We start from the raw sequence: 57,671 nt of genomic DNA, 5'->3' as shown, positions 1-57,671 counted from the left end.
GCAAGCGGCTCCAGCCCCCGTTCCCGATCCAGCGGCGGCGATATACGACGCTCCGGCTCAGGCCGTCCCGATGACGCAGGCGTCGTCGGTGCGGCTCGCGTCGATCCCGCGAACGTCGTCGGGCGCGATGGCGGCGAATGCCGCGTCGATGCGGCAAGATGCGCCGCGTCGACGCTCGCCGACGCCCGAGATGCCCGAGATGCCCGAGATGCCCGAGATGCGCGCGCGGCGGCGTCACAGCCGTTCGCGCGCACAGGCTCCGCATCGATGCCGCTTCGCTTGGCCGCGCCGCCGTATTCGATATCGACGACGCAATCGTCGCAAATCCGCTTCGTCCCGACGCAGCCGCGCGGCGCGCCCGCGACGCCGCAACCCGTCGCGACGCCGCACGCGCCCGACGCCGAAGCCGCGCGCCAGTTGTTCGCGACGGCGCGCATGTGGGCCAACAAGCATCGCGACGACCTCGCGCGCGACGCGCTGCGCAAGGCGCTGCTGATCGCGCCCGGCGATCCGTCGCTGCTCGCCGAGCAGACGCGGATCCTGCTGCGCGTCGGCGATGCGAACGGCGCGCGCGCCGCGCTCGCGCGCCTGAAGGCGGCGGCGCCCGGCGCGGTCGCGACGCGCCAGGTCGACGACGAATACCGTGTCGCGACGAGCGGCCGCGAGGAGATGGCGCAGATCCGCCTGCTCGCGCGCAGCGGGCGCGGCGGCGACGCGGCCCGGCGGATCGTCGCGCTGTTTCCGCACGGCGCGCCGGCGGGCTCGCTCGGCGCCGAGTATTACCAGATCGTCGCGAGCGCGCCCGATGGCCGCGCGCGGGCGATCGACGCGCTGCGCCGGACCGTCGCCGCCGATCCGTCGGACGTCGATGCGGCGACCGTCCTCGCGAAGCTGCTGAACCAGCGCGGCGACACGCGCGCGGAAGCGAACCGGCTCGCGTGGACGCTCGTCGCGCGGCCGGACACGGACCGGCGCGCGGCGCTGTCGCTGTGGCGCAGCGTGCTGCAATCGGCGGGCCGCGATCTCGCGTATCTCGACGCGTTTCGCGCGTACCTGACGTTCGTTCCCGACGACGACGAATTCCGCGGCGACGCCGCCGCGCTCGCGCAGCAGCGCGAAGCGCAATTGCGCCTCGAACGCGATCCGGACTACATCGCGCAGCAACGCGGCCTGCAGGCGCTCGCGGGCGATCCCGACGCGGTCGGCGGCCTCGGCTTGCTGCGCTTGCGCGAGGGTCGGCACGACGAAGCGCGCGCGCTGTTCGTGCGCGCGGCCGCGCTCGCGCCGGACAATCGCGCGAAATGGACGAGCCTCGCGGGCACCGCGCGCTTCTGGGGCACGCTTGCGCAGGGCCGCGCGGCGGCCGCGCAAGGGCGGGCGGACGACGCGGAGCGCGCCGCGCGCGCGGCGCTCGCGCTCGAGCCGGACAGCGCCGACGCGAAGCTGCTGCTCGCCGATTCGCTGCTCGCGCGGCGCGACTGGCGCGCGGCGGAACCGCTGCTGCGCGCGCTGCTCGCCGCGCGCACGCCGAGCGTGTCGGCCGTGCGCAGCGTGCGCACGCTGTACGAAGAAACCGGTCGCCTCGACGCGTTCGGGCCGCTCATCGACGCGCTGCAAAGCCGCTTCGCCGCGACTGACGATCGCCAGGCGCTCGCGCGGCTACGCGCCGATCTGCTCGCGCAGCAGGCGGACGCGCTCGCGGCGACGGGCAAGCGCGGACCGGCCGCGCAGCGCTACGAAGCATCGCTGCGCATCGCGCCCGACGCGCCGTGGACCCGCTTCGCGCTCGCGCGGCTGTATCGCGACATGGGCCTGCCGCAGCTGGGCCGCACGGTGATGGACGACTGGCTGGCGGCGTCGGACGCGGCCGACATGCGTCACGCGGTCGCGTTGTATCGAAACTCGCTCGACGACGTCGCGGGCGCGCAGGCGGCGTTCGCGGCGATTCCGGACGCGAGCCGCACCGACGGCATGCGCGCGTTCGCGCGCAGGCTCGATGCCGAAGCGTCGCTCGCCGACGCGCGCGCCGCGCTCGCGCGCGACGACCGCGCGGCCGCCGCGGCCGCGCTCGATCGTGCGCGAAGTTTCGCACCCGACGATCCGGACATGCTCGCGGCCGTCGGCGCACAGTGGATCGACATCGGCGACATCGAGCGCGGCCTCGCGCCGCTGCGCGACTGGATCGCCGCGCATCCGCAGCAGGCCGACGCCGACGTCCGGCTGCGCTACGGCGATCTGCTCGGCGGCGCGCAACGCAACGACGCGCTGGCCGCGTGGCTCGACGCGCTGCGGCGCGGCTCGCCGCTGAGCGCCGCGCAGACTGCGCGCCTCGAGGATCAGTCGCTGCGGCTGATTCTGCGCGAGACCGACGACGCGCTCGAGCGCAACGACTACGCGCACGCGCAGCGCCTGCTCGATCGCGCGAGCCCGGCGGGCAAGGTCGATCGCCGCTACGCGCTCGAGGTCGCCGAGCTGGCGCGCGCGCAGGGCCGCTACGATGTCGCGCGCGCGGCGCTCGCGCCGCTGCTGGCGCGCACCTCCGACGACGCCGATGCGCGGCTCGCGCTCGCTCGCATCCTCGACGACGACGGCGAGCACGCGGAGGCGCTCGCGCTCGTGCGCGACGTGCTCGCGCGCACGCCGCCCGACGACGTCGACACGCAACTGTCGGCGGTGCGCCGGCTGACCGCGCTGCGCCGTCCGCGGGAAGCGGCGCGGCTCACCGATACGCTGCGCGTCGCGTATCCGGCGCGTCCGGACGTGACGGTCGCGGCCGGGCGGGTCGCGCAGGCGCTCGGCCGCTACGACGACGCGGAATCGCTGTACCGGCAGTCGCTCGCGCAGGAACGCGCGACGGGCGCCGCGCCGCGCCGCGACGGCACGACGCCCGCGCAGGCCGCCTGGACCGACCTGCAGCAGCGCCGCGATCCCGAAATCGAAGCGGGCTGGCTGCCTGCGTACAAGTCCGGCGACGAAGGGATTTCCGCCTATCGCGCGCATCAGGTGCCCGTCTATCTGCAACTGCCGTATCGCTACGACGGTCACGTTTTCGTCCATCTCGACGCCGTGCGGCTCGATGCGGGCACGCTCGACACGAGCGATCCGCGCGCTGATGCGCTCAACACGTTCGCGACCTATCCGGCGCTCGCCGATCCGTCGGCGGCGCCCGGCGGATCGCTGCGCCAGCGCGCGACGGGCGTCGGCGGCGGCGTCGGCTACCGGACCGATGCGTGGCGCGTCGACGTCGGCACGACGCCGCTCGGCTTTCCGGTGCATTACGTCGTTGGCGGCGTGCGCTATCGATTCGACACGGGCCCGGCGAGCTTCTCGGTCAGCGCGTCGCGGCGGCCGGAGACGGGCAGCGTGCTGTCGTACGCGGGGCTGCGCGATCCGTGGACGGGCGCGACGTGGGGCGGCGTGCGGCGCGACAGCGTCGATCTGCACGCGTCCGTCGACATCGGCCGCGTGAACCTGTTCGCCGATCTCGGCGCGGGGCTGCTGACGGGACGCAGCGTCGCCGGCAATTCGGCCGTCACGCTGCGCACGGGGTTCATGGCGCCCGTCTATCGGCGCGCGGACATGCGCGTGAGCGCGGGACTCGTCGGCAACGCCTGGCACTACGCGCAGAACCTGCGCTTCTACACGTACGGGCAGGGGGGCTACTACAGCCCGCAGCGCTATCTGTCGATCGGCATGCCGATCGAATGGGCGGGACGGCGCGGCCCGTTCGCGTGGGACGTGACCGCAACGGCCGGCGTGTCGAATTCGTATGAACGGGATTCGCCGTACTTCCCGAACGGACTGCCGGACTCGACGCTCGTCAAGACCGTGCAGGCGCTCGGCCACCCGGTGTTTTCGGGCGGCTCGACGCGCGGCGTGTCGTTCTGGTACGGGTTCACCGGCGTCGCCGAGTATCGCGTGAACGCGCGGCTCGTCGTCGGCGCGCGGTTCGACATCGATCACGCGCACGACTACGCGCCGAGTTCCGGCCTGGTGTACGTGCGCTATTCGTTCGACGCACGCAAGGACAGCGGCGGCTTTTCGCCGTCGCCGGTTCGACTCTATTCGAGCTACTGATGGACGCGACATGAACGATTCACGCGTGAAATCCGATCCGATCTTCATCCGTTCCGAGCGCGACGCCGCCGAGGCGGGCGCGCTCGGGCGCTTGCGCGCGCTGTGGCGTGCGTGGTCGCGCGCCGTGACGCTGCGCGACCGCGCGGCAGCGCCGAACCGGCTCGCGATCGACGCGCTGCCCGACGAGTGGACCGAGCTCGCGCCGGGCGGGCTGTATGCGGTGTATGCGGCGGCGCGCACGCCCGCGTGCGATGCGCTGATCTGGGCGAGCGTGCGGCATGCGCGCACGCGCGACGTCACGGTCGTGCTCGCGCGCGAGCGCGCGGAAGTCTCGGCGCGGCTGCGCGAGATCGGCTTCGACGAAGAGGTGCATGCCCGGGGCTGGCCGCGACGATTGAACGTGCTTGCGATGCCGCTCGATGACGCGGACGTGGATGAGGCGCTGCGCACGGGCCGGAGCGATGTCGCGGCCCGCGCGGGTTTCGAGGTGCGTGCGTCGAGGCATGGACGGGGAGGCGAGGCGGGTGCGTCGGCGGTGGATGTCTCGTCGGGCGCGTCTGCGTCGAACTCGACAGGCGCATCGGATGCGTCGAAAGTACATGCGATGCCGGATGTGTTGGATTTGCCGGATTCGGCGACGATGTCGAACGCGTCGAACGCGTCGAACGCGTCGAACGCGTCGAACACGTCGAATCCACTAGAAGACGCCGCGCCGCCGCCCGCGTTCGCGCGCCTCGTCGGCGGCCTGTGTGCGCTGAAGCGCTACCGTTTTCGCGCGAACGCGCTGTATTTCGTCGAAGGCGCCGAGCGCTGGTTCAGTTGGCACGATTCGGTCGCGCTGACGCAGGAAGGGCGCGCGCTCGCCGGCTGGTGCCGCGCGCACCGGATCGCGCTCGTGCTGCTGATCGACCCGCAAGCGGCGGAGGCGGACGCGAGCCGCGCCGACGGAGCACGCGCGATCGCGTCGCGTGCCGCGGCTGCAGTTCGTGACGAGGCCCGCAACGACGATCGCAACGACGACGGCAGAGACGACGGCAACGATGATTGCAACGACGACCGCGCTGATGATTGCACCGCCGGCCGCACCGCCGCTCGCACCGCCGCTCGCACCGCCGCTCGCACCGCCGACCGCACCGCCGACTGCACGACCGACTGCACGACCGACCGCGCCGCCACATTCGTCGGCAACGGCACGCGCTCCGCACTCGGCGGATTCCACGGCGCATGTGCGGGCGTCGCGCAATTGCAGCGCACGCACGGCGAACTGCGCTGGAGGGGCGACTTCTGGCGCTCGCGCGGCGCGGTCGCGACGGGCGAGGTTCGCGCGCTGCGCTTCACGCGCGACGGCCGGCTGACGGCCGTGCCGGTGGCTGGCGGACACGCACCGCGCGGCGATGCGCAGCTCGCGTTCGACGAGACGCGCGTCGTCGTCTGCCGACGCGTCGTCGAGCGCGAATCGTGGGTGCCGGGCGATTGGGACGTCGTCGACGACAACGCCGCGGTGCTCGCCGCCTGCGAAGGCGCGCACGCGGCGACCGCGGTACTCGCGTTCACCGGCCGCGCGCAGCTCGAAGCATTGTGCTCGGCGATCCACGCGCTGCGCCTGCGATGCGGCGGCGCGCTGAAGATCGTCGTCGTCGAGCGCGGCGAAGCGCTGCGCCATCAGTTCGAGCTGCTCGCGCTGAACCTCGGCGCGAATCAGGTCGTCGCGCGCAATCTGCCGTTTTCGCGCGTGCTCGCGGTGCTGCGCTCGCTGCAGGGACAGTTGTATGCGCGCCCGGTCGCGGCCGACTATCGGGCCGCGCTCGCCGCGTCGCTCGGTGACACGGTGCTCGGCTATCTGCCCGTCGGCGCGTTCTGCGCGCATGCATGCGCGGTGCTCGAGCGCAGCACGGTGCTCGCGCTGTCGCATACGCTCGTGAAGCTGACGCTGCTGCCGGGCGTGTCGCATGCGGACGCGCTGCGCGCGTGCGCGTTGCGCCGTGCGGGCGACGTGCTGACCGCCGACGCGCAGCATCTTTACCTGTTCCTGTTCGCGTGCGAGCTCGCCGATGCGAGCGACGTGCTCGGATACATCTTCAGCGTGCGGGTCGAGCGGATATCGGATCGCGTCGCGTATCTCGCGGAGGAGAGCATCGAGCATGAGCTGAGCGCGCTCGATGCGGCGAACCGGCGCGCGCCGATCGCCGATTACAGCGACCTCTTTTCGGCGGCGGCCGTTGTGAAGCGCGAGCCCGACGCGCGCACTGCGGTCGAGCATCCGGCCATGCCGCGCATCGAAATCCCGCCGGACGAACGCATGCCGCGGCATGCGCCGAGCACGTCGACGCCAACGAGCGCTCGATCCGCATCACATGCGCTGCCGCGACGATCGGCGTTCCCCATATCGCCCGCGTCGCGCGCACCGACCGAAACGGCGCAGATCGTCGTATCGCCATCGCCCATGCCGATCGCATCGGCCGCATCGACTGCATCGACCACACCGACCACACCGACCACACCGACCACACCGACCACACCGACCACACCGACCACACCGACCACACCGACCACACCGACCACATCGACCACATCGACCACATCGACCGCGACGCCGCGCCTCCCGCATCCGCTCCGGTCGCCGGCCGCCGGCGCGATCGTCCACACCCGCACCCGCACCGCCACGCGCGATGCGATGCCGCTGCGCATCAAGGAGGCCGAATGATTTCGCTGATGATCGCCGGCTTCGTCGTCGGCGTCGTGATCGCCGTTCCGATCCGGCTCGTGACGTCGCGCGCCGGCGCAGGCAAAGGCTTGTCGCTGCCGCGCGACTTCGATCGCCGCGACGCGGTGCGCTGCACGCTCGATCCAGTCGCGCTGCACGCGCGACTGCTGCCCGCAGCCGCGGAGCGCAAACGGCGGGGCGCGCAATGAAGACGATCGCCATCGTTTCGACGACGGGCGGCGCGGGCCGCACGATGCTGACGGCGGCGCTCGCGGTGCTGCTCGCGCGCCGCGGGCGTCCGGTCGTCGCGCTCGATTTCGATCCGCAGAACCTGCTCGGCGTGCAGCTCGGGCTGGACGCATTCGCGTCGGCGGGCATCGCGCACGCGCTGACGGGCACGGATGCCGCCTGGCACGCGCACACGTGGCGCAGCGCCGACGGCGTGCTGTTCGCGCCGTACGGACACGTCGGTCCCGCGCAGGCGCTCGCGTGCGACGGGCGGCTGGCCGCCGAACCCGGATGGCTTGCCCGCGCGCTCGCCGACGTCGACCTGCCGGCCGACGGCGTGGCGCTGATCGACACCGCGCGCTACCCATCGCAGCAGGCGGCGCACGCACTGCGCTGCGCGGATCTCGCGTTGTGCGTCGTGCCGCCGGACCCCGCCGCATGCGCAACGGCCGCCGCTCGGCTGCCGGAGCTGCGTGCCGCGCATGCCGCCGTGCTGCGCATCGTCGTGAACCGCTTGAACCCGGCGCGCGACATGCAGCGTGACGTGCTCGCGATGCTGCGCGCGGCGGCGGGGCCGGGCGTCGTGCTCGAGCAGCGCGTCCATCTGGATGCGGCGCTGCCCGAGGCGCTCGCGCGCGGCACGTGGTTCTTCGACGACGCGCCGCATTCGCAGGCGTCGCACGATCTGCACGGCGTCGCGAACTGGGTCGACGCGTGGCTCGATGCAACGGTGGCGCGCGGCGCGGCGGGGGCGATCGCATGAAACCGCACGCGACATTCCGCCGGCGGATCGGCTACGCAGCGGTGCGCGCTCGCGGCTGGATCGCGCGCGGCCTCGGCGTGCCTGAAGAAGAACGCTCGTCGTTCGACTGGCTCGTGCGCGTGTTCTTTCACGCGCCCGCGTCCGGCAAGCGCGACGTCGTGCGCGACTGGCTACGCGCGGCGATCCTGTGGGCCGCCGCGCAATGGGGCGTGACGCGGCCGCGCCGCGCGCGAGACTGGCTCTGGCGAGCGTTCGTGCGCGCGCCGCATGAAGCACGATCGCGCGCGCGCGATCCGTTCGCATGGATCGACGTGACGCTCGTGCCGGCATGCCTGTTCGCACGACGCGTGCAGCGACGCGTCGACGGATGGCTCGCGCGCCTGCCGTGGCATCGCTGGGGCGAGCGCATCGAGCGCGGCGCCGAGCGTGCCGGCACGCGTCGCTGGCTGCTGCCGGCAAGCGGTGCGGCAGGCGTCGCGCTGTGGATCGCGGCCGGCACGTCGCCGCTCACGCCCGCGGGCCAGTGCGCATTTTTCGCGACGGTCGCCGCGCTCGCGCTGACGCTGCGCCGCGTGCCGGGCCGTCTGCCGGCGCTCGCGCTCGCGACGTTCGCGCTGCTCGCGATGGCGCGCTACATCTGGTGGCGCAGCACCGAGACGCTCGACTTCCGCACGCCGGTCGAGGCGTTCGTCGGCTATCTGCTGTACGCGGCCGAGGCGTATACGTGGCTCATTCTCGTGCTCGGCTTCGTGCAGACCGCATGGCCGCTCGCGCGACCGGTCGCGCGCCTGCCGGACGATCCGGCCGGGTGGCCGAGCGTCGACGTCTACATTCCGACCTGCAACGAGCCGCTCGCCGTCGTGAAGCCGACGGTGTTCGCCGCGCAGAGCCTCGACTGGCCCGCCGACAAGCTGCGCGTCTATCTGCTCGACGACGGCCGTCGTCCGGAGTTCGAAGCATTTGCGCGCGACGCGGGCATCGGCTATCTGACGCGCGACGACAACCGGCACGCGAAGGCGGGCAACATCAACAGCGCGCTCGCGCAAACGCAAGGCGAATACGTCGCGATCTTCGATTGCGATCACGTGCCGACGCGCTCGTTCCTGCAGACGACGATGGGCGCGTTCCTTCGCGATCCGACATGCGCGCTCGTGCAGACGCCACATCATTTCTTTTCGCCGGATCCGTTCGAGCGCAATCTCGGCACGTTCCGCCGCGTGCCGAACGAAGGCAGCCTGTTCTACGGACTCGTGCAGGCGGGCAACGATCTTTGGAACGCGGCGTTCTTCTGCGGCTCGTGCGCGGTGCTGAAGCGCGGTCCGCTCGAAGAGGTGGGCGGCGTCGCGATCGAAACCGTCACCGAGGACGCGCACACCGCGCTGAAGCTGCATCGCCGCGGCTATGCGAGCGCGTACCTGCCGACCGTTCAGGCCGCCGGCCTCGCGACCGAAAGCCTCGCGGGCCATATCCGGCAGCGCGCGCGCTGGGCGCGCGGCATGGCGCAGATCTTCCGGATCGACAATCCGTTCGTCGGCCGCGGCCTCGGCGTCTTCCAGCGCGTGTGCTACGGCAATGCGATGCTGCATTTCTTCTATGGCATTCCGCGGCTCGTGTTCCTGACGATGCCGATCGCGTACCTGTTCTTTCATCTGTATTTCATCAACGCGTCGGCGCTCGCGCTCGCGAGCTACGTGCTGCCGTACATGGCGCTCGCGCACGTCGCGAACGCGCGGATGCAGGGGCGCTTCCGTCATTCGTTCTGGGCCGAAGTGTACGAATCGGTGCTCGCGTGGTACATCGCGCTGCCGACGACGATCGCTTTCCTGAGCCCGAAGCACGGCAAGTTCAACGTGACCGAGAAGGGCGGACGGATCGACGAAGGCTACGTCGACTGGGCGACGTCGAAGCCATATCTCGCGCTGTTCGTGCTGAACGTCGCGGCGATCGCCGCGGGCCTCGTCCGTCTCGTGCTCGGCGGCGGCGACGAGGCGTCGACGATCCTGATGAACGTTTCGTGGGCGCTGTACAACCTCGCGATGCTCGGCGCGGCGCTCGCGGTCGCGCGCGAGGCGAAGCAGGTGCGCGTCACGCACCGGATCGCGATGCGAGTGCCGGCGACGCTGCTCTTCGCCGACGGCACGACGGCCGCGTGCCACACGAAGGACTACTCGGCGGGCGGTCTCGGCCTCGATGCGGTGCCGGGCGCGCGCCTCGCGCTCGGCGACACGCTCGACGTCTGCGTGAGCCGCGGCGACCGGCCGTTTCATTTTCCGGTGCGCGTGACCCGCGTCGACGACGCGCATCTCGGCGTGCAGTTCGAGCGCCTGACGCTCGAGCAGGAGCGGCAGTTCGTTCAATGCACGTTCGGCCGTGCGGATGCGTGGCTCGACCGGCGCGAAACCGACGCCGGCGACGCGCCGTTGCGCGGACTGAAGGAGGTGCTGTCGATGGGCGCCGAAGGCTATGCGCGAATGCTGAAGGCCGCCGCGAGCGAGATGCACGCGATCCGCACGGCCGACCGTACGCGTCATTGACGCGCCGATTCAATTGACGACGGAGTCACGTCGATGACGTTCTGGAATCTGTACTTCATTCTGAAGATCTACCTGTTCGCGGCGGGTCACCTGAAGCCGCTGTGGATCGCCAACATCGGCGTCGCGCTGGCGCTCGCATTGAGTTCGCCCGTGAGGCGGCGCGGCTGGCGATGGCTGCGTCATGCGCTCGCGCTCGCGATCGGCGTGCCGCTGATGTACTACGAAGCGGACGTGCCGCCGTTCGCGCGGCTCGTCGAGACACTCGGCAGCCTGCGCTCGTTCAGCTTCGGCTACTGGATGGAACTCGTGCCGCGCTTCGTGCCGCCGATGCTCGCTTTGATCGCGCTCGGCGTCGTGATCGGCTATCTGATCGTCAACCGCTGGCTGCGCGTTGCGACGTTCGTGTTGCTCGCGCTGATCGCGCTGCCGGTGTGGCAGGCGGGCAGCGCCGCGCTCGCGCGCTTCGACGCGGCTGCGGCCGCCGCCGCGAAGCCCTCCGATCTCGCCCGCGCCGCGCAGCCGCAGGATGGCAACGCGGCGCTCGCCGCGTTCCGCTCGCAGGAATCGCAGCGGCAGGTGACGTTCGGCCGGCCGCCCGCCGATCCGGCGACACAGTTCGACGTGATCGTGCTGCACGTGTGCTCGCTGTCGTGGGACGATCTCGACGTCGCGAAGCTGCGCAATCATCCGCTGCTCGGCCGCTTCGACTATCTGTTCACGAACTTCAGCACGGCGGCGAGCTACAGCGGGCCGGCCGCGATTCGCGTGCTGCGCGCGACGTGCGGACAAGAGGCGCACGCGGACCTGTACAAGCCCGCGCCCGCCCAGTGCCACCTGTTCAAGCAACTCGCGGACGCCGGCTTCGCGCCGCAGACACTGCTGAACCACGACGGACATTTCGACAATTTCATCCAGTTGATCCACGACAACATCGGCGTGCCGAACGCGCCGATGATCTCGAACGCGGACGCGTCCGTCGCGATGCACGCGTTCGACGGCTCGGCGATCAAGGACGACTACGCGACGCTCGCGAACTGGTACGCGAAGCGCGGCGCGACGGCGGGCCCGGTTGCGCTGTACTACAACACGATCAGCCTGCACGACGGCAACCAGTTGTCGAGCGGCCGGATGCCGAGCCTCGAATCGTATCCGCTGCGCGCGCGCAAGCTGATGGACGACTTCGACCGCTTCGCAGGCCTGATCGCCTCGTCTGGACGGCGCGCGGTGATCGTGTTCGTGCCCGAGCACGGTGCGGCGCTGCGCGGCGACACGAAGCAGGTCGCGGGACTGCGCGAGATTCCGACGCCGCGGATCGTGCACGGGCCGGTCGGCGTGCGGCTCGTCGGCTTCGCGGGCGACCATGGCACGACGACTGTGATCGACGCGCCGACCAGTTTCCTTGCGGTCGCGCAACTGCTGTCGAACCTCGTGTCGAACAGCCCGTTCAAGCCGGGCGTGACGCTGTCGCAATACGCGGCCGATCTGCCGCGCACGCGGATGATCGGCGAGAACGAAGGCACCGTGACGATGACGACCGCGACGGGCTATGCGGTGAAGACGCCGGACGGCGTGTGGATCGACGAAAAATGACGCATTCGAATCGGAACGCGGCCGCGCGCGACAAAGGGCCGCTGCCTGCAAACGACATCGCGGGGCTCGCGCGCCACGTGCCCGAGATCGATCCGGTGCGCTACCTGGACGAACAGGCGCGGCTCGCGTACCGGGACGCGCTCGATCGGTGGCCGGTGCTCGCGAAGCTGATGGGGCTGGCGGATTGACGTCCGGCGGTGGCGTGACGTAGCGTGGTCGCTGTCGCTGTCGCTGTCGCTGTCGCTATCGCTGTCGCCGTCCGGCGTCGTGCGAGACGAGCGCGCAGCGCCCATGCTGCGCATCGGTCGCGGAAGCGGCGTGTGGGCGCGCGACGCGATCGTCGGCCGATGCGTGCCATCGGCGGAGCGGCGTCGGGCACCACGCACACTACGCGGTCGCCCACACGTCCGTCATTGAATGGACCGCTGCAGTTCGACGGTTTGCGGACGCTCGAAGATCTGATCGGGTGGCCCGCTTTCCCACACGCGCCCCTGGTGCATGAACACAACCGTGTCGTCGACCGCGCGCAAAGCGCATTTCGTGCGTCACCATGACGAGCGTCATGTCTTCGCGCGCGCGGTTCTCGACGACGCCCAGCACTTCGCCGAGGAGCTCCGGATCGAGCGCCGACGTGATTTCGTCGCACAGCGGCGCGGCCGGCTTCATCGCGAGCGCGCGGGCGATCGCCGCGCGCTGCCGCTGGCCGGACAACTGTTCCGGATAAATGCTCAGCTCGAAGACGGCCGTGGTCGCTTACATACGATCGAGCGACAAGGAGGCGCAAACACTCATGGTAGGCGTGCAGTATTCAGCAAGCCATTCCCGCGCTCTGTCGTAGTCCTTTCGCTGGTCGGGCGTCAAGCTGCCCATGCCTTTATAGGCCTGCGTCAAGCCAAAATAGGCCCAGATGTTGCCTCTGAAATTCGTGTACGGGATACGGTCCGGGTCGTTGCCGCCGAGCGACTGGTGAAGCGTGTCGATCGCTTTGTCATAACGACCGAGGCCGATCAGGAGTGCGGCGAGGGTTTGCCTGACCGGGACCATCCAGTAAGGCGGCTCGTCATAGTTCATGGCGTCCTGCAGATTGGCTGAGTGTTCGAGAGCGCGTACCCCGCTTTGCAATTTGCCTTTCATTTGGTCGATCCGTGCTTGCGCGATCGATTTCATGATCTGCGCTGCCTGCTGGTTCATCATTTCGTCGCGCCGCTCCTTCTCGAATGCGGCCACGTCCTTCACAAGTTTCGTGTACGCATTTTGCGCACCGCGATCATCGTGGTTACGGACGTATGCAAGCACTTGTGCGTAGTCCCAGGAAACGCTCGAAAAGCGCCAGTCCTTTTGCGTCCCGTCAGGCGGTGGTTGATTGATGATGTCGTCCGCAGACATGAAATACGGTAGCGCTTGGTAATAGACGCCGCGATAGCGGTCGGTCCGGAACGTAATGCCCTCGCCCTCCGATTTCAAGAGGCGGTCAGCCGCCCATTTCATGTTCGCAACGTTGCCCGTCATGATCGCCGAAGCAAGCGCGAAATGAATGTTGTGCCGGTAGTAGCCCCAGCGATAACGGTCGCCGTCCGGGTGATCGATGCCGCCCGGGCGCCCGGCATCGACCTTCTCGAAATATCCGTCATCCTTTAACACCGCGTCCCGATTGGCCTCGAACGATTTCTGATGTTCGCCGATGCGGTAATAGATGTGTGAGGGCATATGGACCAAGTGGCCCGCATCGGGCGCCAGGCTGGCCAGCTTTTTCGCAAAATCCGTCACATCGTTCGGCTCCTCCGATCCTTCGCGAATATGGATATACCAATGAACGAGCCCCATGTGACCGGAATGTTCCTTCAGCTCGTCTTTGATCGCGGTGACTGCCGGAGGAATGTCTGGGTAGGCAGCGTTCCCCTGATGATCCCAGTATTCCCAAGGCTTACGGTTCATCACTGCGTCCGCGTACAGCGTTTGGATGTCGGGATCGTCCGGGTACTTGTGGGCCAGCGTGGTCATCGCCTCGGCGTAGTCCTTGTTGCGCCGGTCCTGGCGCTCGCGTTCGCGGGGAATCTGCCGATGCGCTTCATAGCGCGGCAGCAGCGCTTCGACGAGCGAGCGCTCCTTCTGATCCGCATCGGCTATACGAAGTGCTTCCTCGAGCTTCTGTTGCGCGATCCGGCGATCCGGTTCCGGCTGATCGATCTGATTGATGTTCACGCCCAGCGACATCGCGATCCCCCATCGGCACATCACGCAGTTCGGATCGCGCTTGAGCGCGGCTTCGAACGCGCGGTATGCTTCGCGAAGGTTGAACGCGCAGTAAAAGCGCAAGCCTTGATCGAAGAATGCTTGCGTCTCCGGGTTATTTGTCTTGATTTTTCTCGTCAGATCCCCGAGTTGGAAATCCGTCGGAGGCTCGGGATCGTTGGCCGCGATTTCCGAGAGCGCGAACGATATCTTGCTGCCAGGCGGCGCGCTCATCATGTGCTCGCTTCCCATGTCCTGCATGCTGTGCACAGCAGCCGTGGCATGCATGTCGCCTTTAGCCGCGGACATCGCAAAAGGCGTGCTCAGCGCGGTCACAAGACCGGCCGCCCAACACAGGCAAGCTTGTCCAAGCCGGTTTCGACGGTTGTCATTGGCGGAGGAACGCGAGTGATTTTCGGTTGTTTTCATTGCACGCTCTCCTGGAAACGTGAATGTCGATCGACTACCGTGCGGGCAGGCCGCCGCGCCAAGGGCCAATCGCAACACCCTCATTCGCGCGAGGAACGTGCTCACTGCGCAGACGGCGATTACCCGTGTCGTGACCCGGGAGCGGTTGCGGCTGCCGCACGAGATCGACGGCTCGGACAGCGCGTCCTGTGCGCCGAGCCTGGCCTGAGCGCTCGACGCTGACAACGATCGCCTCGTACAAACGCGGTTCGCGTTGCACGAGGCGTCCATGATGCGGCGTGTCTATCCCGACAAGGCAGAGCGCTTGATCCGGTGGGCGTTCGTTGAACGCGGCCGGACGTTGTCGAAGCTGACCACTAAGGATGCGATTGCCTACCACGCGTGATCACGGCGGCATACACTGTGCGCCGGATTGAGCTTTCATCTCGGCGCGTCATTCCCCGCGGACCACTTTTATAAAATGGGTTCCCGCGTTTGGGGCCGAGCGGATTACGCACCGTGACGGTGTCGTATGCTTCCTTGTATCCCGCTGCCTCCTTCGCGTGGTTGGCCTCGTCCAGATCCAGCTTGACCGGCCATTCGATCACCACGTCTCCGCTCCAGGGAGTTGGATAAGATACAGGGGGGGCGAATTCGTCGTAGCCTATGGAATTGATGATGACGGTGCCGCTCTCGTTCTGAAAGACAACTCGCAGCTTGTCGATGTTCTTGGGATCCGTGGTTGGACCGCCTGATGCAATGCCATCCACCTCATAGAGCTTGGCGTGCGGATACTGCTCGGTCACTTTACGGACTGCGAGTGTCACCCTTCCTTTGAAACCGAGAATTGTTGTCGACACGTTGGTTTCCTCCATTGAGCGTGGGCCTTTGCAATACCACGGGAATTGGCTTGTCTTCTCGTTACACACTGCGTATTTAAGGCACCCGGCGACCGAAATTCAACCAGAAAAAAGTAGTGGGATTGCGGCAGGTTTGCCGAGTGCCACGGCTACCGCAGGTGCGATAGCGTTTGCCTGGCTGAGCGCAATCCGTTCCACTCCGCGCTCGTCGATGGCGAAAATTATCTCGCGCGATGCCGGTTCTCGCCTAGCGAGGCTCGGCGCGAACGCGCAGGGCGACGTAGTTGATTCGGCAGTCTTGATCCGCGCGCGCCGATGCGCCGAAGCCCGCGATCCGTTCGTTCCGCCGGCGGCGAGGCCGAGACGGTGCGCTGCGCTGCGCGATCTTTCGCACTCGCCGCAGTTGCCGTAAGCCGGCCGCTCAATACGGCCGATCGCCGACGATCGTCGCGCGATGCATCACCCGATGCGCCTTGCCGTAGTCGTTCACCGCGTAGTGAATCGTCGAGCGGTTGTCCCAGAATGCGACGTCGCCGGCCTGCCAGCGCCAGCGCAGCGTGAACTCGGGCCGAGACTGATGCGCGAACAGGAAGCGCAGCAGCGCAGCGCTTTCTTCCTCAGGCAACGTGTTGATCTCGGTCGTGAAGCCGTCGTTGACGAACAGCGCGCGGCGCCCGCTCTCCGGATGCGTGCGCACGACGGGGTGCGTGACGGGCGGATGCTTGATGCGCGTTTCTTCCCAGCGTGCGCGATCGTCGGCCGTGAGCCCGAAGCGCTTCAACGGAAACGACTTCGTGAAGTCGTGCTGCGCGGTGAGGCCCTCGAGCTGCGTCTTCACGCGATCGGACAACGCATCGTATGCGGCGAAGCCGCTGCCCCACAGCGTGTCGCCGCCCGTCTCGGGCAGCGTGCGCGCGGCGAGGATCGACGCGCGCGGCGGCGTCTCGGCAAACGTCACGTCCGTATGCCAGATCGCGTTGTCCTTCAGATCGAAGACTTCGTTATCGAGCACCATGATCTCGCGCGCATCCGGATGCGACGGATAGATCGGGTGAACATGCAGATCGCCGAATCCGGCCGCGAAATCGCGATGCTGGACGGCGCTCAGGCGCTGATCGCGGAAGAACAGCACCTGATGGTGCGCGAGCGCGTCGCGAATTGCGCTGCGAACGTCGTCGTCTACCGCATTCGCAAGGTTCACGTTGTCGACGATCGCGCCGATCGCGGGCGTCAGTCGGGTCAGTTTCAGTCGAGTCATCGTCGATTCGGATTCGGTGCCGGCATCGGCATTGGCATTGGCATTGGCATTGGCATCGGCATCGGCATCGGCATTGGCGAGGCAGCATGCGTGCGCGGCCGACGCTCGCGCGCCGCTTGTTGCGGCGGATCGGGAAGTGTCGCAAAACACGTTCGTCCGGTGAACCAACGAAATTCGCATTGCTTATTTGATCGCCGGGATTGCAGCCGGCCAGGCGCGAACGCGGAATGCGCCGTCTCATATCCTTCGCAGATTTCGTTGTTTAACAGACGACATGCATCCCGGTAATCTCGACGGCCATCCGAATTCAACGCACCCAGAAGAAGGCCCTCATGATTCTCAAGCGCATCCTTGCCGCCACGATTCTCGCCGCCGCCGCTTTCTCCGCCGTTCATGCGCAGTCCGCGCATGCCGACACGGTGAACGTCGCCTATCAGTACGGCGCGGATCCGGCGAAGCTCGCGCAGGCGGGCGCTGCGTACGAGAAGGCCACCGGCTGGAAGATCAACTGGCGCCGCTTCGATTCGGGCGCGGACGTCGTCGCGGCGCTCGCGTCCGGCGACGTTCAGATCGGCGACGTCGGCCAGAGCCCGTTTACCGCGGCGGTGTCGCGCGGCGTGCCGATCCAGGCGGTCGCGCTGAATGCGATCACCGGCGTGTCGGAGGCGCTCGTCGTGCGCGGCGGCGCGCACATCGACAAGCCGGGCGACCTCGTCGGCAAGACGATCGCGACGCCTTACGCGTCGAACTGCCATTACGCGCTGCTCGCGGCGCTCAAGCACTGGGGCATCGATCCGCGGCGCGTGAAGATCGTGAACCTCGGGCCGACCGAGATCGTCGCCGCGTGGGAGCGAGGCGTGATCGACGCCGCTTACACGTGGGACCCGGCGCTCGGTCGCGCGAAGGCAAGCGGCGGCAAGGTGCTCGTCGATTCGGCGGAGGTCGGCAAGTGGGGCGCGCCGACGTTCGATCTCTGGGCGGTGCGCAGCGACTTCGCGCAGGCCCATCCGGACTTCGTGTCGAAGTTCGTGAACGTGACGACGCAGGCGATCGCCGACTATCGCGCCAACGGAAAGACGTGGGCGAGCGCGTCGCCGCAGGTCGCCGCGATCTCGCGCCTGAGCGGCGCGACGACGGGCGACATTCCGCAGCTGCTCGCCGGCAATCTCTATCCGACCGCGTCCGAGCAGGCATCGCCCGAGCTGCTCGGCGGCGGGACGGCTGCCGCGATCGCATCGACTGCGCGCTTCCTGAAGGAGCAGCGCAAGATCGACCGCGTGCTGCCCGACTACCGGCCGACGGTGACGGACCGGTTCGTTCGCGCGTCGGTCGCGGCGCGCTGATATTCGACGGAGCGGCATCGATATGGCGAAGCTCGCTGCGCAGCATGTGTCCGTCGTCTACGAATCGCGCCGCGGCGCATTGACGGCGCTCGAGGAGGTGTCGATGTCGGTCGGCAGCAACGAGATCGTCGTCGCGCTCGGCGCGTCCGGCTGCGGCAAGAGCACGCTGCTGTCGTTGCTCGCGGGCTTTCAGCGGCCGACGTCGGGCCGCGTGACCGTCGACGGCGTGTCCGTCGCGGGACCGGGCGCCGATCGCGGCGTCGTGTTTCAGGACGACGCGCTGATGCCGTGGCTGAACGTGATCGACAACGTCGCATTCGGGCTGCGGATGCGGGGCATCGGCCGCGACGCGCGCGACGCGCGAGCGCGCGAGGTGCTGCGGCTCGTGAAGCTCGCGGGCTTCGAGCAGCATCGGATCGACGAGATTTCGGGCGGGATGCGCCAGCGCGTCGGGCTCGCGCGCGCGCTGGCCGCGGATCCTTCGTTCCTGCTGATGGACGAGCCGCTCGGCGCGCTCGACGCGTTGACGCGCGAGCACATGCAGACGCTGCTGCTCGACGTATGGCGTGCGACCGGCAAGGGGATTTTCCTGATCACGCACAGCGTCGAGGAAGCGGTGCTGCTCGCGACCGAGCTGCTGATCCTGTCGCCGCGGCCCGGGCGAATCGTCGCGCGCCATTCGCTCGACTTCGCGCGGCGCTACGCGGACGGCGAGTCGATGCGTTCGATCAAGAGCGATCCGCGCTTCACCGAAATCCATCTCGCGCTCGTCGAGCGACTGATGCGGGAAACCGAGGAGGTTTGACTTTGGCCTCGACCGAACAGAATCCCAATCTGACGTTGCCGCTGCCGGCGGCGGGCACGGGCGCGGCGTCGCGTGAGCGCCGCCGGCTGCGTGTGCATGCGGGCCATGCGGCCGCAATCGCGACTTGGGCCGCGCTCGTCGGCGGCTGGTGGCTCGCCGCGCATTTCGAATGGGTGTCGGCCGCGCTGCTGCCGAGCCCCGAGGCGGTGCTGCGCAAGCTCGTCACGCTGAGCACCGAAGGCTTCGACGACGCGACGCTCGGCCAGCACTTGTTCGCGAGCTTGTCGCGGATGACGGCGGCGTTCGCGCTCGCGATCGTGACCGCGATTCCGGTAGGCATCCTGATTGCGACGAACCGGATCGTGCGCGGCGTAGTCGATCCGATCGTCGAGTTCTACCGACCGATTCCGCCGCTTGCGTACTTGCCGTTGATGGTCGTCTGGTTCGGGATCGGCGATGCGTCGAAGATCCTGCTGATCTATCTGACGATGTTCGCACCGCTGACGATCGCGACTGCCGCAGGCGCGAGCGGGGTATCGGAGAGCCGCTTGCGAGCGGGCGCATCGCTCGGCGCGACGCGCTTCAGGCTGTTGCGCCATGTCGTGCTGCCGAGCGCGCTGCCGGACATCCTGACGGGCGTGCGCATCGCGCTCGGCGCGGGCTGGTCGACGCTCGTCGCGGCCGAGCTGATCGCGGCGACGCGCGGGCTCGGCTTCATGGTGTATTCGGCGTCGCGCTTCCTCGTGACGGACGTCGTCGTCGCGGGGATTCTCGTGATCGGCGCGATCGCGCTCGCGCTGGAGATCGGGCTGCGCGCGTTGCAGCGGCGATTGACGCCGTGGCGGGCTGAATAGCGCGGCTCGCAGTCGATGCGGCCGGTGTGGCTTGCGGACGGCGATCGATTCGTTTGCGATCGCGCGCGGTGCGATGCCGTGACAGTTGATCGCAAGCCAACGCGAACGCTTGTCGGCGCGATGACCGAGATGCTTCGACCGGTCGCGACACCATAACAAGCGCCGCCGTCCGCCATCGATCTTCCCGATCGACGGCGAACGGCCACGCACATCGCATCGCTCAATGCGCGTCGTGACGCCGGCCGCCGACGATCGGCGTCGCCGAGCCGTGCGCCGCCGACGCTTCGGATGACGAAGCACGCAAGCGGCGCGCCCTGAAGATCGCGCAGCCCTTCGACGACAAATCGAGCAGGAACGACTTCAGCGCGTTCTCGTCGGGGATCGGATTGCGGCCCTTGCCGATCCGATGGAGCTGCCGCGTGTACCAGGTGACTTCGAGCGAGCCGAGATCGTCGAAATACTTGATGCCGGTGCTGAGCGGCTTCACGCGATGCCGCGTCTCCTCGCCGCGCAGCAGGCGCGCGGGCGCGTCGGGCTCGATCGCGAGAATGCGGCCGAGGCCGATCAGATCGAGTGCGCCGTCGCGCAGCGGCGCTTCCATGCCGGCGAGGCTGCGGAAGCCGCCCGTGACCATCAGCGGCACGTCCACTTCGGCGCGCACCTTTTCGGCGAATTCGAGGAAGTACGCCTCGCGCGCCATCGTCGACGTCTTGCGGTCGCCACGCTGCATCACGGGCTCCTCGTAAGTGCCGCCGGAAATTTCGATCAGGTCGATGCCGGCTTTAGAGAGTGCACGGATCACGTCGAGCGATTCGTCTTCGGTGAAGCCTCCGCGCTGGAAATCGGCGGAATTGAGCTTGATGCCGATCGGAAAGTCTCGACCGACCCGGCGCCGCACTTCCTCGTACACCGCGAGCACGAAGCGCCGGCGGTTTTCGGCGCTGCCGCCCCATTCGTCGGTGCGCCGGTTGTGCTGCGGCGACAGGAACTGGTTGATCAGATAGCCGTGCGCGCCGTGCAGTTGAACGCCGGTGAAGCCGGCCTTCTGCGCGATCGCGGCGGCCGTCCCGTAGCGGCGGATCAGGTTCTCGATCTCCGCGCCCGTCAGTTCGCGCGGCACGAGAAAATACCGGGAGAGCTTCGGCCCGAAGCCGATCGCGGACGGCGCGACCGTCTCCGCGTTGAGCCCGCGCATCGCCTGCTTGCCCGGATGGTTGATCTGCATCCAGAACTCGCTGCCGTGCGCCTTGCCGGCCGCCGCCCATTCGCGCAGCTTCGGCAGGTCGCGCTCGTCTTCGATCACGACGTTGCCGGGCTCGCCGAGCGCCTTGCTGTCGATCATCACGTTACCGGTGACGAGCAGCCCCGCACCCGAATTCGACCAGCGCCGGTACAGCGCGATCAGCTGCGGCGTCACGCGGCCGTCGTGGCCGCAGAGCGCTTCGCTCAGCGCCGATTTCGCGAGGCGATTCTTCAGCACCATGCCGTTCGGCAAGGTGAGCGGCTGCGCGAGCGATGGGCCCGCGGCGGAATTGGGACGGGACATGTCGTGACGCTCCGGTTAGGTCGACGGCCAATTATTCATCGAAAAATGTTACATCGTTCGATGTAATGATGGATCGTAGGTTCAAAATCAGAACTGAGTCAAGTCGTAATGCTGCGGATGTCGATGGGGGCCGGATCGCATGACGGAGCTGGGATCGGCCTGCATGGACGCATCGGGATGGCGGCCGCTGCACTGGCGGCGCGGCGGCGCGCGTGACCGGAGGCTCGCGGCCGGCGGCAGCGCGAACGCCGGCGTGCAGGCGAATGAGGACTCTTGAGACGGTGAGTACCGAGCGTCCGGCAAGATCGGCTGCCTCGCGGCCAGCCGGCCGAGGCCGTGGCCATAAGAGCCTTGGCGGACAGTCAGCGAAGTTGGCGGAGGCGGTCCAATCGGACGGCGCGTGGCCTCGGAAGACACCCGAGCGACGCCGAACGGCGAGCGATAAAGCGAGCCGGCGCGTCGGACGTCGGACATGGAGAAATCGGCAAAAACGACAAGACGCGCGTCTCGCCCCGACGCGCTCGCGTCAATGCATCGACAGGCACGACGCGCACTGCATCCGGCCGAACGGCGCGAACGCGAGGCGCGGCAATTCGACCGAGCACGCGGAGATGCTGCCGCCCGCGTACGGCGCCGCGTTGCCGAGGCGCTGCAGCGCGAATCCCGAGCGCCGGTACAGGCGCTCGATCGACAGCGACATCACGCCGACCACGCGCGTCGCGCCGAGCGACGCGGCCACCGAGAGCACCGACGGAAAGAAATCCATCCCGAGCGATTGGTGCTCGGTCGCGCGGCGGCGCCGGCGCGATGCGGCGAAGCGCGACATCTCCCAGACCGTCGGCGATTGCGGCGCGGGCGCCGAGCCGAGCAGATGCGGAAAGACATCGCGCAGCAGGTACGGGCCCGTCGTCGGCAACAGGCGCGCGTAGCCGCATACTCGACGCGCGTCGTCGAGTGCGACGACGTGGATCGTCGACGGACCGTCGAACTCGTCCCATTCCGCGTGATCGTCGCGCGCGTGGGCCGCAATCGTCCAGCCGAGCCGGCGGACGAACACGTCGTAGCGATACGCGCCGAGATCGGCCTGAACGTGCGGCGGCAGTTCGTTCAATCGGCCGGCGATGATGTATGACATGGCGCTTCGTTCTCCGATGGATCGATCGTCGGCGTGAAGATAAGGCGCGTGCGATCGCGTATGAGCGGTGATGGTTGAGAGACGCGCGCGTCGCCGTGACGACGATCCGGCCATGCACTGAACGCGCGCCGCATACGAACGCGACATGTCCTCGCCGCTGCATGGCGACGATGGCGACGGCGTACGGAATGGCGTTCGACGCGGCTCGATCAGGATTCCGATGCAATCGGCCGATCGCGTCGCGTCGGCGCACGACGCGGCGGGCATGACGGACGGCGTTAACGCATCCGGATGGACGGTGAATTCATGGAAAAATCAGCCCTTGTCGCGTCGCCTTCACGGCGGCGAACGTGCGGCTGCGCGTGTTGAGCTTCTCCATCGCGTTCTCGATGTGGAAGTCGACCGTGTACTTGGAGATGTCGAGCATGTTCGCGATGACCCACGACGACTTGCCGCGCGCGACCCAGGTCAGGCATATCTGCTCGCGATCCGTCAGGTGGACGGAAGGCGGCATGGGGCGGCTCGTCCGCATGCTCTGGAATTGCAGATGGAACTGCATGCTGAGCAGATAGGCGTTGCGCCATTTCGCTTCGGCGTCGTGTGTCGGCGCGGTGCCGGACAGGTTGATCAGCAGCACGTGTCCGAGCGGCTGATGAAGCGGAATGCTGATGCCGTTGTCGAGGCCCGCGTCCTCCGCTTCCATCAGCAGGTTCCGTTCACGCAGGTTCGACGTCGCGACATCGCTCCATGAGAACGGCGTGCTGTACCGGAACGCCGCGCGAGGGACGGGATCGATGTCGAAGTAGTCGTTTCGCGTGTAATGCTCGACCCATTCGGACGGGTAGTGCAGCGAGACGACGTTGACCGACGTGGAATGCGACGTGCCCGACAGCTCGACGATCGCATGATGCTGATAGCCGATCTGCAGCGCCGCCTGCCTGAAAGTCTCGGTCAGCGTGCGGACGTCGCGCGATTCCGGCAAGGCGGCGGAGAACATGGGTGTCGAAGCGCTTTCTCCCGACGACGATCCCGCACCGTCGTCCCCACCTGTTCGATATTCGCGTTGAAGCAGCCTGCTCAATTTGCATGCCCCCGTTATTGAAAATCAAGACTTTCGAAAGTGCCGTGTACCGAGTTGGGGACGCGTCGCCAATGAAAATCGGATAACGCAATGACGTTGAAATTGTCCGGAAATAATATCAAATGTAATAACGATTGCAAGAGCGGCGTTCGGATAATCGGCGATTCATTTTGAGGTGGCGTTCGATATTTTTATCTCGATGCCCCAGGTGTTTTTCGCTGTCTGCAACGATCCGGCCCATGTGGAGACGGGTTGCGGCCTGTTCGATATGGTGCCCGGCATTTAAACCGCCGGCTCGATGCAATAGGCGAGTTCATTTCGTTTTTGCGTGGACGAAATTTTTGTGCGAGCCGAGTAAGTGCCGTATCGTTTCACGAAATCGCTGTCAGTAGGGAATGGTATCGAGTAAATATTCGAACGGATTCGGGTTTATTAGATGTGCGGTAAATTCTTGTTTTCCGTCGAGGAATGACGCGCGAATATATTCGTGGCGGAACGGAAACCGGCGCCGGGAATTGATTCGGCCGAATGCGGGCGCGCGCGGCCGTCGCGCATGCCGCTAAGCGCTCGTGGACGTGAGCGCGGCAATTCAGCGCAGCGCACCGAGCGGGCGAAATATGGTTGTAAGCGAAGGTCGCCGCGTCGTGCGCGCGAGTCGCGCGGCATGGGTGCCGGCGGCGCGCGGCAAGGTCGATCTGAAACGCCGCGCGCCGGTCAATCGCCTCGCATGGCAGGCTCGCCGTCAAAGCGTTTCGACGAGGTTCGCCGCATCCGCGCGCAACGCGACGCGGTCGAATTTCCCGTTCGGGTTGTGCGGCAGCGACGCGCGCGCCGCGATCGTATGGGGCACCATGTATGGCGGCAGTTGCTTCGCGCACCACGTGCGCAGCGCATCGGGCGTGAACGAGTCGACGGACAGCGGCACGACGACGAGTGCGATCGCCTCGCCGAGCGCGTCGTGCGGCACGCCGAGCGCGACGGCCTCCGCAACGAGTCCGCTCGCGTACGCGACGTTTTCGATCTCTTCCGGGCTGATCCGGTAGCCGGAGCTCTTGATCTGCGCATCGTTGCGGGAGACGAAATAGAGAAATCCATCGTCGTCGCGGCGCACGAGATCGCCCGACCAGACGGCCGTCTCACGCTGCGCGCCGCCCGGCCGCGCCTCGGGCGACGGCCGATAGCGGAGCGCGGTGCGTGCCGGATCGTTCCAGTAGCCGAGCGTCACGCACGCGCCGACGTGAACGAGCTCGCCGACCTCGTTCGGCGCGCATGGCGCGCCGTCCTCGCGCACGACGAGAATCCGTGCGTTCGGCACCGCCTTGCCGATCGAATCGGGCCGGCGATCGACTTCGGCGGGATCGAGATAGGTCGAGCGGAACGCCTCGGTCAGCCCGTACATCAGATATGGCAGCGCATGCGGAAAGAGGCCGCGCAGCGCGTGCAACACAGGTTGCGGCATGTGGCCGCCGGTGTTCGCGAAATAGCGCAGCCGCGCGCGTGCGTCGTCGGGCCATGCGGCGCGCGAGAGCTGGATCCAGAGCGGCGGCACGCCCGCGAAGCCGGTGATCCGTTCGCGCCGGCAGATGTCGACGACGTCTGCCGGCATCAGATAGTTGACGAGCACGGCGGTTGCGCCTGCGGCCCATGCGGTCGTCAGTTGGCTGAGGCCGGCGTCGAAGCTGAGCGGCAGCGCAGCGAGAACGCGGTCTGCGGCCGTGTGACGCAGATAGTGCGCGACGCTCCATGCGCCTTCGAGCAGATTGCGATGGCTGAGCATCACGCCTTTCGGGCGGCCGGTTGAGCCGGACGTGTAAAGGAGCGCGGCGAGATCGGTATCGATCGTGTCGGCCTGCAGTGACGTTGCCGCGCTTGCGTGAGCACTCGCGGCAGACTCGGGCGGCGCGTCAGCCTGCATCCATCGCAGATACGTCGTGCGCGAGGACGGCGTCGGCGCTTGCGTCTTCGTATCGGTCAGGATCACGTACGGAATGGTCGCGAGCACGTCGTCGCCGAGAATCCGTGCGCGCAGCGACGACGTGACGATGCCGCGCGCTCCGCTGTCGGCGAGGATGTGATTGACCTGATCGGGCTTGAGGATCGGATTGATCGGCACGAACACGACGCCTGCGGCGGCCGCGCCGAGCATCGCGACGACGGCCTCGACGCGCTTGTCGAGAAAGATTGCGAGCCGCTCGCCTGGCGCGATCTCGAGCGCCTGCAGCCGCTCGGCGAATGACAGGCTCTGCGCGGCGAGTGCGAGATAGGTGAGCCGAGTGTCGTCGGCGACTAGCGCCTCGGCATCCGGCGTGCGGGATGCCGCTTGTCCGACCAGATCGAAGAAATTACGCATGGTTCCACCTCCGTTCCGAATCACGAGCGGCGCACGTCGAGCGATGTTGCGAGGCCTTCGGTGGCTAACGAGCGTCGCGCGAACGCGGCCGATCCTGGCTGCCGGCAAGAGTAGCGAATAGGCGGCGCGTGCGGCGGCCTCGCAAGGAGGTAAATTGGCGAACGGGGTGGTGCCGAACATTGGCGAGTGCGATCGATTCGTTTTCGACGTCGCGCTAGCACACGCGAAACATGAATGCGTCGCTGTGGAGGAGACTGTCTGCTCGACGTTATCGTTAATTATCCTGATGAATTTCGTTTCGCAACGCAAGCAAACCTTTCGATTCGGTTGCATGTGTGGCATGCGTGGACATGTCGGATGATCGAGCGGCGCTCGGCGGCGCGATGATCGAACCGTGAGTGCGAACGTGGATTCACTCTTGCTCGTCGAATCACATGGCCGATGCCTGTGCCGCGCGGCAGATGGATGCATGCGCAACCATTACATTCGACACGGCCGATTCGCCGAGCGAGAAGAGGGAGGCGAATGCGAATCGACGTGCGTTGCCCGCAAGGGCGCGCGTCTCGTCGCATCCGGCGTCACAGCGCATCGTGAAAGATGATCCCGAGCGTGTGTCGCTGCCCGGCATGCAAGCGGCTCACGCCATGCCGCAGATTCACCCGATATGCGCCGCGCGTGCCTTGCGCGGGGCGATGATGCACGGCGAAGATCACCGCATCGCCTTGCTCGAGCGGCACGACGTCCACGCGCGACTGCATGCGCGGCCGTTGTTCGGTGATGACGAACTCGCCGCCCGCGAAATCGACGCCTGGCTCGGACAGCAGGATCGCCGCCTGCAGCGGAAATACGTGCTCGCCGTACAGATCCTGATGCAGGCAGTTGTAATCGCCTTCGCGGTAGCGCAGCAGCAATGGCGTCGGACGCAACTGACCCGCGGCGTGACAGCGCTCGATGAATCGGGTGTGCTCGACGGGGAAGCGTGCATCGACGCGCATCAGCGTATTCCAGCGGTTCGCGATCGGCGCGAGATGCGGGTAGAGCGCAGTGCGCAGCGCATGTATCACGCGCGGCAGCGGATAACCGAAATACTTGTATTCGCCGCGGCCGAAACCGTGGCGCGCCATCGTCACGCGGCTGCGGAACAAGTCGTCGCGCGCATAGAGCGCGGCGAGCGCTTCGCACGTGCGGCGTGCGAGCAGCCCGCGGACGATCGCGCGGCCGTCGCGGTCGAGATCCTGTTCGATCGCCTGCCACGCGAGCGCGTCGATCCGCCGCGCGAGCGCCGCTTCGCGCGACGCGAAGGCCGTCGTTTCGTCGTGCGTCCGAGCGGCTGCCGCGGATGGTTCGAACGTCGTATTCATCGGCGCTTCCTCGCTGCATCGTGAATGGGTCGATGCGGCGAGTCTAGCGGGACGGCCGACACGACGCGCTCCGAATCTTGCGCTGCAATCCGGCGGCGCGCGCATGGCGTCAGAGCAGCGCGTGGAAGCCCCAGTAGAGCGCGCCCGCGAGCGCGATCGATGCGGGCAGCGTCAGCACCCACGCGAGCACGAGGCTGCGCACGGTGCCCCATTGCAGTCCCGAGCCGTTCGCGGCCATCGTGCCCGCGACGCCCGACGACAGCACGTGCGTCGTCGACACGGGCAATCCGTACGCGTCGGCCGCGCCGATCGTCAGCATCGCGACGACTTCCGCCGACGCGCCTTGCCCGTAGGTCAGATGCTGCTTGCCGATCTTCTCGCCGACGGTCACGACGATGCGTCGCCAGCCGACCATCGTGCCGAGACCGAGCGCGATCGCGACCGCGACCTTGACCCAGGTCGGAATGAACTTCGTCGCGTGATCGAGCTGCGCGCGATAGTCGCCAAGCGCGCGGCGGTCCTGCGGCCAGAACGCCGGCTGTCCGGTTTTCTCCATCAGGCGTAGCGCCTCGGACACGAGATACATCGTATTGCGCACGTTGTCCGCTTGGCCTTCGGGGACTTTCGCGATCGAGCCCGTCGCGCCGACCTCGGCCGCGAGCGAGTCCGACAGTTGCCGGACCGCGGGCAGCGTCGCGCGGCTCAGTTGGCGCGACTGCACGTACGCTTCGACGCCGGCGCGGGGATTCGGCGACGGCGGCGCGTCGCCCGCGTAGCGCGCGAGCGTCGCGGACGCCTGGCGCGCGACGGCGATGAACGTCTGCGTCTCGCCGGGCGTGACGGCCTTGTTGAGCGCGTACGCGGTCGGCACCGTGCCGATCAGGATCAGCATGATGAGCCCCATGCCTTTCTGGCCGTCGTTCGAGCCGTGCGCGAACGACACGCCGGTGCAGGTCAGGATCAGCAGGCAGCGGACCCAGAACGGCGGCGGCTTGTTCTTCTGCGGCTCGCGATAGAGCGCCGGCACGCGCACGAGCGCCTTCAGCGCGGCGAGCAGCAGGCCCGCGCACAGGAAACCGACGATCGGCGAGAGCAGCAGCGACTTGCCGACGCTCGCCGCCTGCGCCCAATCGACGCCGCTCGTGCCCGACGGTCCGTGCATCAATTGGTTCGCGAGCCCGACGCCGATGATCGAGCCGATCAGCGTATGCGAGCTCGACGACGGCAGCCCAAAGTACCAGGTCGCGAGATTCCATGCGATCGCCGCGATCAGCAGCGCGAACACCATCGCGAAGCCCGCGCCGTGGCCGACCTGCAGGATCAGCTCGACGGGCAGCAACTGCAGGATGCCGAACGCGACCGCGCCCGTCGACGCCATCACGCCGAGAAAATTCCAGATGCCCGACCAGATCACCGCGACGTTCGGCGTGAGCGAATGCGTGTAGATGACGGTCGCGACCGCGTTCGCGGTGTCGTGAAAGCCGTTGACGAACTCGAAGCCGAGCGCGATCGCGAGCGCGACGCCGAGCAGCAGATAGGGGAATACGGAGCGCTCGCCGATGGGCGCGAGATCGGCGAACACATGGACGAACACGTAGGCGACGCCGCTCGCGACGAGCACGACGAGGAGCGCGATGCCCAGATGCCGGGTGCGGCCGAGCTCTCCGCTCGTCGCGGCGGGCAGGGGGTGGTTCATGACGGCCCTTGATGAGACGGACCGTTTGATCCTAGCGCTGGCGATCAGGCAGTTTGATGACAGCGCTCAAAGGGGGCGCGATTCGCGGCTGCGAGGTCGGCGAATCGCGCGCGGGGCGGGCTCAGTTCCCGATCGCCTGCTCGATTCGCGCGAGCACGGCAGGCCAGCCGCGCTTCATCCCTTCGTACGCGATCCGCGCTTGCGGCGCGTCGAGATCGAAGCCCGCATGCTCGAAGAACACGCGCGTGCCGCCGGATTCCGGTTCGAGCCGCCACGAGATCGTCGTGTCGAGCGTGCCTTTCGCGAACGCGATTGCGAAGCGGCGCTCGGGCTCGACCGTGGTGACTTCGCACGGCTGCTGGCCCCACGGGCCCATGTCGAGCGTGAAAGGGTGGCCGGGCACGGGGCGTACGTCGCCCGCCGCCCACCAGCGCGCGAGCGCCGCGGGTTCGGTGAGCGCCACCCAGACCTGCGCAGGCGGGCGGGCGACGAATTGTTCGACGCGGATCGGTTCGGCTTCGGTCATTGCGGGGGGCTCGAAAATGCATATCGGAGGCTTTGCATGATAGCGGACGCGCAAGCAGCGTCGACAGACGGCGCGGCTCGCGTGCGCGCCGGTCCGTTGCGCGCACGGCTCGCGCCGCGCCCGGCCGGCGGCGACGCGCGCCGCCGCTCAAGGAATCGGCAGCTCGGCCTCGCGCTTCACCTCGCGCAGCGACAGCGCCGATTCGATCGACGTGACGCCCGGCAGCACGCGCAGCGTCTCGCGCAGAAACGTCCCGTAGTCGTCGAGATCGTGCGCGACGACTTGCAGCAGATAGTCGGCGGAGCCCGACACGTTGTGGCACGACAGGATGCGCGGAATGCCGAGCACCTCGCGCTCGAAGTGGTTCGCGACGCCGCGGTCGTGAACCGCGCAGCGCAGCAGCACGAATGCGACGACGCCGAAGCCGAGCGCGTTGCGCGACAGTTGCGCGCGGTAGCGCTCGATGTAGCCGTCGCTTTCGAGCCGCTTGAGGCGGCGTGCGCACGGCGTTTCGCTCAGCCCTACCGAGTCGGCGAGGCGGGCGACCGGGATGCGGCCGTCGAGCTGCACTGCGGCGAGGATGGCGCGGTCGGTTTTGTCGAGATCGATCATGATATGGACATGCTCTAAAAAAGCGCTTACTAGTAGTGTATTCCAATAAGTTTGGCGGGTAATCCAACCAAATAAGCCAATAAACCCTCATTGAGCAGATGCATCATGGAACTCTTTCGAAGCCCGGGTTCGACCATGTTTTCCGCTCACTTGCTGCTCGTCTACGTCGCTGCCGTCGTCGCCATTTACGCGGTGCCCGGGCCGGACATGGCGTGCGTGCTGCAAACGGGCATCGGCCGCGGCGCGCGTCACGGCGCGGCCGCCGCGGCCGGGCTCGGGCTCGCGCGCGCCGTGCACGTCACGCTGTCCGCGTGCGGCGTCGCCGCGCTCCTCAAGAGCGCGCCGTGGCTCTACGAGACCGTGCGCTACGGCGGCGCGCTGTATCTCGCGTACATCGCCGTGCAGATCTTCCGCTCGCCGGCGTTCGCACTGTCCGACGAAGGTCTGGCGCACCCCGCCGTGCGGCTGCGCCAGACCTTCGTCAAAGGGCTGCTCACCAATCTGCTCAACCCGAAGGCGCTGCTGTTCTGCTCGGTGCTGCTGCCGCAGTTCGTCGAGCGGGGCGGCGCGCCCGTGATCGTGCAGATGGCGGTGCTCGGCGCCGTGCTCGTGCTCGCGGGCCTGTGCTTCGATCTCGCGTGCGTCGCGGGGGCGACGCGCATCGCGGGATGGTTGCGCGCGCATCCGCTCGCGCAGACCGCGCAGCGCTGGACCTTTTCGGCCGTGCTGCTCGGCTTCGCGCTGCGGCTGTCGATCGACTGACGCGACGCGCGAACGCGGGCATCGATATCGGCGTCAACACATGCGGCCATTGGCGCATGCGAAGCAACTAACCGCGAAGCGCCGGAATCCGCGTGCCGCGCACGTCGCGCGAGGCACGCGCCCGCCTGCGCGGGCACGCGTCGTTCGCGATAGGCCGAACGTCGCGTGCCCGACTCCGCGATGCCACGAATGCGCCGTCACGAACGCTCGCGATGCCGACACAGGATCGCCGCGCGTGCTTTACACTTGCTTTGCCGTACTGTCGCATGGTCCCGTCGACGGCGTGTGTGCGCCGTCCGACATACCGGTCGGAACTGCGATCGCGCGACCGTGTCCGAATCCTGGCAACCCGTCACCACGGCTTCTGGAGGATCCGAATATGGCAAGGCATCTTCACGCCGGCAACGAACCGCAAATCGTCGCCGAATCCACGTGCATCGGTCCATGCGATCCGGCCGAGACGATCCACGTGATGGTGATGCTGCGGCGGCAGGAAGAGCAGCGCCTCGATACGCTGTTGCAAGGCCTCGCGAGCGGCGATCCCGACGCGAAGCCGGTCTCGCGCGAAGCGTTCGCCCAGCATTTCTGCGCGCATCCCGACGACGTCGGGAAGGTCGAAGCGTTCGCGAAGCAGCACGATCTGACGGTCGCGCGCGTCGATCCGGTCGAGAGCCTCGTCGTGCTGTCGGGCACAATCGCGCAGTTCGAGGCGGCGTTCGGCGTGAAGCTGCAGCGCTTCGAGCATCGGACGATCGGCCAGTATCGCGGACGCACGGGCGACGTCACGCTGCCCGATGAACTGCACGACGTCGTCACCGCGGTGCTCGGGCTCGACAACCGTCCGCAGGCCCGCCCGCATTTCCGGGTGCGGCCGACCTTCCAGCCCGCGCGCGGCGCCGCCGTCACCTACACGCCGCCGCAGCTCGCGGCGCTCTACGATTTCCCGCCCGGCGACGGCGCGGGTCAATGCATCGCCGTCGTCGAGCTCGGCGGCGGATATCGGCCTGCCGAGATCCAGCAGTATTTCAGCGGCCTCGGGCTCGCGCGGCAGCCGACGCTCGTCGACGTGAACGTCGGCGCCGGCCGCAACGCGCCGACCGGCGATCCCAGCGGGCCGGACGGCGAAGTCGCGCTCGATCTCGAGATCGCGGGCGCGATCGCACCCGGCGCGACGCTCGCCGTCTATTTCACGCAGAACAGCGACGCCGGCTTCATCCAGGCGGTCAACCAGGCGGTGCACGACACGACGAACCGGCCGTCGGTCGTCACGATCAGCTGGGGCGGTCCGGAGGCCGCGTGGACGTCGCAATCGCTGCAGGCGTTCAACCGCGTGCTGCAATCGGCCGCGGCGCTCGGCGTGACCGTGTGCGCGGCGTCCGGCGACGCCGGCTCGAGCGACGGCCTGCAGGACGGCGCGAATCACGTCGACTTTCCGGCATCGAGCCCGTACGTGCTCGCGTGCGGCGGCACGCGGCTCGACGCGCTGCCGGGGCAGGGTATCCGCAGCGAAGTCGTGTGGAACGACGACGCGGCGGGCGGCGGCTCGACGGGCGGCGGCGTGAGCGCCGTGTTCGACGTGCCGAACTGGCAGAAGGGCCTGAGCGCGACGCTCGCGCAGGGCGGCAGCGCGTCGCCGCTCACGAAGCGCGGCGTGCCCGACGTCGCGGGCGACGCGTCGCCCGCGACGGGCTACGAGGTGCTCGTCGCGGGCACGTCGACGGCGATGGGCGGCACGAGCGCCGTCGCGCCGCTGTGGGCCGCGCTCGTCGCGCGGATCAACGCGGCGGCGGGCAGCCCGGCGGGCTGGATCAACCCGAAGCTGTACCGGAACACGGGCGCGCTGCGCGACGTCTCGGCCGGCGACAACGGCGCGTATGCGGCGACGCCCGGCTGGGACGCATGCACGGGGCTCGGCAGCCCCGACGGCGCGAAGGTTGCGGCGGCGCTGAAGAGCGGCGCGGCGGGGTGATCGCGAGCCGGCGCGACGCTCCGACGGCGCCTCATGTGCCGACGCGCCGTCTTGCCGATGCGCTCGATGCGACGGTTCGCAGGCTGCGGCGTCGGGGCGCTTGACGCCGGCGTCGCGGCGCCCGAGATTTTGCGGCGCGGGGCCGATAGCGGCGGTGCCGACCGCAGCGGTTCGGCGGCAAGCAGTGACCGCTCGACGGCGCCGGCTAGCCGGTCGTCGACGCGGCGGACGCGGTGAGCAGCGGCGCCGCGCCGCCGCAGCGTCGACGGCGTTTCGTCGTTCCGGCCCGCAGTGCGGCGACGCCGGCATCGCAACGGCGGCTTCGCTGCAATTGCGACAAAGCGGTCGTGGCAGCGGACGCGCGTCGCGCGAAGCCGATGCGCTCCGGTGCCGGCTCGACGCGATCGGTTGCCCGAGACACGCGCGCCGTCGCAATCGACCGCAAACGGTTTGGCACGATTGACGATTCGTTCATGCACCACCTAATAGAACCAGAAGGAGCAGCACGATGAGCATCGATACGACATCTTCCGGCGGCGTGCAGCCGCTGCATCACGGCGCGTCGGCTTCGGTCCACGCGCCGCCGCCGACCGCCGTGACGCCGAAGGCGGACGGCGATCAGCCGTTCTTCGATCCGGTCGCGTACGGCAACGGTCCCGACGATTCGGTGACGGACACGACCGAGGCCGCGGCGCTCACGCATCACACGATCCAGATCGACGGCCGCACGATCGCGTACGCCGCGACGGCGGGCCACCTCGTGACCGTCGACCCGAGCAGTTCGCAGCCGAACGCGAAGATCTTCTACGTCGCGTTCACGCAGGACGGACAGCGGGAGGACACGCGGCCCGTCACGTTCTTCTACAACGGCGGGCCGGGCTCGTCGGCGGTGTTCGTGCTGCTCGGATCGTTCGCGCCGAGGCGGATCAAGACGTCGATGCCGAGCTTCACGCCGCCCGCGCCATACCGGATGGAAGACAATCCGGACAGCCTGATCGACAAGAGCGATCTCGTGTTCATCAATCCGGTCGGCACCGGCTATTCGGCGGCGATCGCGCCGCACAAGAACCGCGATTTCTGGGGCGTCGACCAGGACGCGAACTCGATCAAGCAGTTCATCAAGCGCTATCTGACGAAGAACAACCGCTGGAATTCGCCGAAGTTCCTGTTCGGCGAATCGTACGGCACCGCGCGCAGCTGCGTGCTCGCGTACAAGCTCCATGAGGACGGCGTCGACCTGAACGGCATCACGCTGCAATCGTCGATCCTCGACTACAAGCAGGCGGGCAACCCGGTCGGCGCGCTGCCGACCGCGGCCGCCGACGCGTGGTATCACAAGCAGCTCGGCGTCGCGCCGGCGCCGACCGATCTCGGCGCGTTCGTCGAGGAAGTCGCGCAGTTCGCGCGCACCGACTATCTCGACGCGCTGCGCAAGTTCCCGCACGCCGATGCGGCCATCGTCAAGAAGCTGTCCGACTACACCGGCATCGACACGACGACGCTGTTGTCGTGGAGCCTCGACATCGCGGGCTACGACACGCGCGGCAATTCGCTGTTCCTGACGACGCTGCTGAAGGCGCGCGGCTTGGCGCTCGGCGGGTACGACGGCCGCGTGACGGGAATCGAATCGGGGATCGCGGGCAAGATCGATCCGAACTCGGGCGGTAACGATCCGACGATGACGGCGGTGTCCGGCGTCTACACGGCGATGTGGAACGCGTATCTGAACGAGCAATTGAAGTACACGTCGAATTCGTCGTTCACCGACCTGAACGACCAGGCGTTCAAGTACTGGGACTTCGGCCACGTCGATCCGACGGGCGAGCAGCAGGGCGTCGACGCGAAGGGCAACGTGATCCTCTACACGGCGGGCGATCTCGCCGCGGTGATGGCGCTCAACGTCGACCTGAAGGTGCTGTCGGCGAACGGTCTCTACGACTTCGTCACGCCGTTCTACCAGACGGTGCTCGACTTGCAGCAGATGCCGCTCGACGATCCGGCAGTGCGCGGGAACCTGTCGGCGCGATTCTATCCGTCGGGGCACATGGTGTATCTCGACGGAGGCTCGCGCACTGCGCTCAAGCACGATCTCGCGCAGATGTACGAATCGACGGTGCACGACGCCGCGGCCGTGATGCGGATTCGCGCGCTGCAGGCGAAGAAGCGCGAAGGCGCGTGATGGAGCCGGGCGCGCGTCGCGAGTCGCGCGAATGCGATTCGCGGGCGGTGCGTGAATGCGCGTGACGGCACGGCGGCGCGCAGCGGGCGCAAGGCCGTGAGCCGCGCGCTCGCGACTGGCGATCGATGCGCGGCTGCATGTGCCGATTTCGACATGCGTGCAATGCGCGATCGAGGGGATGCCCATACGCGGATGCGGCGGTGCATGGACATCCGGCGCGGTTCGACGCAGAGCGCTTTCGCGCGAGACGCACAGCATGCCGCAGGGTTCGACGGACGAGCGGCGACGCCCTGCGTCGCCGCTTTTTTCATTGCGCGGTCAGCAGCTTGCGCATCGCATCGACGAACGCCGGGTCCGTCTCGCCGAGCGTGTTCGTGTGTGCGGCGATGCGTCCGTCGGCATCGAGCAGCACGATCGTGCTCGAATGATTGAACTCACCGCTCGCGAGCTTCCGGTACTGAATGCCGAGCAGCGCGGCGACGGCGCGCGTGCTGTCGCGATCGGTGCGCGCAAGCCGCCAGCGCGCGTCGAGGCCGTGCGCGTTCGCGGTCTTGCGCAGCACCGCGACCGAATCGCGATCGGGATCGATCGTCACCGCGACGACCTTGATCCGCTTGCGCGCCGCCTCGCCGCCGACGCCGAGCGTGAGGCCGATCGTCTCGAACAACATCGGGCAGACCATCTTGCACGACGTATAGAACATGCTGACGAGCGTCGGCGTGCCGCGCAAATCGGCCAGGCGGAACGTTTTGCCATCCTGATCGGTCAGCGTCGCGCTTGCCTGGTGGAGCGAGTCGGTTGCCGTCGCGGCGGTCGCTTGCGCGGCCGCGGCGGGCAGGCCCGCGCCTTCGGCGGTCGTCGCGACGCACGCGGCGGCGATCAGCGCGAGCGCGCCGCGTCGGGTGAGGTGTCCAAGCTTCATCGTCAATCTCCTGAAATCGAACGGGCGCAGCGAAAGCCGAGGCTTCCGGTCGAATCCGCGCCGGTGAGGGAAGACAGCAGCGCGACGCGCATCAGTACCGCGTAGCTGTCGCGCCGCACGATGCTGATCGCGCCGGCGCCGCAAAACCGCTGCTGGTCCGGGTCGCCTTGCGTGCGGCTGTCGCCGCTGATGAAGAGCGCATTGAAGTCGTCGACCCATTCCCAGATCAGCCCGTGCAGGTTGCGTATGCCGTAGGCGTTCGGCGCGCCGCCGACGGGCGGCAGCACGCGCGCGGCGGGCTGCTCATACCACGACAGGATCTGCCTGCGCCACAGCGGATCGTTGCGCGCGTCGGTGCGCGTCGCGTCGGCGGCCGCCGCGTATTCCCATTCGAGCCACGTCGGCAGCTGCGCGCCTTCGCTCGCGCAATACGCGCGCGCGGCGAACCAGCTGACGCCCGTGACGGGCGCGTCGGGCGACGTCGGCTGCGCGGGATGCAGCGGGTCGGCCCAATCGACGAGATACGCGGGACCCGCGAATACGCGCGCGACGCGATCGCGCCGCCATTCGGGATGCGCGCTCACGAACGCGGCGAACGCGCGAACCGTCACCGGCGCGTCCTGCAGCTCGAACGCGTCGATGTGCACGGGCGTCGAGCGGCCCGGCACGTCTTGCGGCAGCGCGCTCTCGAAGTCGCCGCCCGGCAGCCGCACGAAGCGCGCGGCATGCGCGTCCGCCGCGGCGCATGCAAGCGTCAGCGCGATCGCCGCGATGCGGGCGAATCGAACCGCGCATGACGATGTCGACGAAGCGCGCATGGCCGTTGCTCCCTGGCGTCGGTGGATCGTGTCAGTGCGAAGCCTTGGCGACCGCGGGCGTCTTCGTGCGGACCTTCGCAACCTCGTCCGCGCCGACCCGGCCGCCCGGATTGCCCCAGTTGTTCAGCACGTAGGTCACCACGTTCGCGACTTCGTCGTCGGTCAGTTGCGCCATCGGCGGCATCGCCGAATCGTAATCGCGGCCGTTGACCGTCACCTTGCCGTTCAGCCCGTGCAGCAGGATGCCGATCGCGCGCTTCGGATTCGCGGCGAGGAAATCGGAGCCGGCGAGCGGCGGGAACACGCCCGGCAGGCCGGCGCCGCCGCTCTGGTGGCACACCGCGCAGGTGCTCGCGAACACCGTGCCGCCCGCTTTCACTTGTCCTTGCAGCGGCAGTGGCGCGGCGGGCGTCGTTGCACGCGTCTTGGCGAGCGCAGCGCCGGCGTTCGCGCCCGCGGCGGCCGGCGTCGCGTTCGCCGCGGGGGCCGATCCGGCCGCGGCGGCCGGGCGATCGCCGCTGTAGAGCGTATCGAGCTCCTTGCCCGAATAGACCGCTTTGTTGTCCGGGCCATCGACCTTGAGGATCGCGAGCGCGCCCTTGTTGAATGCGCGGAAGATCGAGTGATCGACGAACGTGTAGTTGCCAGGCACGCGCGTATGGAACTCGATCGTCGCCGCGCCGCCCGCCGGAATCAGCGTCGTCTGCACGTTGCTCTGCGTGACGTCGGAGCCGTCCGCGCGCACCTTGTCGAACACCGCGCCGATCACGTGGAAGCTCGACACGAGATTCGGCCCGCCGTTGCCGACGAACAGGCGCACCGTTTCGTCGGTGCGCGCGCGCATCGCCTTGTCGCCCGTCAGCGCGCCTTCGGCGCCGTTGAAGACGACGTAGGTCGGGCGCTCGTCGATCGCCTTGTCCATGTCGAACGATTGCAGGCCCTTCTCGCGATACTTGCCGTTCGTGTAGAAGTCGCCCTGCATCACGTAATACTCGTGGTCGACCTTCGACAGGCCTTCGGGCGGCTCGACGAGAATCAGGCCGTACATCCCGTTCGCGACGTGCATGCCGACGGGCGCGGTCGCGCAGTGATACACGTAGAGCCCTTCGTTCAGCGCCTTGAACGTGAAGCGCGATTCGTGGCCCGGCGCGGTGAAGCTCGACGTCGCGCCGCCGCCCGGTCCCGTCACCGCGTGCAGATCGATGTTGTGCGGCATTTTGCTGTCCGGACGATTCTTGAGATGGAATTCGACCGTATCGCCCTGTCGCACGCGGATGAAGTTGCCGGGCACCGCGCCGCCGAAGGTCCAGAACGTGTAGTTCACGCCGTCCGCGATCGGCATCACTTTCTCGACGACTTCGAGATCGACGACCACCTTCGCCGGATAGCGGCGGGCGACGGGCGGCGGCACGTTCGGCGGGCTCACGAGCGCCGCGTGGATCGGCTCGCCTTGCGGCGGACCGAAGTCGCCGGGAACCTTGCCGGTTGCCGTCGCGGCATGCGCGCTCGCACTCGCTGCCACGACGGCGCTCAGCAGGACGGACAGGAACGTGGCGCGCAGTTGGCCACGGGGCGATTGCAGGTCTTTCATGATTAGCCCCTCGCTGGCTTCGTTTCTTCCAAGCTATCGGTCGCGAGATGGGGCAGTGTTGATGCGTAACAAATGCATCTTTGTGGGCGCACGCAGGGCGGCGAATAACTTAATCCAGATGAATTCCGGGCGGCGCGGCTGCGCCCGCTTGTCGCAAGTGTTGCGGTGTGCGAACGGATCGCGCGTTATGCGCGGTCCGTTCGCTTCCTGCGTGGAAACGCGCCTCCATGCGCGGCGCGATTGCGGATAGAAAGTGGCCGACCCGTCAAGGTCGGCCAAAAAGGTTCCGGCTTTATCCGAGGGCCATTGCCAGAACCCGAGACCTCGCCGGCGGGGCTGCGTTGCCGCGCCGCAAGCCGGCGGTGCGACGCAGCGGCGGCAGAAGCCGCCGGCAAGCCGCGCACGATTCCCGAAACGGGCATCGGCGCGGCGAAACACATCTGCAACATGTCAGCGCGCGCGCAACTTGTCCGCGAGCGCGCGAAATCCCGCCGCGAACACATGCTCGCTGATCGACGCCGCAACCGGCTGCAACTCGACGCCTTCGGTCGTGAAGTTCGCCCACCATTGCGCGAACGTCTTGCCCGAGTCGGTGACGGCGAAGAGCTTCACGCCCGCGACATAGTTGCGCACCGGCATCGATGTCTCGACGATCGAATACTCGAGCGCGTGACTCGGCTCGTCGAGCTTCAGCAGCTTTTCGCGGACGAAGCCGTCCTGCAGCGTCAGATACCGGATCGCGCCTACCGTGTGCGCGTCCGGGCCCGGTTCGAGCCGGCTTTCGACGATCGCCGGATGAAACGCGGCGAGGCCGTTGAAATCGCGGAAGAACGCCCAGACGCGGTCGGTCGGCGCGTCGATGACACTGCTGGCGAAGGAGGTGTGGTTCATCGTCGTTCGGTTCCTCGTAGAGGCGCGCGCACGCGCGCGGGCATCATGATGCGACGCGCCTGTCGATCTCCTTGAAACGCCGCGTCATGTCGGTCAATGCGGTTTCGGCCGGCAGGCGCTCCATCGAGCTCGCGCCGTAGAAACCGTGGCACTGCGGACACTCACGCAGGATGTACGCGGCGTCCTCGGGCGACGCGATCGGACCGCCATGGCACAGCACGATCACGTCTTCGCGCACCGATTTTGCCGCGTCGGCCCAGCGGCGCACGAGCGGCACGCAGTCGGCGAGGCGGCGCGCGGTGCTCGCGCCGATCGTGCCGCCCGTCGTCAAGCCCAGGTGCGCGACGACGATGTCGGCGCCCGCTTCGGTCATTGCGATCGCATCGGCTTCGCTGAATACGTACGGCGTCGTCAGCAGTCCCTTGCCGTGCGCGAGGCGGATCATGTCGACTTCGAGCGCGTAGCCCATCCCGGTTTCCTCGAGATTCGCGCGGAAATTGCCGTCGATGAGGCCGACGGTCGGGAAATTCTGCACCCCGGAAAATCCGAGCCGGATCAGTTCGTCGAGAAACGCGTCGAAGTTGCAGAACGGATCGGTGCCGTTCACGCCCGCGAGCACGGGCGTCGACTTGACGACGGGCAGCACCTCGCGCGCCATGTCGACGACGATCTCGTTCGCATTGCCGTACGCGAGCAGCCCCGCGAGCGAGCCGCGCCCGGCCATCCGGTAGCGGCCCGAGTTGTAGATCACGATGAGGTCGATGCCGCCCGCTTCCTCGCATTTCGCGGACAGGCCCGTTCCCGCGCCGCCACCGACGATCGGCTCGCCGCGCGCGATGGTCGCGCGCAGTTTTTCGAGGATCTCGGCGCGTGTCAGTCTCTTCATCTTCAATTCCGGTGTGCTGCGTGAAGCGATAAAAAGTGTTCGACGGCGATGTCGGCGAACCGTGGGTCGTTGATGTGCGCGGGCACGCGCACGAGGCGGCGATTGACGGTCTGGGTCACCGTCGCCTCGAGCGCGTCGAAGAGCGCCGCGTCGGCTTCCGGGCTCCAGAACGCCTGGCCCGGCGCGTCGAGCGCCGACACGCCGCCTTCGGGAATCAGGAAGCGCACGGGGCCCTCGCACGCGTTCAGCTTCGCGCCGATCCACTCGCCGATCCGGCGGTTCTCGTCCGGCGTCGTGCGCATCAGCGTGACTTGCGGGTTGTGCTTGTACAGCAGGCGGCCCGCGTAGCGGGGCGGCATCGTGTCGATGTGACCGAAGTTCACCATGTCGAGCGCGCCGCACGAGCCGACGTACGGCACGCGGCTGCGCGCGATCGCGTCGAAGCGGTCCTCGCCGCACGCGAGCACGCCGCCCATCAGCAGGTCGCAGACTTCGGTGGTGGTGAGATCGAGCACGCCGCCGAGGAGGCCGCTGTCCGCGAGCTTCTCCATCGCATGGCCGCCGTTGCCCGTCGCATGGAACACGATGCAGTCGAAGCGGGCGTCGAGCCGCGACGCGACCGCCTGGATGCACGGCGTCGTCACGCCGAACATCGTCAGCCCGAGCGCGGGCTTCAGGTCGGCGGGCAGCGGCTGCATGTCGCGCACCGCGCCCGCGATCATGTGGGCGCCGTTCGCGAGCACCTGCCGCGAGATCCGGTTGAGGCCGGCGACGTCCGTCACCGAATAGAGCATCGCGATGTCCGACGAGCCGACGTAGGCGGACACGTCGCCCGACGCCATCGTCGAGATCATCAGCTTCGGCACGCCGATCGACAGCGCCTGCATCGCCGGCGTGACAAGCGCCGTGCCGCCCGAGCCGCCGATGCCGATCAGCGCGGCGACGTCGTCGCGGCTTTTGATGTAGCGCTCGAACGCGACCGCCATCGCGGCGATCGCGCGGCCGCGGTCGCCGCAGAACACGGCGGCCGCTCCGTCCGGATGATGCGCGGCGACGGTGTCCGCGCCGATGTCGGCCGCGAGCCCCGGCGCGCGGGTCGACAGGTCGACCACGATCGCCGCGAGCCCCGCGTCGGCGATCCGGTCCTTGACGAAATGCGCTTCCGCGCCTTTTGTATCAACGGTTGCCGCAACGTAGATCTGTTTACGGTGGGGTACCATTTGGTCTCCTTCGCCAATCGTTCGTTTGTCGCCCGATGTACCGCGTTCGATTCCGCGACAACTTTAACACAGATGAGACGGCCGTCTCAGCGGCCATCCTCACAAAACACATGCCAACTACCGTATCCGCAACGGAAACGCTGTCCGAAACGCGCACGCAGACTCGCGACCTGCTGCTGCAAACCGCGCTGTCGATGCTCGAGCAAGGCTGGTTTCCGTCGATTACCGAGCTCGCGAACGCATCCGGCGTGTCGCGCGCGACCGCTTATCGCTACTTCCCGTCGCAGGCGGCGCTCGTCAGCACCGTCGTCGACGAGAGCCTCGGGCCGGTGCTGCAATGGCAGCCGACGTCGACGTCGGTCGAGGCGCGGGTCAACGAGCTGCTCGATTTCGCGTATCCGCGGATGGAGCAGCACGAAGGCGCATTGCGCGCCGCGTTGCAGGTCGCGTTGCAGCAGTGGGCGAACGAGCGTGCGCGGCGCGCGGAGGACGAGCCGAAATACCGGCGCGGCAACCGCAAGCGGCTCCTGTCGCTCGCGGTCGAGCCGCTGTTGCAGGCGGGCGTCGCGCCGGCGGCGGCCGCGCGGCTCGCGCAGTCGTTGTCGCTGCTTTACGGCACCGAGGCGATGGTCGTGCTGAAGGATTTCTGGGGGCTCGACTTCCAGCAGTTCATGGACGTCGTCAAATGGACGAGCTCCGCGCTCGTACGCGCGACGCTCGCGGAGGCGGGTGTCGCCGGGGCGGCGGGGGGCGATGTCGGTTCGGCGGGGGGCGTGGAGGCCGCGAGCGATGCGGGTGCGGAGAGCCGGGCCTCGTCGGGCGGCGCGGGGGCGGCGGGGAGCGATGCCGGTTCGACGGGCAGCGCAGATGCCGCGAGCGACAGCATCGCAGCCGCGCAGAGCAGCGTCGGACCGGCGGGCGGCGCGCATGCGGCGGGGGCCGCTGGCCCGGCCGGCAGTGCCGGTGCTGCGGGCGACGCCATTGCGTCGGGCGGCGCGGATCAGGCTCACGATGCCGGTGGCCCGAGCGTCGCGGACGGCGCGCACGAAGCGGCTGCTCCCGGCGACGACAAGCGCGATTCCTGAACGGCCCGCGCGTCAGCGCAGCAACTGCCGGACGCCCAGCGCGACGATGAGCCCGCCGCAGAACCGGTCGATCGTCTTGCGGGCGCGTCGATAGGCGGTCGCGACGTCCGCATGCGACAGCGCGAGCGCGACGAAGCCGTACCAGCCCGTCGCGACCGTGGCGACCATCGCGAGCATCGCCGCGAAGGTCGGCCAGCCGACATGCGCGGGCGCGGCCGATGCGAACACGGCCGCGTAGAGCGCGACTGACTTGGGGTTCGCGAGATTCGTCAGCAGGCCTTGCGCGAACGCGCGGCGGGCGCCGACGCGATCGCCGGCCATGCGCTGCGGCATGCCCGGCGCGGTCGCGCCTCGAACGCCGGCGCGGCCGGCATCGCGAATCAGCCGCAAACCGAACCAGATCAGGTAGGCGGCGCCCGCGAGCTTGACCGCGACCGCGAGCCACGGAAACGCGGCGAACACGATGCCGACGCCGAGGATCGCGCACGACGCCCACATCAGATTGACGAGCACGATGCCGCCCACCATCGCGAGCGCGTCGCGCCGGGTCGCCGAGACGGCCTTGTGCGCGACCGCGACGAAGTTCGGGCCCGGGATCACGACGCCCGCGAGATACACGGAAAAGACGGCAAAGACGGCGTGCGAATCGACATGCATGCGGGGCTCCTTCGAAGCGGTGGCGTTGGATCGGCCGTTCTCGGCGGCTCGGACGAGTGCGGCAAGAACGGCAAGAACGGCGAGTGCCGCAGTCGCGCGGTCGTGCAAGTCAGCCCGCCGCGCCAATCGGCGCATTGAGCCATTCGGTCAGCCCTTCGCGCGCGGTCAGCTCGGCGAACGACGGCCGCGCGCGCATCCGTTCGACGTAGCGCGCGAGATGCGGCCACGCGAACACCGTGCGCGGCATGTTGCGCGTCCAGCGCATCAGCACGATCGCGAGGAAGTCGGCGGTGCTCGGCGACGCGCCGCCGAGCAGATGGTCGCGGCCGTCGCGCAGCCGGCCGTCGATTTCGTCCATCGCCGCTTCGATCTGAAGGCGCGCATGCGCGCGGACCGCGTCGGCGCCGTCCGGATCGCCATCGGTGCCCGCGTAGAACCAGTTGCGCATCGCCGGCAGCAGCGTGTTCGCCAGATAGATCATCAGCTCGAACCACGCGGCGCGCTCAGGCGTGCCGGGCGGCGGCGCGAAGCCGCCTTCCGGATGGCGCTCGGCGAGCAGCATCAGCAGCGCGGTCGATTCGTGGCGCGGCACGCCGTCGACGACGAGCGTCGGCACGCGGCCCGTCGGATTCAGTCGCCGATAGTCGGCCGAATGCTGCATGCCTTCGTCGATATTGATGCAGCAGACGTCGAACGGCACGCGCAGCTCGAGGAGCATCCAATGGACGGCCATGCTGGCCGCGCCCGGCGAGTAGTACAGCGTGTAGGACATGGGCGGTCTCCTTGATCGGGGGGCGACATCGGGTTCGACGCCCGGCGAGCGGCCGGGGCGCTTGATGGTAGCAAGTCCGGCGATGGTGCGTTGGGGCATGCGAGCGTCGGCGGGACGCGTGCGCCGGGACCGGCGTGGCGACGGATTCGCGCGGGCATGCCGGCCGTCAATTGCGGCGCGCGAGCGTGACGCCGGCCAGCGCGACCGCGAAGCCGGCGATCTGCAGCGGCCCGAGCGTCTCGCCGAAGAGCGCGTAGCCCTGCAGCGCGGCGAGGGGCGGCGCGAGGAACAGCAGCGACGTCGCGCGCGCCGCCTCGCCCCGGCGCAGCATCGCCATCAGCAGCATCACCGCGACGCCGGACAGCATCGCGATGCCCCACGCGAGCGAGAACCACAGCGCGGGCGCGCCGTGCCAGCGGGTTTCGCCGAGCGCGAGCGCGGCGGCGCCGGCGACGAGCGCCGCGCCGAGGTTCTGCACGGCGACGGCGGTGCGCAGGTCGGTCTGCGCGAGCGAGCTTTTCTGATAGAGCGAGCCGGCCGTGATCGACGCGACGGCGGCGACCGCGATCGCGACGACGGCCCATGCGGGCGCGCCTCCCGCCGCCGCGTGGGCGGCGGCGAGCTTCGGCGCGAGCACGAGCGCGACGCCCGCGACGCCGAGCGCCATTCCGAGCCAGCCGCGCGCCGACAGCCGCTCGCCGAAGAGCGGCGCGGCGAGCGCGGCGGTCGCGAGCGGCTGAAGCGCGCCGAGGAGCGCCATCACGCCGGCGTTGAGCCCTTGCGCGACAGCCCAGTAGCTCGCGCCGAGATAGACGCCTTGCAGCAGCGCGCCGGCGAACAGATGCCGGCTCCATTCGCGCCGCGCGGGCCAACGCGCACGGACGGCGAGCGCGACGCACGCGTAGAGGAGCGCGGTGCCCGTGAAGCGCGCGAGCAGGTACAGGTTCGGATCGGCGTAGGGCTTGATCGCGCGTGCGACGATGAAGCCCGTGGACCACAGCGCGACAAACGCCGCGGCGACGAGGGAAGCGGAAGCAGGCATGCGAAGCGGACCGGACGCGGCCAACATGACGGTGAAGCCGCCGAGTATCGCGCGGCGGTGCGCCGTCGTCTTGTCGAAATCTGCACCGCCCGCGACGCGGCGCGCCGGCCGCTTCAGTCGATCGCGAACGTGTCGAGCGGCTGATTCGCGCTGGCTTCGGTCGCGAAGCGCGCGCTCAGTTGCTGATGCAGGCGGCGCGCTTCGTCGAGCGTGAGATCGATCCAGTACGGATCGCCCGCGGCGTCGTTGAGGCGCTCCGGCGGAAACTGGATTTCGAGGACGGCGCCTTTGCGATACATCGATTCACCTCTGTCGGTTGGCTTGTGGTCGAGCGGCGAGTTTAGCAATGTGCGGCGGAGCCGATTGCCGCGCGAGGCGAAATACTGAATTGCTCGTGCGTGAGAAGCGATCGTCGAAAGCGGGGCGATGGGCGCCGCATGTCCTCGGCGGCGCGCGTCGTCTGGAGCGCGTGGCCCGTCCAGCGGCTGGCGCGCGGTGCGCGCGGCCGCTTCCGTTCATGCGTGCATGAGATGACGCGAGGCGGGCGAGCGCGTCGCGCGCATTGCGCGCGCCCGATCCGATCTCGCGATGCGGTGCGCATCGCTTGCTTGTCATGGCGTGGCGTGGTGGAAATCCATGCCCTTGCGCAGTTGCCGATTGTCGGCGTGCAGCGCAACCGGGCGGCCGCGCCGCTCGCCAGGCGGTGGGCGCGCGGCGCCGCCGAAGCGCCGCGACCCGATTTCGACGTTCCCGCAACCGCACCCGATGCGCGGCATCGGGCGCCGTTCATTCCGCCGCGAAATCCAGCAGGATCTTGCAGCTTTCTCGCGGATTGCGTTCCGCGAGATCGAACGCCTGCGCGACGTCGCGGAAATCGACCTTGTGCGTGACGATGTGCTCCGGATGCACGAGCCCCGCGCCGATCCATTCGATGACCTGCGGAAACATCGCGCAATTGAGCCGCGACGCGCACAGCGTCAATTCCTTCTTCGTCAGCTCCGCCTGCACGATCGACGACGGCTCCGACGAGAAGCCGAGCACGCCGATCCGCCCGGCGGGCGCCGCGAGCCGCACCGCTTCCTCGAGGATCGACGGGTGGCACACCGCATCGAAGATCAGCGTCGGACCGCCGTCGACGCCGCGCCGCAGCAGCGCGTCCGGCAGCGTTTCCGTTGCGGCGTTGATCACCTCGTCGTCGGCCGCGCCGCACTTGCGGGCGAGTTCGAGGCGCTCGTCGAGGCGATCGGTGATGAACGCGCGGATTCCGTAGACGCGCTTGAGCACCTGCAGCAGCGTGAGGCCCACCGTGCCCGCGCCGTAGATCAGCGCGACGTCGGACGGCAGCACGCCGGTGCGCGCGGTCGCGTTCGCCGCGACCGCGAACGGCTCGACGATCGCCGCGCAGGTGTCGGCGATCTCGGGCGCAATCCGGTAGGCGTTCGCGGCGGGCACGCACACGTATTCGCTGAAGCCGCCGTCGCGATGCACGCCGAGCACGCTCAGGTGGCGGCACACGTTGCGCCGGCCGATCGCGCACGCGTGGCAGCGCCCGCAGCTGATGACCGGATCGACCGCGACGGTTTCGCCGACGCGCGATGCGTCGACGCCCGCGCCGACCGATTCGACGCGCCCGACGAATTCGTGCCCGATGATCCGCGGATACGAGACGAACGGGTTCTTGCCATGAAAGATGTGCAGATCGGATCCGCAGATGCCCGCATAGCGCACGCGCACGCGCACTTCGCCCGCGGCGGGCGCGGGCATCGGCATTTCACGCACGCCCATGCTATTGGGCCGATCGACGACGACGCTCAGCATGTCCAGATTCTCCTTCGTGTTTCGTGCATTCGGGTGATCACCCATGCGTGATCACCAATTCCACATCGAGCCGTCGCGCAAGCGGGCGACGGGCAGATACGCGCGCGCGTACGGATATTTCGCGGCGAGCGCCTCGTCGATGTCGACGCCCAGGCCCGGCACGTCGTCCATTACGAGACAGCCGTCCTCGAAGCGGTAGTTGTGCGGGAAGACCTCGTCGGTCAGCGCGGAGTGCGGCATCAGCTCCTGGATGCCGAAATTCGGCGCCCACAGGCCGAAGTTGACGGCGGCCGCCATGCACACGGGCGACAGGTCGGTCGCGCCGTGGAAGCCGGTGCGGACCTGGTGCATCGCCGCATAGTCGGCAATGCGGCGCACGTGCGTGATGCCGCCCGCGTGGACGATCGTCGCGCGGATGTAGTCGATCAGCTGGTCGCGGATCAGGTCCTTGCAGTCCCAGATCGAATTGAAGACCTCGCCGACCGCGAGCGGCGTCGTCGTATGGCTGCGGATCAGCCGGAACGCGTCCTGATTCTCGGCGGGCGTCGCGTCTTCGAGCCAGAACAATCGATACGGCTCGAGATCGCGCCCGAGGCGCGCCGCCTCGATCGGCGTGAGCCGGTGATGCGCGTCGTGCAGCAGATGCGGCGCATCGCCGACCGCGTCGCGCACCTTGCGGAACAGCTCCGGCGTGTGGCGCAGGTAGAGTGCGGTGTCCCACGGCTCCTCGGGCGGCAGGCCCTTCTCGGCGGGCTCGTACGCGCCCGCGGTCTTGCCGACGCCGTACACTTTCGAGAGCCCCGGCACGCCGGACTGCACGCGGATCGCGCGGTAGCCTTGCTCGATGTGCCGATGCACGGCGTCGATCGCCTCGTCATGATCGCGTCCGGTCGCGTGGCCGTACACCATCAGCCCGTCGCGGCTCCTGCCGCCGAGCAACTGATAGACGGGCATGCCGGCGAGCTTGCCCTTGATATCCCATAGCGCCATGTCGATCGCGGCGATCGCCGTCATTGTCACGGGCCCGCGGCGCCAGTACGCGCCGCGATACAGGTATTGCCAGATGTCCTCGATGTTGCGCGGGTCCCGGCCGACGAGGCACGGGAACACGTGGTCCTCGAGATACGCGCGCACCGCGAGCTCGCGCCCGTTGAGCGTCGCGTCGCCGAGGCCGTAGACGCCTTCGTCGGTGACGATCTTGACCGTCACGAAATTCCGGCCGGGGCAGGTGACGATGAGGTGCAGCCGTTCGATTTTCACGCGGCTTCTCCGGTGAGGGGTTCAGTCGACAAAGTAATGCGGCGCGCGGTCGCGCACCTCCGGCAGATGGGAGCTGACGCGGTCGACGTGCATCGCGACCGACGCGCCGAGCAGCGCCATGTTGCGCGACGCGATGTGCGCGAGGATCTGCTCGTGCTCGTGCAGCGCGCGGCGCGCGTGGTCCTCGACACGATCGAGCAGCAGCCAGCGCACGCGGTCGAACTGCCGCTTCATCGGCTGCAGCATTTCCCACACGTGCGGCCGGCCGGCGAATTCGAACATCCGGCCGTGCATCGTTTCGTCGAGCGCGAAGAACGTGTCGATGTCGCGCGCGGCCACTGCGTCGCGCTGCGCGTCGACGAGTCGGGCGAGCTCCGCGAGCTGCGCCGGCGTGATCTTCTGCGCGAGATCGACATGGTTCGCGCATTCGAGCGTGCTGCGCGCGAAGCGTCCTTCCTCGAGTATCGACACTGAGATCGGCGCGACGATCGTGCCGACCTTGCGGTAGATCTGCACGAGCCGCTCGTCGGCGAGCTGCGCGAGCGCTTCGCGCACCGGCGTGCGGCTCACGTCGATCGTCGCCGAGATCACCGCCTCCGACAGTGCGGTGCGCGGCGGCAGCGCGCCGCGCACGATCGCGTTGCGCAGCAGCGCGTGCACCTGCTGCGTATACGACTTGCCGGCATCGAGCACGAAGCCGTTCAGCGCCGCGACGACGGTGTCTTCCGTGGATTCCTTGTCGTTCATCAACTGGGTCTTCATCAAGGGCCGAGGCAGGGCCTCTCTCATCTGACTACCATGGTACATCTGACACGCTCGATAGCCGATATAGCGTTTACACCGATAAAAATAGAAGTGTACTCGGAATAATCTCCCGGCAATGCATTATCTACCATGGTACAAACCGCCGATTCAGTCGTCATGCCGCTTTTTTCGTCCGATCAATGCCGGAATCTGCCGGCCGACGTGTCCCGCCCCCGCTACGACAGGCGCGCGCTGCGCACGGGCATCGTCCATCTCGGCCTCGGCGCGTTTCATCGCGCGCATCAGGCGCGCTACACCGAGACGCTGCTCGACCGCGGCGATATGCGGTGGGGGATCGCCGGCGTCGAACTGCGGCGCGGGCATACGGTCGATCTGCTCGCCGCGCAGGATCATCTCTATTCGGTGACCGAGCGCGACGGCGACGCCGCGCGCACCCGGATCGTCGGCGCGGTGCATCGCGCGCTGTTCGCGCCGGAGGCGCTCGCGCCGCTGCTGAGCCTGATCGCCGATCCGGACGTGTCGATCGTCAGCCTGACCGTCACCGAGAAGGGCTATTACCGGAAGGCGGGCGGCGCGGATCTCGACGTCGACGATCCGGCGATCCGCCGCGACCTGCAGCAACCGGACGCGCCGTGGACGACGCTCGGCGTCCTGGCCGCGGGCATCCGGCTGCGTGCGTCCGGCGCGCCGCTGTCGGTTGTCTGCTGCGACAACATGCCGTCGAACGGCGACACGCTGCGCACGCTGGCGACGCAATACGCGGAGCAGTTCGACGGCGCGCTCGCGCGGCGCATCCGCGACGACGTCGCGTTTCCGAACACGATGGTCGACCGGATCGTGCCGGCCGCGACGCCCGAATCGCTCGACTGGGTCGAGGCGCGCATCGGCGTGCGCGACGAGGCGGCGATCGTCTGCGAGCCGTTCGCGCAATGGGTGTTCGAGGACCGGTTCGCGGGCGCGCGGCCGCGCTGGGAGGACGCGGGCGCGCTCGTCGCGACCGACGTGCGTCCGTACGAGAAGATGAAGCTGCGCCTGCTGAACGGCGTGCACTCCGCGATCGCCTACGTCGGCCAGTTGCGCGGGCGGCACACGGTGTCCGAGGCGATGGCCGACCCGCTGATCGACGCGTTCGTGCGCGGCCTGATGGCGCGCGACTTGCTCGCGACGGTCGACGTGCCTGCCGGCTACGACGCGCGCGCGTATTGCGCGTCGTTGATCGAGCGCTTTCGCAACCCGACGCTCGCGCATCGCACTGCGCAGATCGCGACGGACGGCACGCAGAAGGTGCCGCTGCGCTGGTTGCCGGCGCTCGCGGAGAGCGCGGTGGCGGGCGTCGAGCGGCCGTTTGTCGAGCGGGCGCTCGCCGCGTGGCTGCATTACGTCGAAGTCGCGCGCGACGAGGCGGGCGCGCCGCTCGCGCTCGACGATCCCGGCGCCGATGCGCTTGCTGATCGCCTTCGCGCGGCGCGGACGGCGGCCGATGCGGTGTGCGCGGCGCTGGATTCGCTCGCGTCGCGCGACGCGGCGCGATGGCCCGATGCGCTGACGGCGCGCGTCGGCATGCATCTGGCGACGCTGCGCGAACGCGGCACGGACGCGCTGCTGCGGCCGTTGCTCGACGCTTGATCGCGCGAGCCGGCTGCGGGATCGGGCGTTCGCATCCGCGTTCGCATTCGCCGTCGCCCGCCGCGCGGCGGACTTCGTTTTTCGTGCGACGGACTTCGCGCGCAAAGCCGAGCGGAAGACGCGCCGCCCGCCCGCCGCATCCGCCCGCGACACGCTGCCGAAGTCGGCCCGCGTTCGGCCTTCCGCCGACGCGCCGGCGGCAACGACAAATCACATGAACGCCGGCAGCATCGGCATGAAGGAGACAGGCATGAACCAGAGAACGATGGGATGGATCACGGTATTCCTGCTGTTCATCGTGTACGGCATCAATTATCTCGACCGCGTCGCGCTGTCGATCGTCGCGCCGATGGTGCAGAAGGATCTCGGGATCGACGCCGCGCAGATGGGCATCGTCTTCAGCACGTTCTTCGTCGGCTATGCGCTGTTCAACTTCATCGGCGGCCTCGCGTCGGACCGGCTCGGGCCGAAGCTCGTCTATGTGCTGGCGGTCGGCCTGTGGTCGATCTTCTGCGGGATGACGGCGATCACGATCGGCTTCGTCAGCCTGCTGATCGTGCGCCTGCTGTTCGGCATGGCGGAAGGGCCGCTCTGCTCGGCGGCGAACAAGATGGTCAACAACTGGCTGCCGCGCGAATCGGCGGCGACCGCGATGGGGCTCCTGAGCGCCGGCTCGCCGCTGGGCGGCGCGATCGCCGGGCCGATCGTCGGGATGCTCGCCGTCCAGTTCGGCTGGCGGCCGGCTTTCTGGATCGTCTGCGCGATCGGCCTCGCATGGGTGCTCGTCTGGGTTGCGACGACGTCCGATCGGCCCGCGCAACGCGCATCGACGGCTGAGCAAGCCCTGCCTGGCGGCGCCGCGCCGGCCCGCGCGGCGGCGCGGCAACCGGCCGCCGGCGCCGCCGAGACGCCGCCGCTTCGCCATTACCTGAAGCAGCCGCGCATCCTCGCGACGGGCGTCGCGTTCTTCGGCTACAACTATGTGCTGTTCTTCTTCCTGAGCTGGTTCCCGAGCTACCTCGTGCAGGCGCATCACCTGAACATCCGCGAGATGAGCATCGCGACCGTCGTGCCGTGGCTCGTCGGCACCGTCGGCCTCGCGTGCGGCGGCGTCATCTCGGATGCGATCTACAAGCTCACCGGCAACGCGATGCTGTCGCGCCGGATCGTGCTCGTGAGTTGCCTGCTCGGCGCGGGGATCTGCGTCGCGGTGGCGGGCTCGGTGCGCTCGTCGCAGAGCGCGGTCGCGCTGATGTCCGTGTCGCTCTTCTTTCTCTACGTGACGGGCGCGATCTACTGGGCGATCGTGCAGGACGTTGTCGTGCCCGCGCGGGTCGGCGCTGTCAGCGGCTGCCTGCACTGCATGGGGAGCCTGTCGGGCGTCGTCGGGCCGGCCGTCACCGGCTTCATCGTCGAACGCAGCGGCTCGTTCGTGTCCGCGTTCGTGCTCGCGGGCGCGATCGCGCTGATCGGCGCGGCGCTGGCCGCGCTGTTCCTCCGCGATCGTTCGCGCGACACCCGCATGCTGCGCGAAATCCCGATTCTGTAAGCCGGCTCGCGGCGCCGCCGGACAGGCGGGCGATCGGCGTGACGTCATTGCGCCGTACTACAATAGCCCGCCATTCGTCATTCACGATCCGACTCGCGGCCCGGCCGCGCCGCGCGCCATGCTTGCAGAACAACGTTATCGCTACATCCTGTCCGAACTCGGTCGCGCGGGCGCACTGTCGGTTGCACAGCTCGTGAACACGCTCAACGTGTCGCGCGAGACGATCCGCCGCGATCTGAACGCGCTTGCCGCGCGCGGCCTCGTGATCACGACGCACGGCGGCGCGCTCGCCGCCGACCGGCACGAGCCGAGCGCGTCCGAGCGCGATGCGTCGCACGCGGACGCGAAGCGCGCGATCGGCCGGCGCGCGGCCGAGTTGGTGCCCGATGGCGCGTCGGTGCTGCTCGACTCGGGCAGCACCGTCCATGCGGTCGCGCTCGCGCTCGTCGACCGGCATCGATTGACCGTCTATACGAACGACTGGCGGATCGCCGGCGTGCTCGGCCGCCGCAACGGCAACCGCGTGACGCTTCTCGGCGGCGAGCTGTCCGACGACGAAGACGCGACGTTCGGCCTCGATACGATCCAGCAGCTCGGGCAATACCACGTCGACTTCGCGTTCGTCGGCGCGGGCGGGATCACGCCGGACGGCACGTTGACCGATTATTCGCGCGTCGTTGCCGAAGTGCGCGGGCGGATGCTCGCGGCGGCGGCGGCGCCCGTCGTCGTCGCCGATCACTCGAAGTTCGGACGCGTGACGCCCGTGCGGATCAACGGCTCGGAGGCGGCGCGCTTCCTCGTGACCGAGCGCGCGCCGGACAAGGCGATGCGGCGGGCGTTGACGTCGCGGGGGATCGAGCTCGTCGTCTGTGGCTGAGCGGTGCGGTGTGGTGTGGGGCGGTGCGTTGTGGGCGGCGCGATGCGCTGGATGTTCTGACAGGCGGCGAACTATTTCGTGTCCCGCCCGGGCACGACGTGCGATGCGGCGTGCGCCAGACGTTCTGGGGCACGGGATTGTCGTCTGCGGCGGATCGTGGCGGCGGCGGCCGATGCGTCGCGAGCGCGCGATGCCCGTCATGTTCCGATAGGCGGGGCGCTATTTCGTGTCCCGGCGCGAGCGCGACGAGGCGATGCGGCGCGCGCCGACATTCCGGCAGATCGACGTTGTCGTCTGCGGTTGATTGCTGCGGCATGGGCCGATGCGTCGCACGCGCGCGACGAAGGTGATATTCCGTGAAGCGGCTGCCACCCCGTGCTCCGGCGCGAGCGCGACGAGGCGATGCGGCGCGCGCCGACATTCCGGCAGATCGAGGTTGTCCTGCGGCTGATCGCTGCTGCGTCGGTCGATGTGCCGCACACGCGCGGTGCACGTCATGTGCGTCGCATCGCGCTGCGCCGCACGGCGTGCCGTCGAACCCCGCCCTGTCTTGTTTCGCTTCGACCACCCGCCGTCCGCGCGCCTACCTCTCGCCACGCCCCATCCGCCGCGCCGAACCGCGTCGAAGCAAGCGCGACACGGAAACTTCATCGGAACGTCACACGCACGGCAAGCAAGCGTTGAACACTCGACGCTTCGACTTTGGAAGGCGATGAGCCGAGGAGGGCGGTGATGTCCGTCAGCGTGCGCAGCTATCTTTCCCCGACGTTGGTCCTGCTGGCCTTCGATTGGCCCGACGCGCAGCGGCGCGACGATTTTCTCGGTTTTGCGATCAAGCGTACGCCCGGCTTCTGGTCGACGGACGGCAAGACGCGCGCCGCGACGAGCTGGCTGCCGAACCGGCTGACGTTCGACGGCCCCGCGGCCGGCACGCAAGGCGATGCGCCGACCGATCAGGCGCCGATCCAGAAATTCATGTGGTGGGACGCGCGGATCGATCCGCCGGATCGCGGCCGGACGTTTCGCTACGACGTCTATCCGGTCGTCGGCACGCCCGCGTCGCTGCACGTGCTCGAAGCCGACGCGGGCGTATGCAGCGTCACGCTGCCCGCGCACGTCGAGGACGGGATCGGCACGTGGTTCAACCGCGCGGTGGTGAGCTCGCAGGCGTTCGCAAAGCAGGTTCGCGCGCTGCATCTCGCCGCGGGCGATGCGCCGCCGCCCGACGCGGCGCTGAAGCTGCGCACGTGGCTCGCGAACGATCTGCAGGAGACCTTCGGCCTGATGCTCGGCGGCGACGCGCGGCGCGCGGTGTCGGCGGTCTATCACCTGACCGATCCGCTTTGGGCGATTCCGGCATTCGACGCGTTCGGCCGCGCGCACGGCGCCGACGCGCTCGCGATCGTCTACGACGCGCACGAGACGCAGCGCGGCCGAGGCGAGCCGCCGCTGCCGTCGCCGAACCAGCCGGCCGTCGACCGATTGACGGGCATCTCGACGCTCGCGCCGCGCGACAAGACGCGGATCATGCACGATAAGTTCATCGTCGCGGGCGACGAGACGGGGCCCGCGCGCGTGCTGACCGGCTCGGCGAACTTCACGACGGAGGGCATCACCGAGCAGGCGAACGTGCTGCACACGTTCGAATCGGCTGCGCTCGCCGAGCTGTACAACGCGCGTGCGCGCGCGCTCGCGTCGAATCCGGGCGTCGCCGAGACCGCGCGGCTCGCGCCCGGCTGGTCGGAGGCGATCGAAGTCGGCTCGACGCGCGTGCGCGTGTCGTTTTCGCCGGAGCCGAGCGGCGTGCGCACGCAGATCGACACGATCGTCGACGCGATCCGCGGTGCGCAGCATTCGGTCGCGTTTTGTCTCTTCATGCCGACCGACGCCGCGCTGCGCGATGCGTGCTTTCAAGCGGGCGACCGCGGGCTGATGATGTTCGGGCTCGTCAACGGGATCAGCGCGCGCGGCGCGCAGCAGGCGGACGCGGATCGGCGCGACGGCAAGATGCTCGATGCCGCGCGTCTCGCGAACCTCGAGCTGTATCACCGCAGCCGTTCGAATCGCGACGTGATCGACGCGGCGTACTTCTCGCCCGCGACGGTGCCGGACGGCTTCGAGACGGAGCTGCGCCTCTTTCCGGGGGAAGCGCCGCCCGCTTATCCGCCCGTCGTCATTCACCACAAGTTCATCGTGATCGACGCGGAGGGCGCGAATCCGATCGTCTATAGCGGCTCGGCGAACATGAGCGGGAACTCCGAGCATTTCAACGACGAGAATCTGCTGGAGATTCGCGATGCGCGCGTCGCGGCGATCTATCTGGCGGAGTTCTTGCGGCTTTACGAGCACTATCGTGCGCGCGCGCTGGCGATCGCTTCACGCCGCGGCTCGGGTTCGAATGCGGGATCGGGGACGGGGACGGGCGTGCGCGGCAAGCTTGCGTTGCAGCCGGATTCGCGGTGGGCGAAGAAGTATTTCGTCGCGGGAAGCCCGGAGGAGAAGGCGCGGATCGCGCTTGCCGAGCCGGCGGCGACGCACGCGGAGGCCTGAGCGGACTCCGGCGCTCGTCGTGCGGCTGCGCGACGAGCGCGCGGCCCCACGCACCGTGCGCCGACGATCAGCGTGCGACGTAACGCAAGACCGTCTCGGCGATCATCGCGCGATGCCGCGTGCGCAGTCGCGGCGACGACGGATCGCGGCCGAACGCCGTGCCGAACGTATAGCGGTTCGCGACGCGATGAAAGCAGAACGAGCTGATCAGCAGATGCAGATCGAACGGATCGACATCCTCGCGGAACGTGCCGCTTTCGGCACCGTGCGCGAGCAGTTCCTCGAGCGTCTTGATGATGCTGACGTTGCGGTTCTTGAACGACTTGAGCTGCTCGAGATACTTCGCGCCGTGAATGTTCTCGATCGTCACGAGGCGCACGAAGTCGCGATGCTTGTCGTGGTAGTCGAACGTGAATTCGACGAGCCGGCGCAAGCCCTCGCGCGGCTCCAGTTCGCCGAGGTTCAGTTCGAGCTCGAGCGCGCGGATGTCGCCGTAGACTTTCTCGAGTACTGCTTCGTACAGCCCTTCCTTGCTGTCGAAGTAGTAGTAAAGCATCCGCTTCGTCGTGTTCGTGCGCTCGGCGATCGAATCGACGCGCGCGCCGGACAGCCCCATCGCGGAGAACTCCTGCGTGGCGACGTCGAGGATGTTGCGCTTCGTCTGTTCGGGATCGTATTTGCGGCGCGCCTCATCGCGCCGCGCATCGGCGTCGGGCGCGGCGGCCTTGCTTCCTTGTCTCATCTTGGCGTCATCGGGCGGCGGCATGGTCGGCGCATTCTAGCACGCACCCCAATTGGCTTCGGCCCGATTCCCGGCTCTAAAAAACGGGCTTGTCGGAACGTGTGCGGCGGCGCGCGGCGAGCGCATCCCGCGCCTCGTACGCGCTGTACGTGAGTTGTGCGGCGGCCAGCCCGGCGAGGCCGAATGTGCGCGTGAGGCCGAACCTCGCGAAGCCGTCCGGCATGGGCCGCCGTTCGGCGAGCGCCGCTGCGAGCACCTCGCCCGCGACCGTCGTCGGCGCCATTCCGTGGCCGCCGAAGCCGACCGCGTGCCAGACGCCGTCCGAGTCGCGGCCGATCTGCGGCATCTTGTGGCGCGCGTAGCTCATGAGCCCGCTCCACGCGAACTGCACGGCGACGTCGTGCAACTGCGGATAGACGCGCGCGAGGTCGTGCTTGAGCAGGCGCGCGATGGCGTCCGGCCCGCGTTCGAGCACCGAGATGCGGCCGCCCCACAGGATGCGTGAGTCGGCGAGCGGCCGGTAGTAGTCGAACGCGAAGCGGGTGTCGTAGACGGCCGACCGGCATGCGATCGCGTCGGCGAGCCGCGCGCCGAGCGGCTCGGTCGCGATCACGTAGGTCGCGATCGGCAGCACCGCACGCTCGATGCGCGGATACACGCCGCGCGCATAGCCGCCGCCCGCGAACACGACGCGCCGCGCATGCACGGCGCCGCCATCGGTCGCGACGACGAAGCCCGCGCCGTCGCGGCGGATCGTGCGCGCGGCCGAATGCTCGTGAATCCGCACGCCGCCGCGCGCGGCCGCGGCCGCGACGCCGAGCACGTACTTGAGCGGATGGAAGTGGAACGCGTTGCGCTCGAAGAGCCCGCCGTGATAGCGGTCGGTTTTCAGCCGCGTGCGCAACGCGTTCGCGTCGAGCGGCTCCCATTCGACGCCGAACGCGTCCTTCATCAGCTTGCGCGGCGCGTTCAGGCGCGCGGGATCGTCGAACCAGTTCGCGAGGATCACGCCGCCGTCGACGAGCTCGCAGTCGATGCCGTAGCGCGCGGCGCGCGCGCGGATCAGGTCGACCGCGTCGATCGTCAACCGGTAGAGCGCGCGTGCGGACTCGGGGCCGAGCATGCGCAGGAGATCCGCGTTGTCGAGGCTGTAGCCGCCGAACACGAAGCCGCCGTTGCGGCCCGACGCGCCGAAGCCGACCGTTTGCGCGTCGAGCACCGCGATGTCGCGCACGCCGCGCTCGACGAGCCCGAGCGCTGTCGACAGGCCGGCGAGGCCGCCGCCGACGATGCAGACATCGACGTCGATGCGATCGGCGAGCGCGGGGTAGGGCGTGCGCGTCGCAGTGGCTTCGTAGTAGTGCTGCATGCGGTTGTCGTGCGTGAGCGAACGAGGGTGAATGATCTGACAATCGTATCGGTTGTCTCGCGCGCGATGAAGCAGAGTCTGCCCGGATGGACGGGCGGGCGTCGCGCGTTGCCGGCAGCTTGCCGGAAGCCTTTGGGGGCGGCGGACTCCGATTCCGGGGCGTTGTTCCCTGGGCTTCGTGTTCGGGGCGTGATTTTTCGGGGCTCGACGCTCGGCCGGTTGTTTCAATCTCCGCCGACCGCCGACCGCCGACCGCCGACCGCCGACCGCCGACCGCCGACCGCCGACCGCCGACCGCCGACCGCCGACCGCCGACCGCCGACCGCCAACCGCCAACCGCCAACCGCCAACCGCCGAC

General features: G+C 68.4%; 44 protein-coding genes and 2 pseudogenes (1 of these 46 running past the window's edge). 18 read left to right on the top strand and 28 right to left on the bottom strand.

What is annotated here, in order from left to right:
- The 7 genes and pseudogenes from WS62_RS04915 to WS62_RS04885 form a co-directional block, all read left to right on the top strand.
- A pseudogene (locus WS62_RS04915) lies at positions 1-4,077 on the top strand (cellulose synthase subunit BcsC-related outer membrane protein) (its annotated part extends 146 nt beyond the left edge of the window); the annotation flags it as partial.
- A 10-nt stretch (positions 4,078-4,087) separates the two neighbouring features.
- Complete coding sequence (gene bcsE, locus WS62_RS04910; protein WP_066568452.1) at positions 4,088-6,781, top strand: cellulose biosynthesis protein BcsE; 2,694 nt, start codon at positions 4,088-4,090, stop codon at positions 6,779-6,781.
- Positions 6,778-6,990 (top strand): hypothetical protein, encoded by a 213-nt coding sequence (locus WS62_RS04905; RefSeq protein ID WP_066492699.1) that lies wholly within the window; start codon positions 6,778-6,780, stop codon positions 6,988-6,990. The genes bcsE and WS62_RS04905 overlap by 4 nt, the downstream gene beginning before the upstream one ends.
- A complete protein-coding gene (gene bcsQ / locus WS62_RS04900; protein WP_066568450.1) occupies positions 6,987-7,772 on the top strand; it encodes a cellulose biosynthesis protein BcsQ in 786 nt (261 codons plus the stop codon). Before WS62_RS04905 ends, bcsQ begins: the two co-directional genes overlap by 4 nt.
- Positions 7,769-10,306, top strand: a complete 2,538-nt coding sequence (gene bcsA, locus WS62_RS04895) for a UDP-forming cellulose synthase catalytic subunit (RefSeq protein WP_066568642.1) — start codon at positions 7,769-7,771, stop codon at positions 10,304-10,306. The genes bcsQ and bcsA overlap by 4 nt, the downstream gene beginning before the upstream one ends.
- 33 nt (positions 10,307-10,339) lie before the next feature.
- Positions 10,340-11,896: a cellulose biosynthesis protein BcsG gene (gene bcsG / locus WS62_RS04890; RefSeq protein ID WP_066568449.1), complete on the top strand. Its 1,557-nt coding sequence runs from the start codon at positions 10,340-10,342 to the stop codon at positions 11,894-11,896.
- Positions 11,893-12,084, top strand: coding sequence for a hypothetical protein (locus WS62_RS04885; protein ID WP_066568446.1), 192 nt, complete (start codon positions 11,893-11,895; stop codon positions 12,082-12,084). Before bcsG ends, WS62_RS04885 begins: the two co-directional genes overlap by 4 nt.
- Positions 12,085-12,306: 222 nt before the next feature.
- Here WS62_RS04885 and WS62_RS32600 read toward each other — a convergent pair.
- The 4 genes and pseudogenes from WS62_RS32600 to tauD all read right to left on the bottom strand — a co-directional run.
- Positions 12,307-12,619 (bottom strand): annotated as a pseudogene (locus WS62_RS32600) (amino acid ABC transporter ATP-binding protein); the annotation flags it as partial.
- Between the two features lie 30 nt (positions 12,620-12,649).
- Positions 12,650-14,557 carry a tetratricopeptide repeat protein gene (locus WS62_RS04880; RefSeq protein ID WP_231748194.1) on the bottom strand — a complete coding sequence of 636 codons (1,908 nt, stop codon included), beginning with the start codon at positions 14,555-14,557 and terminating at the stop codon, positions 12,650-12,652.
- A 356-nt stretch (positions 14,558-14,913) separates the two neighbouring features.
- Positions 14,914-15,411, bottom strand: coding sequence for a hypothetical protein (locus WS62_RS32595; RefSeq protein ID WP_231748193.1), 498 nt, complete (start codon positions 15,409-15,411; stop codon positions 14,914-14,916).
- A gap of 406 nt (positions 15,412-15,817) precedes the next feature.
- Positions 15,818-16,654, bottom strand: a complete 837-nt coding sequence (tauD, locus tag WS62_RS04870; protein WP_066568638.1) for a taurine dioxygenase — start codon at positions 16,652-16,654, stop codon at positions 15,818-15,820.
- Positions 16,655-16,986: 332 nt separating this feature from the next.
- On the opposite strand from tauD, the gene tauA reads away from it, so the two are divergent.
- From tauA to WS62_RS04855, 3 genes are read left to right on the top strand one after another with little or no spacing between them, the layout of a single operon-like run.
- Positions 16,987-17,997, top strand: a complete 1,011-nt coding sequence (gene tauA, locus WS62_RS04865) for a taurine ABC transporter substrate-binding protein (RefSeq protein WP_066568444.1) — start codon at positions 16,987-16,989, stop codon at positions 17,995-17,997.
- Between the two features lie 22 nt (positions 17,998-18,019).
- Complete coding sequence (locus WS62_RS04860) at positions 18,020-18,802, top strand: taurine ABC transporter ATP-binding protein (RefSeq protein ID WP_066568442.1); 783 nt, start codon at positions 18,020-18,022, stop codon at positions 18,800-18,802.
- A gap of 2 nt (positions 18,803-18,804) precedes the next feature.
- On the top strand, positions 18,805-19,656 hold the full coding sequence (locus tag WS62_RS04855) for an ABC transporter permease subunit (protein WP_066568441.1): 852 nt from the start codon (positions 18,805-18,807) through the stop codon (positions 19,654-19,656).
- Positions 19,657-19,876: 220 nt separating this feature from the next.
- Here WS62_RS04855 and WS62_RS04850 read toward each other — a convergent pair whose 3' ends face one another.
- From WS62_RS04850 to WS62_RS04815, 8 genes are all read right to left on the bottom strand, one after another.
- A complete protein-coding gene (locus tag WS62_RS04850) occupies positions 19,877-21,202 on the bottom strand; it encodes an NADH:flavin oxidoreductase/NADH oxidase family protein (RefSeq protein ID WP_066568439.1) in 1,326 nt (441 codons plus the stop codon).
- A 526-nt stretch (positions 21,203-21,728) separates the two neighbouring features.
- Positions 21,729-22,337: an acyl-homoserine-lactone synthase gene (locus WS62_RS04845; RefSeq protein WP_066568436.1), complete on the bottom strand. Its 609-nt coding sequence runs from the start codon at positions 22,335-22,337 to the stop codon at positions 21,729-21,731.
- Between the two features lie 304 nt (positions 22,338-22,641).
- On the bottom strand, positions 22,642-23,334 hold the full coding sequence (locus WS62_RS04840) for a LuxR family transcriptional regulator (RefSeq protein WP_066568433.1): 693 nt from the start codon (positions 23,332-23,334) through the stop codon (positions 22,642-22,644).
- An 826-nt stretch (positions 23,335-24,160) separates the two neighbouring features.
- Complete coding sequence (locus tag WS62_RS04835; RefSeq protein ID WP_066568430.1) at positions 24,161-25,768, bottom strand: acyl-CoA ligase (AMP-forming), exosortase A system-associated; 1,608 nt, start codon at positions 25,766-25,768, stop codon at positions 24,161-24,163.
- A gap of 578 nt (positions 25,769-26,346) precedes the next feature.
- A complete protein-coding gene (locus WS62_RS04830; protein ID WP_066568428.1) occupies positions 26,347-27,129 on the bottom strand; it encodes a 2OG-Fe(II) oxygenase in 783 nt (260 codons plus the stop codon).
- A gap of 109 nt (positions 27,130-27,238) precedes the next feature.
- Positions 27,239-28,825, bottom strand: a complete 1,587-nt coding sequence (locus WS62_RS04825; protein ID WP_066568426.1) for an inorganic phosphate transporter — start codon at positions 28,823-28,825, stop codon at positions 27,239-27,241.
- A gap of 121 nt (positions 28,826-28,946) precedes the next feature.
- Entirely contained in the window at positions 28,947-29,351 is a 405-nt protein-coding gene (locus WS62_RS04820) for an SRPBCC family protein (protein ID WP_066568419.1), read from the bottom strand.
- Between the two features lie 147 nt (positions 29,352-29,498).
- Positions 29,499-29,963, bottom strand: coding sequence for an Lrp/AsnC family transcriptional regulator (locus WS62_RS04815; RefSeq protein ID WP_066568417.1), 465 nt, complete (start codon positions 29,961-29,963; stop codon positions 29,499-29,501).
- 135 nt (positions 29,964-30,098) lie between these two features.
- Between WS62_RS04815 and WS62_RS04810 the strand changes: the two genes are divergently transcribed.
- From WS62_RS04810 to WS62_RS04795, 3 genes are all read left to right on the top strand, one after another.
- Entirely contained in the window at positions 30,099-30,725 is a 627-nt protein-coding gene (locus tag WS62_RS04810) for a LysE family translocator (RefSeq protein WP_066568415.1), read from the top strand.
- 379 nt (positions 30,726-31,104) lie between these two features.
- Positions 31,105-32,694, top strand: a complete 1,590-nt coding sequence (locus WS62_RS04805) for a S53 family peptidase (protein ID WP_066568413.1) — start codon at positions 31,105-31,107, stop codon at positions 32,692-32,694.
- 508 nt (positions 32,695-33,202) lie between these two features.
- Positions 33,203-34,873: a S10 family peptidase gene (locus tag WS62_RS04795; RefSeq protein WP_066568408.1), complete on the top strand. Its 1,671-nt coding sequence runs from the start codon at positions 33,203-33,205 to the stop codon at positions 34,871-34,873.
- Between the two features lie 307 nt (positions 34,874-35,180).
- Here WS62_RS04795 and WS62_RS04790 read toward each other — a convergent pair whose 3' ends face one another.
- The 6 genes from WS62_RS04790 to WS62_RS04765 all read right to left on the bottom strand — a co-directional run bounded on the left by WS62_RS04790 (position 35,181) and on the right by WS62_RS04765 (position 41,201).
- Positions 35,181-35,795 (bottom strand): SCO family protein, encoded by a 615-nt coding sequence (locus WS62_RS04790; RefSeq protein WP_066568405.1) that lies wholly within the window; start codon positions 35,793-35,795, stop codon positions 35,181-35,183.
- 2 nt (positions 35,796-35,797) lie between these two features.
- The gene (locus WS62_RS04785; protein ID WP_066568403.1) at positions 35,798-36,613 is read right to left on the bottom strand and encodes a formylglycine-generating enzyme family protein; all 816 of its coding nucleotides are present in this window, start codon (positions 36,611-36,613) and stop codon (positions 35,798-35,800) included.
- A 31-nt stretch (positions 36,614-36,644) separates the two neighbouring features.
- Positions 36,645-38,204, bottom strand: a complete 1,560-nt coding sequence (nirK, locus tag WS62_RS04780; protein ID WP_066568399.1) for a copper-containing nitrite reductase — start codon at positions 38,202-38,204, stop codon at positions 36,645-36,647.
- A 450-nt stretch (positions 38,205-38,654) separates the two neighbouring features.
- On the bottom strand, positions 38,655-39,095 hold the full coding sequence (locus WS62_RS04775) for an SRPBCC family protein (RefSeq protein WP_066568396.1): 441 nt from the start codon (positions 39,093-39,095) through the stop codon (positions 38,655-38,657).
- Between the two features lie 43 nt (positions 39,096-39,138).
- Positions 39,139-39,981, bottom strand: coding sequence for a phosphoenolpyruvate hydrolase family protein (locus WS62_RS04770; protein ID WP_066568393.1), 843 nt, complete (start codon positions 39,979-39,981; stop codon positions 39,139-39,141).
- Between the two features lie 2 nt (positions 39,982-39,983).
- Positions 39,984-41,201 (bottom strand): Tm-1-like ATP-binding domain-containing protein, encoded by a 1,218-nt coding sequence (locus WS62_RS04765; RefSeq protein ID WP_066568390.1) that lies wholly within the window; start codon positions 41,199-41,201, stop codon positions 39,984-39,986.
- A gap of 110 nt (positions 41,202-41,311) precedes the next feature.
- Here WS62_RS04765 and WS62_RS04760 point away from each other — a divergent pair, with 110 nt between their 5' ends.
- The gene (locus WS62_RS04760) at positions 41,312-42,286 is read left to right on the top strand and encodes a TetR/AcrR family transcriptional regulator (RefSeq protein ID WP_066568387.1); all 975 of its coding nucleotides are present in this window, start codon (positions 41,312-41,314) and stop codon (positions 42,284-42,286) included.
- Between the two features lie 12 nt (positions 42,287-42,298).
- On the opposite strand, the gene WS62_RS04755 is transcribed toward WS62_RS04760, so the two are convergent.
- The 7 genes from WS62_RS04755 to WS62_RS04725 all read right to left on the bottom strand — a co-directional run bounded on the left by WS62_RS04755 (position 42,299) and on the right by WS62_RS04725 (position 48,582).
- Positions 42,299-42,943, bottom strand: coding sequence for a LysE family translocator (locus WS62_RS04755; protein ID WP_066568385.1), 645 nt, complete (start codon positions 42,941-42,943; stop codon positions 42,299-42,301).
- A 109-nt stretch (positions 42,944-43,052) separates the two neighbouring features.
- The gene (locus tag WS62_RS04750; protein WP_066568384.1) at positions 43,053-43,715 is read right to left on the bottom strand and encodes a glutathione S-transferase family protein; all 663 of its coding nucleotides are present in this window, start codon (positions 43,713-43,715) and stop codon (positions 43,053-43,055) included.
- A 166-nt stretch (positions 43,716-43,881) separates the two neighbouring features.
- A complete protein-coding gene (locus tag WS62_RS04745) occupies positions 43,882-44,784 on the bottom strand; it encodes a DMT family transporter (protein WP_066568383.1) in 903 nt (300 codons plus the stop codon).
- An 86-nt stretch (positions 44,785-44,870) separates the two neighbouring features.
- The gene (locus WS62_RS04740; RefSeq protein WP_066568381.1) at positions 44,871-45,056 is read right to left on the bottom strand and encodes a hypothetical protein; all 186 of its coding nucleotides are present in this window, start codon (positions 45,054-45,056) and stop codon (positions 44,871-44,873) included.
- A 487-nt stretch (positions 45,057-45,543) separates the two neighbouring features.
- A complete protein-coding gene (locus WS62_RS04735) occupies positions 45,544-46,575 on the bottom strand; it encodes a Zn-dependent oxidoreductase (RefSeq protein ID WP_066568379.1) in 1,032 nt (343 codons plus the stop codon).
- A 51-nt stretch (positions 46,576-46,626) separates the two neighbouring features.
- The gene (gene manD, locus WS62_RS04730) at positions 46,627-47,835 is read right to left on the bottom strand and encodes a D-mannonate dehydratase ManD (protein WP_066568377.1); all 1,209 of its coding nucleotides are present in this window, start codon (positions 47,833-47,835) and stop codon (positions 46,627-46,629) included.
- A gap of 21 nt (positions 47,836-47,856) precedes the next feature.
- Positions 47,857-48,582, bottom strand: coding sequence for a GntR family transcriptional regulator (locus tag WS62_RS04725; protein WP_059469936.1), 726 nt, complete (start codon positions 48,580-48,582; stop codon positions 47,857-47,859).
- A gap of 174 nt (positions 48,583-48,756) precedes the next feature.
- On the opposite strand from WS62_RS04725, the gene WS62_RS04720 reads away from it, so the two are divergent.
- From WS62_RS04720 to WS62_RS04710, 3 genes are all read left to right on the top strand, one after another.
- The gene (locus tag WS62_RS04720) at positions 48,757-50,226 is read left to right on the top strand and encodes a mannitol dehydrogenase family protein (RefSeq protein ID WP_066568375.1); all 1,470 of its coding nucleotides are present in this window, start codon (positions 48,757-48,759) and stop codon (positions 50,224-50,226) included.
- A gap of 250 nt (positions 50,227-50,476) precedes the next feature.
- On the top strand, positions 50,477-51,775 hold the full coding sequence (locus WS62_RS04715) for an MFS transporter (RefSeq protein WP_066568635.1): 1,299 nt from the start codon (positions 50,477-50,479) through the stop codon (positions 51,773-51,775).
- A gap of 118 nt (positions 51,776-51,893) precedes the next feature.
- Positions 51,894-52,652 (top strand): DeoR/GlpR family DNA-binding transcription regulator, encoded by a 759-nt coding sequence (locus WS62_RS04710; RefSeq protein ID WP_066568373.1) that lies wholly within the window; start codon positions 51,894-51,896, stop codon positions 52,650-52,652.
- A gap of 219 nt (positions 52,653-52,871) precedes the next feature.
- On the opposite strand, the gene WS62_RS04705 is transcribed toward WS62_RS04710, so the two are convergent.
- Positions 52,872-53,132, bottom strand: coding sequence for a hypothetical protein (locus tag WS62_RS04705; protein ID WP_156440867.1), 261 nt, complete (start codon positions 53,130-53,132; stop codon positions 52,872-52,874).
- A 252-nt stretch (positions 53,133-53,384) separates the two neighbouring features.
- Between WS62_RS04705 and WS62_RS04700 the strand changes: the two genes are divergently transcribed.
- Positions 53,385-55,202, top strand: a complete 1,818-nt coding sequence (locus tag WS62_RS04700; RefSeq protein ID WP_066568367.1) for a phospholipase D-like domain-containing protein — start codon at positions 53,385-53,387, stop codon at positions 55,200-55,202.
- A gap of 67 nt (positions 55,203-55,269) precedes the next feature.
- Here the strand turns inward: WS62_RS04700 and WS62_RS04695 are convergent, their stop codons facing one another.
- The gene (locus WS62_RS04695; protein WP_066492635.1) at positions 55,270-55,968 is read right to left on the bottom strand and encodes a TetR/AcrR family transcriptional regulator; all 699 of its coding nucleotides are present in this window, start codon (positions 55,966-55,968) and stop codon (positions 55,270-55,272) included.
- A gap of 52 nt (positions 55,969-56,020) precedes the next feature.
- Positions 56,021-57,313 carry an NAD(P)/FAD-dependent oxidoreductase gene (locus WS62_RS04690; RefSeq protein ID WP_066568365.1) on the bottom strand — a complete coding sequence of 431 codons (1,293 nt, stop codon included), beginning with the start codon at positions 57,311-57,313 and terminating at the stop codon, positions 56,021-56,023.
- Positions 57,314-57,671: the final 358 nt, after the last annotated feature.

It is taken from the genome of Burkholderia sp. ABCPW 14, assembly GCF_001523835.1.
Lineage (GTDB): Bacteria > Pseudomonadota > Gammaproteobacteria > Burkholderiales > Burkholderiaceae > Burkholderia > Burkholderia mayonis.
Note: the sequence above shows the minus strand (reverse complement) of the source record. Positions and strands in the feature narration are given on the sequence as shown.

Excerpts from the sequence above, each read along its gene's own strand:
- bcsE (WP_066568452.1), top strand. The coding sequence starts at position 4,088 with ATGAACGATTCACGCGTGAAATCCGATCCGATCTTCATCCGTTCCGAG.
- WS62_RS04905 (WP_066492699.1), top strand. The coding sequence starts at position 6,778 with ATGATTTCGCTGATGATCGCCGGCTTCGTCGTCGGCGTCGTGATCGCC.
- bcsQ (WP_066568450.1), top strand. The coding sequence starts at position 6,987 with ATGAAGACGATCGCCATCGTTTCGACGACGGGCGGCGCGGGCCGCACG.
- bcsA (WP_066568642.1), top strand. The coding sequence starts at position 7,769 with ATGAAACCGCACGCGACATTCCGCCGGCGGATCGGCTACGCAGCGGTG.
- bcsG (WP_066568449.1), top strand. The coding sequence starts at position 10,340 with ATGACGTTCTGGAATCTGTACTTCATTCTGAAGATCTACCTGTTCGCG.
- WS62_RS04885 (WP_066568446.1), top strand. The coding sequence starts at position 11,893 with ATGACGCATTCGAATCGGAACGCGGCCGCGCGCGACAAAGGGCCGCTG.
- WS62_RS04880 (WP_231748194.1), bottom strand. The coding sequence starts at position 14,557 with ATGAAAACAACCGAAAATCACTCGCGTTCCTCCGCCAATGACAACCGT.
- WS62_RS32595 (WP_231748193.1), bottom strand. The coding sequence starts at position 15,411 with ATGGAGGAAACCAACGTGTCGACAACAATTCTCGGTTTCAAAGGAAGG.
- tauD (WP_066568638.1), bottom strand. The coding sequence starts at position 16,654 with ATGACTCGACTGAAACTGACCCGACTGACGCCCGCGATCGGCGCGATC.
- tauA (WP_066568444.1), top strand. The coding sequence starts at position 16,987 with ATGATTCTCAAGCGCATCCTTGCCGCCACGATTCTCGCCGCCGCCGCT.
- WS62_RS04860 (WP_066568442.1), top strand. The coding sequence starts at position 18,020 with ATGGCGAAGCTCGCTGCGCAGCATGTGTCCGTCGTCTACGAATCGCGC.
- WS62_RS04850 (WP_066568439.1), bottom strand. The coding sequence starts at position 21,202 with ATGTCCCGTCCCAATTCCGCCGCGGGCCCATCGCTCGCGCAGCCGCTC.
- WS62_RS04845 (WP_066568436.1), bottom strand. The coding sequence starts at position 22,337 with ATGTCATACATCATCGCCGGCCGATTGAACGAACTGCCGCCGCACGTT.
- WS62_RS04840 (WP_066568433.1), bottom strand. The coding sequence starts at position 23,334 with ATGTTCTCCGCCGCCTTGCCGGAATCGCGCGACGTCCGCACGCTGACC.
- WS62_RS04835 (WP_066568430.1), bottom strand. The coding sequence starts at position 25,768 with ATGCGTAATTTCTTCGATCTGGTCGGACAAGCGGCATCCCGCACGCCG.
- WS62_RS04830 (WP_066568428.1), bottom strand. The coding sequence starts at position 27,129 with ATGAATACGACGTTCGAACCATCCGCGGCAGCCGCTCGGACGCACGAC.
- WS62_RS04825 (WP_066568426.1), bottom strand. The coding sequence starts at position 28,825 with ATGAACCACCCCCTGCCCGCCGCGACGAGCGGAGAGCTCGGCCGCACC.
- WS62_RS04820 (WP_066568419.1), bottom strand. The coding sequence starts at position 29,351 with ATGACCGAAGCCGAACCGATCCGCGTCGAACAATTCGTCGCCCGCCCG.
- WS62_RS04815 (WP_066568417.1), bottom strand. The coding sequence starts at position 29,963 with ATGATCGATCTCGACAAAACCGACCGCGCCATCCTCGCCGCAGTGCAG.
- WS62_RS04810 (WP_066568415.1), top strand. The coding sequence starts at position 30,099 with ATGTTTTCCGCTCACTTGCTGCTCGTCTACGTCGCTGCCGTCGTCGCC.
- WS62_RS04805 (WP_066568413.1), top strand. The coding sequence starts at position 31,105 with ATGGCAAGGCATCTTCACGCCGGCAACGAACCGCAAATCGTCGCCGAA.
- WS62_RS04795 (WP_066568408.1), top strand. The coding sequence starts at position 33,203 with ATGAGCATCGATACGACATCTTCCGGCGGCGTGCAGCCGCTGCATCAC.
- WS62_RS04790 (WP_066568405.1), bottom strand. The coding sequence starts at position 35,795 with ATGAAGCTTGGACACCTCACCCGACGCGGCGCGCTCGCGCTGATCGCC.
- WS62_RS04785 (WP_066568403.1), bottom strand. The coding sequence starts at position 36,613 with ATGCGCGCTTCGTCGACATCGTCATGCGCGGTTCGATTCGCCCGCATC.
- nirK (WP_066568399.1), bottom strand. The coding sequence starts at position 38,204 with ATGAAAGACCTGCAATCGCCCCGTGGCCAACTGCGCGCCACGTTCCTG.
- WS62_RS04775 (WP_066568396.1), bottom strand. The coding sequence starts at position 39,095 with ATGAACCACACCTCCTTCGCCAGCAGTGTCATCGACGCGCCGACCGAC.
- WS62_RS04770 (WP_066568393.1), bottom strand. The coding sequence starts at position 39,981 with ATGAAGAGACTGACACGCGCCGAGATCCTCGAAAAACTGCGCGCGACC.
- WS62_RS04765 (WP_066568390.1), bottom strand. The coding sequence starts at position 41,201 with ATGGTACCCCACCGTAAACAGATCTACGTTGCGGCAACCGTTGATACA.
- WS62_RS04760 (WP_066568387.1), top strand. The coding sequence starts at position 41,312 with ATGCCAACTACCGTATCCGCAACGGAAACGCTGTCCGAAACGCGCACG.
- WS62_RS04755 (WP_066568385.1), bottom strand. The coding sequence starts at position 42,943 with ATGCATGTCGATTCGCACGCCGTCTTTGCCGTCTTTTCCGTGTATCTC.
- WS62_RS04750 (WP_066568384.1), bottom strand. The coding sequence starts at position 43,715 with ATGTCCTACACGCTGTACTACTCGCCGGGCGCGGCCAGCATGGCCGTC.
- WS62_RS04745 (WP_066568383.1), bottom strand. The coding sequence starts at position 44,784 with ATGTTGGCCGCGTCCGGTCCGCTTCGCATGCCTGCTTCCGCTTCCCTC.
- WS62_RS04740 (WP_066568381.1), bottom strand. The coding sequence starts at position 45,056 with ATGTATCGCAAAGGCGCCGTCCTCGAAATCCAGTTTCCGCCGGAGCGC.
- WS62_RS04735 (WP_066568379.1), bottom strand. The coding sequence starts at position 46,575 with ATGCTGAGCGTCGTCGTCGATCGGCCCAATAGCATGGGCGTGCGTGAA.
- WS62_RS04725 (WP_059469936.1), bottom strand. The coding sequence starts at position 48,582 with ATGAACGACAAGGAATCCACGGAAGACACCGTCGTCGCGGCGCTGAAC.
- WS62_RS04720 (WP_066568375.1), top strand. The coding sequence starts at position 48,757 with ATGCCGCTTTTTTCGTCCGATCAATGCCGGAATCTGCCGGCCGACGTG.
- WS62_RS04715 (WP_066568635.1), top strand. The coding sequence starts at position 50,477 with ATGAACCAGAGAACGATGGGATGGATCACGGTATTCCTGCTGTTCATC.
- WS62_RS04710 (WP_066568373.1), top strand. The coding sequence starts at position 51,894 with ATGCTTGCAGAACAACGTTATCGCTACATCCTGTCCGAACTCGGTCGC.
- WS62_RS04700 (WP_066568367.1), top strand. The coding sequence starts at position 53,385 with ATGTCCGTCAGCGTGCGCAGCTATCTTTCCCCGACGTTGGTCCTGCTG.
- WS62_RS04695 (WP_066492635.1), bottom strand. The coding sequence starts at position 55,968 with ATGCCGCCGCCCGATGACGCCAAGATGAGACAAGGAAGCAAGGCCGCC.
- WS62_RS04690 (WP_066568365.1), bottom strand. The coding sequence starts at position 57,313 with ATGCAGCACTACTACGAAGCCACTGCGACGCGCACGCCCTACCCCGCG.